Source organism: Thermosipho affectus (assembly GCF_001990485.1).
In the GTDB taxonomy this organism is placed as follows: Bacteria; Thermotogota; Thermotogae; order Thermotogales; family Fervidobacteriaceae; genus Thermosipho; species Thermosipho affectus.
On record NZ_LBFC01000007.1, the window covers coordinates 1 to 57,671 of the forward strand.

General features: G+C 32.0%; 57 protein-coding genes and 1 tRNA gene (1 of these 58 running past the window's edge). 25 read left to right on the forward strand and 33 right to left on the reverse strand.

What is annotated here, in order from left to right; all coding sequences use genetic code 11:
• Nucleotides 1-121: 121 nt before the first annotated feature.
• Nucleotides 122-1,381, reverse strand: a complete 1,260-nt coding sequence (locus tag XJ44_RS02455; RefSeq protein ID WP_075665480.1) for an ABC transporter substrate-binding protein — start codon at nucleotides 1,379-1,381, stop codon at nucleotides 122-124.
• Nucleotides 1,382-1,573: 192 nt separating this feature from the next.
• Here XJ44_RS02455 and XJ44_RS02460 point away from each other — a divergent pair, with 192 nt between their 5' ends.
• Together XJ44_RS02460 and XJ44_RS02465 are read left to right on the forward strand one after the other, a co-directional pair.
• Nucleotides 1,574-3,577, forward strand: coding sequence for a helix-hairpin-helix domain-containing protein (locus XJ44_RS02460; protein ID WP_077197952.1), 2,004 nt, complete (start codon nucleotides 1,574-1,576; stop codon nucleotides 3,575-3,577).
• A gap of 26 nt (nucleotides 3,578-3,603) precedes the next feature.
• Nucleotides 3,604-4,056 (forward strand): chemotaxis protein CheW, encoded by a 453-nt coding sequence (locus tag XJ44_RS02465; RefSeq protein WP_077197953.1) that lies wholly within the window; start codon nucleotides 3,604-3,606, stop codon nucleotides 4,054-4,056.
• Here XJ44_RS02465 and priA read toward each other — a convergent pair.
• On the reverse strand, nucleotides 4,049-6,277 hold the full coding sequence (gene priA / locus XJ44_RS02470; protein ID WP_077197954.1) for a replication restart helicase PriA: 2,229 nt from the start codon (nucleotides 6,275-6,277) through the stop codon (nucleotides 4,049-4,051). The genes XJ44_RS02465 and priA overlap by 8 nt on opposite strands.
• 101 nt (nucleotides 6,278-6,378) lie before the next feature.
• Here priA and XJ44_RS02475 point away from each other — a divergent pair, with 101 nt between their 5' ends.
• Nucleotides 6,379-6,597 carry an FmdB family zinc ribbon protein gene (locus XJ44_RS02475; protein ID WP_075665484.1) on the forward strand — a complete coding sequence of 73 codons (219 nt, stop codon included), beginning with the start codon at nucleotides 6,379-6,381 and terminating at the stop codon, nucleotides 6,595-6,597.
• 50 nt (nucleotides 6,598-6,647) lie between these two features.
• Here the strand turns inward: XJ44_RS02475 and XJ44_RS02480 are convergent, their stop codons facing one another.
• The 25 genes from XJ44_RS02480 to recJ form a co-directional block, all read right to left on the reverse strand.
• Complete coding sequence (locus tag XJ44_RS02480) at nucleotides 6,648-6,845, reverse strand: cold shock domain-containing protein (protein ID WP_075665485.1); 198 nt, start codon at nucleotides 6,843-6,845, stop codon at nucleotides 6,648-6,650.
• A 391-nt stretch (nucleotides 6,846-7,236) separates the two neighbouring features.
• Nucleotides 7,237-7,911: a 16S rRNA (cytidine(1402)-2'-O)-methyltransferase gene (rsmI, locus tag XJ44_RS02485; protein WP_077197955.1), complete on the reverse strand. Its 675-nt coding sequence runs from the start codon at nucleotides 7,909-7,911 to the stop codon at nucleotides 7,237-7,239.
• The gene (locus XJ44_RS02490) at nucleotides 7,899-8,612 is read right to left on the reverse strand and encodes a lipoate--protein ligase family protein (protein ID WP_077197956.1); all 714 of its coding nucleotides are present in this window, start codon (nucleotides 8,610-8,612) and stop codon (nucleotides 7,899-7,901) included. Before XJ44_RS02490 ends, rsmI begins: the two co-directional genes overlap by 13 nt.
• The gene (locus XJ44_RS02495) at nucleotides 8,613-9,212 is read right to left on the reverse strand and encodes a heavy-metal-associated domain-containing protein (RefSeq protein WP_075665488.1); all 600 of its coding nucleotides are present in this window, start codon (nucleotides 9,210-9,212) and stop codon (nucleotides 8,613-8,615) included.
• Nucleotide 9,213: 1 nt separating this feature from the next.
• The gene (locus tag XJ44_RS02500) at nucleotides 9,214-9,999 is read right to left on the reverse strand and encodes a DUF4895 domain-containing protein (protein ID WP_075665489.1); all 786 of its coding nucleotides are present in this window, start codon (nucleotides 9,997-9,999) and stop codon (nucleotides 9,214-9,216) included.
• Between the two features lie 2 nt (nucleotides 10,000-10,001).
• Nucleotides 10,002-10,199: a DUF6485 family protein gene (locus tag XJ44_RS02505; protein WP_077197957.1), complete on the reverse strand. Its 198-nt coding sequence runs from the start codon at nucleotides 10,197-10,199 to the stop codon at nucleotides 10,002-10,004.
• Nucleotides 10,196-10,555: an aspartate 1-decarboxylase gene (panD, locus tag XJ44_RS02510; protein WP_075665491.1), complete on the reverse strand. Its 360-nt coding sequence runs from the start codon at nucleotides 10,553-10,555 to the stop codon at nucleotides 10,196-10,198. The genes XJ44_RS02505 and panD overlap by 4 nt, the downstream gene beginning before the upstream one ends.
• Before the next feature lies 1 nt (nucleotide 10,556).
• Nucleotides 10,557-13,154: a GAF domain-containing sensor histidine kinase gene (locus tag XJ44_RS02515; protein ID WP_077197958.1), complete on the reverse strand. Its 2,598-nt coding sequence runs from the start codon at nucleotides 13,152-13,154 to the stop codon at nucleotides 10,557-10,559.
• A gap of 55 nt (nucleotides 13,155-13,209) precedes the next feature.
• Nucleotides 13,210-13,740 carry a ribosome hibernation-promoting factor, HPF/YfiA family gene (gene hpf, locus XJ44_RS02520; RefSeq protein ID WP_075665493.1) on the reverse strand — a complete coding sequence of 177 codons (531 nt, stop codon included), beginning with the start codon at nucleotides 13,738-13,740 and terminating at the stop codon, nucleotides 13,210-13,212.
• Between the two features lie 11 nt (nucleotides 13,741-13,751).
• On the reverse strand, nucleotides 13,752-14,222 hold the full coding sequence (locus XJ44_RS02525) for a hypothetical protein (RefSeq protein WP_075665494.1): 471 nt from the start codon (nucleotides 14,220-14,222) through the stop codon (nucleotides 13,752-13,754).
• A gap of 35 nt (nucleotides 14,223-14,257) precedes the next feature.
• Nucleotides 14,258-15,079 (reverse strand): DegV family protein, encoded by an 822-nt coding sequence (locus tag XJ44_RS02530; RefSeq protein ID WP_075665495.1) that lies wholly within the window; start codon nucleotides 15,077-15,079, stop codon nucleotides 14,258-14,260.
• 3 nt (nucleotides 15,080-15,082) lie between these two features.
• The gene (locus tag XJ44_RS02535) at nucleotides 15,083-15,358 is read right to left on the reverse strand and encodes a F0F1 ATP synthase subunit epsilon (RefSeq protein ID WP_075665496.1); all 276 of its coding nucleotides are present in this window, start codon (nucleotides 15,356-15,358) and stop codon (nucleotides 15,083-15,085) included.
• A gap of 36 nt (nucleotides 15,359-15,394) precedes the next feature.
• The gene (gene atpD, locus XJ44_RS02540) at nucleotides 15,395-16,804 is read right to left on the reverse strand and encodes a F0F1 ATP synthase subunit beta (protein ID WP_075665497.1); all 1,410 of its coding nucleotides are present in this window, start codon (nucleotides 16,802-16,804) and stop codon (nucleotides 15,395-15,397) included.
• Between the two features lie 20 nt (nucleotides 16,805-16,824).
• Nucleotides 16,825-17,646, reverse strand: a complete 822-nt coding sequence (gene atpG, locus XJ44_RS02545) for an ATP synthase F1 subunit gamma (RefSeq protein ID WP_075665498.1) — start codon at nucleotides 17,644-17,646, stop codon at nucleotides 16,825-16,827.
• 5 nt (nucleotides 17,647-17,651) lie between these two features.
• On the reverse strand, nucleotides 17,652-19,175 hold the full coding sequence (atpA, locus tag XJ44_RS02550; protein WP_077197959.1) for a F0F1 ATP synthase subunit alpha: 1,524 nt from the start codon (nucleotides 19,173-19,175) through the stop codon (nucleotides 17,652-17,654).
• Nucleotides 19,176-19,179: 4 nt separating this feature from the next.
• The gene (locus XJ44_RS02555; RefSeq protein ID WP_077197960.1) at nucleotides 19,180-19,719 is read right to left on the reverse strand and encodes a F0F1 ATP synthase subunit delta; all 540 of its coding nucleotides are present in this window, start codon (nucleotides 19,717-19,719) and stop codon (nucleotides 19,180-19,182) included.
• A complete protein-coding gene (gene atpF, locus XJ44_RS02560; protein ID WP_077197961.1) occupies nucleotides 19,716-20,201 on the reverse strand; it encodes a F0F1 ATP synthase subunit B in 486 nt (161 codons plus the stop codon). Before atpF ends, XJ44_RS02555 begins: the two co-directional genes overlap by 4 nt.
• 15 nt (nucleotides 20,202-20,216) lie before the next feature.
• Nucleotides 20,217-20,468 (reverse strand): F0F1 ATP synthase subunit C, encoded by a 252-nt coding sequence (locus tag XJ44_RS02565; RefSeq protein ID WP_075665502.1) that lies wholly within the window; start codon nucleotides 20,466-20,468, stop codon nucleotides 20,217-20,219.
• Between the two features lie 14 nt (nucleotides 20,469-20,482).
• Nucleotides 20,483-21,325, reverse strand: a complete 843-nt coding sequence (gene atpB / locus XJ44_RS02570; protein ID WP_077197962.1) for a F0F1 ATP synthase subunit A — start codon at nucleotides 21,323-21,325, stop codon at nucleotides 20,483-20,485.
• Complete coding sequence (locus XJ44_RS02575; protein WP_075665504.1) at nucleotides 21,309-21,680, reverse strand: ATPase; 372 nt, start codon at nucleotides 21,678-21,680, stop codon at nucleotides 21,309-21,311. The genes atpB and XJ44_RS02575 overlap by 17 nt, the downstream gene beginning before the upstream one ends.
• Nucleotides 21,664-21,909 carry an AtpZ/AtpI family protein gene (locus XJ44_RS02580; RefSeq protein WP_077197963.1) on the reverse strand — a complete coding sequence of 82 codons (246 nt, stop codon included), beginning with the start codon at nucleotides 21,907-21,909 and terminating at the stop codon, nucleotides 21,664-21,666. Before XJ44_RS02580 ends, XJ44_RS02575 begins: the two co-directional genes overlap by 17 nt.
• A complete protein-coding gene (locus XJ44_RS02585; protein ID WP_077197964.1) occupies nucleotides 21,906-22,973 on the reverse strand; it encodes an aminopeptidase P family protein in 1,068 nt (355 codons plus the stop codon). The genes XJ44_RS02580 and XJ44_RS02585 overlap by 4 nt, the downstream gene beginning before the upstream one ends.
• Nucleotides 22,974-22,995: 22 nt before the next feature.
• Nucleotides 22,996-23,072, reverse strand: a tRNA-Arg gene (locus tag XJ44_RS02590).
• Nucleotides 23,072-23,689, reverse strand: coding sequence for a RuvX/YqgF family protein (locus tag XJ44_RS02595; protein WP_075665507.1), 618 nt, complete (start codon nucleotides 23,687-23,689; stop codon nucleotides 23,072-23,074). The genes XJ44_RS02590 and XJ44_RS02595 overlap by 1 nt, the downstream gene beginning before the upstream one ends.
• 8 nt (nucleotides 23,690-23,697) lie before the next feature.
• Complete coding sequence (gene recJ / locus XJ44_RS02600) at nucleotides 23,698-26,631, reverse strand: single-stranded-DNA-specific exonuclease RecJ (protein ID WP_077197965.1); 2,934 nt, start codon at nucleotides 26,629-26,631, stop codon at nucleotides 23,698-23,700.
• Between the two features lie 172 nt (nucleotides 26,632-26,803).
• On the opposite strand from recJ, the gene XJ44_RS02605 reads away from it, so the two are divergent.
• The 5 genes from XJ44_RS02605 to XJ44_RS02625 all read left to right on the forward strand — a co-directional run bounded on the left by XJ44_RS02605 (nucleotide 26,804) and on the right by XJ44_RS02625 (nucleotide 32,163).
• Nucleotides 26,804-27,010 carry a hypothetical protein gene (locus XJ44_RS02605; protein WP_075665509.1) on the forward strand — a complete coding sequence of 69 codons (207 nt, stop codon included), beginning with the start codon at nucleotides 26,804-26,806 and terminating at the stop codon, nucleotides 27,008-27,010.
• 13 nt (nucleotides 27,011-27,023) lie between these two features.
• The gene (gene hslO, locus XJ44_RS02610; protein ID WP_077197966.1) at nucleotides 27,024-27,896 is read left to right on the forward strand and encodes an Hsp33 family molecular chaperone HslO; all 873 of its coding nucleotides are present in this window, start codon (nucleotides 27,024-27,026) and stop codon (nucleotides 27,894-27,896) included.
• On the forward strand, nucleotides 27,880-29,055 hold the full coding sequence (locus XJ44_RS02615) for a HAMP domain-containing sensor histidine kinase (RefSeq protein WP_075665511.1): 1,176 nt from the start codon (nucleotides 27,880-27,882) through the stop codon (nucleotides 29,053-29,055). The genes hslO and XJ44_RS02615 overlap by 17 nt, the downstream gene beginning before the upstream one ends.
• Nucleotides 29,045-30,700: a formate--tetrahydrofolate ligase gene (locus XJ44_RS02620; protein WP_077197967.1), complete on the forward strand. Its 1,656-nt coding sequence runs from the start codon at nucleotides 29,045-29,047 to the stop codon at nucleotides 30,698-30,700. Before XJ44_RS02615 ends, XJ44_RS02620 begins: the two co-directional genes overlap by 11 nt.
• A gap of 179 nt (nucleotides 30,701-30,879) precedes the next feature.
• Nucleotides 30,880-32,163 carry a Glu/Leu/Phe/Val family dehydrogenase gene (locus XJ44_RS02625; protein ID WP_075665513.1) on the forward strand — a complete coding sequence of 428 codons (1,284 nt, stop codon included), beginning with the start codon at nucleotides 30,880-30,882 and terminating at the stop codon, nucleotides 32,161-32,163.
• 62 nt (nucleotides 32,164-32,225) lie between these two features.
• On the opposite strand, the gene acpP is transcribed toward XJ44_RS02625, so the two are convergent.
• From acpP to XJ44_RS02655, 6 genes are all read right to left on the reverse strand, one after another.
• Nucleotides 32,226-32,456 (reverse strand): acyl carrier protein, encoded by a 231-nt coding sequence (acpP, locus tag XJ44_RS02630; RefSeq protein WP_075665514.1) that lies wholly within the window; start codon nucleotides 32,454-32,456, stop codon nucleotides 32,226-32,228.
• 122 nt (nucleotides 32,457-32,578) lie between these two features.
• Nucleotides 32,579-34,126 carry a tetratricopeptide repeat protein gene (locus XJ44_RS02635; protein ID WP_233119499.1) on the reverse strand — a complete coding sequence of 516 codons (1,548 nt, stop codon included), beginning with the start codon at nucleotides 34,124-34,126 and terminating at the stop codon, nucleotides 32,579-32,581.
• A gap of 24 nt (nucleotides 34,127-34,150) precedes the next feature.
• Nucleotides 34,151-34,483 carry a histidine triad nucleotide-binding protein gene (locus XJ44_RS02640; protein ID WP_075665515.1) on the reverse strand — a complete coding sequence of 111 codons (333 nt, stop codon included), beginning with the start codon at nucleotides 34,481-34,483 and terminating at the stop codon, nucleotides 34,151-34,153.
• 12 nt (nucleotides 34,484-34,495) lie between these two features.
• On the reverse strand, nucleotides 34,496-35,695 hold the full coding sequence (locus tag XJ44_RS02645; RefSeq protein ID WP_077197968.1) for an adenylosuccinate synthase: 1,200 nt from the start codon (nucleotides 35,693-35,695) through the stop codon (nucleotides 34,496-34,498).
• A 15-nt stretch (nucleotides 35,696-35,710) separates the two neighbouring features.
• A complete protein-coding gene (locus XJ44_RS02650; protein ID WP_077197969.1) occupies nucleotides 35,711-36,970 on the reverse strand; it encodes a hypothetical protein in 1,260 nt (419 codons plus the stop codon).
• Nucleotide 36,971: 1 nt separating this feature from the next.
• Entirely contained in the window at nucleotides 36,972-37,646 is a 675-nt protein-coding gene (locus XJ44_RS02655; protein ID WP_077197970.1) for a metal-dependent hydrolase, read from the reverse strand.
• A 112-nt stretch (nucleotides 37,647-37,758) separates the two neighbouring features.
• On the opposite strand from XJ44_RS02655, the gene XJ44_RS02660 reads away from it, so the two are divergent.
• The 17 genes from XJ44_RS02660 to XJ44_RS02740 all read left to right on the forward strand — a co-directional run.
• Nucleotides 37,759-39,126 (forward strand): GlmL-related ornithine degradation protein, encoded by a 1,368-nt coding sequence (locus XJ44_RS02660; protein WP_077197971.1) that lies wholly within the window; start codon nucleotides 37,759-37,761, stop codon nucleotides 39,124-39,126.
• A 3-nt stretch (nucleotides 39,127-39,129) separates the two neighbouring features.
• Nucleotides 39,130-39,717: an NUDIX domain-containing protein gene (locus XJ44_RS02665; protein ID WP_075665520.1), complete on the forward strand. Its 588-nt coding sequence runs from the start codon at nucleotides 39,130-39,132 to the stop codon at nucleotides 39,715-39,717.
• Entirely contained in the window at nucleotides 39,672-40,496 is an 825-nt protein-coding gene (gene ispE / locus XJ44_RS02670) for a 4-(cytidine 5'-diphospho)-2-C-methyl-D-erythritol kinase (RefSeq protein ID WP_077197972.1), read from the forward strand. The genes XJ44_RS02665 and ispE overlap by 46 nt, the downstream gene beginning before the upstream one ends.
• The gene (locus XJ44_RS02675; protein ID WP_077197973.1) at nucleotides 40,477-42,828 is read left to right on the forward strand and encodes an ATP-binding protein; all 2,352 of its coding nucleotides are present in this window, start codon (nucleotides 40,477-40,479) and stop codon (nucleotides 42,826-42,828) included. The genes ispE and XJ44_RS02675 overlap by 20 nt, the downstream gene beginning before the upstream one ends.
• A 4-nt stretch (nucleotides 42,829-42,832) precedes the next feature.
• Nucleotides 42,833-43,831 carry a tryptophan--tRNA ligase gene (gene trpS, locus XJ44_RS02680; RefSeq protein ID WP_077197974.1) on the forward strand — a complete coding sequence of 333 codons (999 nt, stop codon included), beginning with the start codon at nucleotides 42,833-42,835 and terminating at the stop codon, nucleotides 43,829-43,831.
• Nucleotides 43,832-43,835: 4 nt separating this feature from the next.
• Complete coding sequence (locus XJ44_RS02685) at nucleotides 43,836-44,618, forward strand: mechanosensitive ion channel family protein (protein WP_077197975.1); 783 nt, start codon at nucleotides 43,836-43,838, stop codon at nucleotides 44,616-44,618.
• Between the two features lie 74 nt (nucleotides 44,619-44,692).
• A complete protein-coding gene (locus XJ44_RS02690) occupies nucleotides 44,693-46,678 on the forward strand; it encodes a methyl-accepting chemotaxis protein (protein WP_077197976.1) in 1,986 nt (661 codons plus the stop codon).
• 89 nt (nucleotides 46,679-46,767) lie between these two features.
• A complete protein-coding gene (flgM, locus tag XJ44_RS02695) occupies nucleotides 46,768-47,019 on the forward strand; it encodes a flagellar biosynthesis anti-sigma factor FlgM (RefSeq protein ID WP_077197977.1) in 252 nt (83 codons plus the stop codon).
• A 2-nt stretch (nucleotides 47,020-47,021) separates the two neighbouring features.
• Entirely contained in the window at nucleotides 47,022-47,456 is a 435-nt protein-coding gene (locus tag XJ44_RS02700) for a hypothetical protein (RefSeq protein ID WP_077197978.1), read from the forward strand.
• Nucleotides 47,457-47,467: 11 nt separating this feature from the next.
• Complete coding sequence (gene flgK, locus XJ44_RS02705) at nucleotides 47,468-50,008, forward strand: flagellar hook-associated protein FlgK (RefSeq protein WP_077197979.1); 2,541 nt, start codon at nucleotides 47,468-47,470, stop codon at nucleotides 50,006-50,008.
• A 12-nt stretch (nucleotides 50,009-50,020) separates the two neighbouring features.
• Entirely contained in the window at nucleotides 50,021-50,905 is an 885-nt protein-coding gene (gene flgL / locus XJ44_RS02710; RefSeq protein WP_077197980.1) for a flagellar hook-associated protein FlgL, read from the forward strand.
• On the forward strand, nucleotides 50,902-51,555 hold the full coding sequence (locus XJ44_RS02715) for a tRNA1(Val) (adenine(37)-N6)-methyltransferase (RefSeq protein ID WP_077197981.1): 654 nt from the start codon (nucleotides 50,902-50,904) through the stop codon (nucleotides 51,553-51,555). The genes flgL and XJ44_RS02715 overlap by 4 nt, the downstream gene beginning before the upstream one ends.
• A gap of 32 nt (nucleotides 51,556-51,587) precedes the next feature.
• A complete protein-coding gene (locus XJ44_RS02720) occupies nucleotides 51,588-53,516 on the forward strand; it encodes a CHASE2 domain-containing protein (protein WP_077197982.1) in 1,929 nt (642 codons plus the stop codon).
• Nucleotides 53,506-54,402, forward strand: a complete 897-nt coding sequence (locus tag XJ44_RS02725; protein ID WP_077197983.1) for an HD-GYP domain-containing protein — start codon at nucleotides 53,506-53,508, stop codon at nucleotides 54,400-54,402. Before XJ44_RS02720 ends, XJ44_RS02725 begins: the two co-directional genes overlap by 11 nt.
• Nucleotides 54,395-55,024: a DUF3307 domain-containing protein gene (locus XJ44_RS02730; protein ID WP_075665533.1), complete on the forward strand. Its 630-nt coding sequence runs from the start codon at nucleotides 54,395-54,397 to the stop codon at nucleotides 55,022-55,024. Before XJ44_RS02725 ends, XJ44_RS02730 begins: the two co-directional genes overlap by 8 nt.
• Nucleotides 55,021-57,003: a FecR family protein gene (locus tag XJ44_RS02735; protein ID WP_077197984.1), complete on the forward strand. Its 1,983-nt coding sequence runs from the start codon at nucleotides 55,021-55,023 to the stop codon at nucleotides 57,001-57,003. Before XJ44_RS02730 ends, XJ44_RS02735 begins: the two co-directional genes overlap by 4 nt.
• 4 nt (nucleotides 57,004-57,007) lie before the next feature.
• A protein-coding gene (locus tag XJ44_RS02740) for an HD domain-containing phosphohydrolase (protein ID WP_075665535.1) crosses the window boundary here: on the forward strand, nucleotides 57,008-57,671 show its 5' portion. It continues 545 nt past the right edge of the window; 664 of the gene's 1,209 nt are visible here — the first part of the coding sequence; the start codon lies at nucleotides 57,008-57,010; its stop codon lies off the right edge, out of view.

Genomic DNA, 57,671 nt, shown 5'->3' on the forward strand with positions numbered 1-57,671 from the left:
ACCTCCTCAACCTCGCGTCTTCTAATTTACCATACTTATCTTTTTCTGTCAACCCTTGCCTTTTGTTAAATTTTATTTAAGAAAAAAACAATGGCTTCGGAAACCCGAAGCCATTAGATTTTTATTCTCCGTATTCTTCGGCTAAATACTTATTAATTTGATCATCTGCCGTTTTTATTGCCGTTTCCATATCAACTTTTCCATTTACAAAATCAGAAAACATGTTTCCAACTACACTCCTTATTTCATACCATACACCTATTTGTGGATCAAATACTGCATTATCAATTTGAGTTAAAGGAATTTCAGCAAGTGGATCAGATTTTACATTTTCTTTCCATATATTTGTTTCAAGTGCACTCTTTCTTACTGGGATATACCCCGTATTTACTGACCAGAATGCTGTAACATCTGGAGATATAAGATATTTCATAAATTCCCATGCAGCTTTCTTTTGCTCTTCGGTTGCATTTGAAAACATAATAACATCGGTTCCCGCAAATGGTACATTTCTCGTTTTCCAAACAGGAACTGGTGCCCAACTCCAATTAAATTTTCCTTTAACCGAACTTTCAACATATTTTCTACCTGCAATTGTTCCAATATACATAACAACTTTTTGTTGACCAAATGGATCATTCATATACCCACCTTGATAATATGCAATTCCTTCATCAATTAATTTTTTTACAAATTTCAAAACATCCCTTGTTTCTGGACTATCAATATTTGAAACCCATTTTCCATCAACAAACTTCAAGATTGATCCGCCTCTCAAAGACAAAAGAATTTGGAACAAATCGGCAGTAGTTCTAAATCCAAAACCGTATTGATCAGGTTTCCCATCACCATCTACATCTTCTGTTAAAACCTTAGCTGCATAATATAATTCGTTGATAGACTTTGGAATATCTACACCATAAAGGGTTAAAAGATCAGCATTGTAATACAACATATACAAACTCTTGTTAAATGGAATTGCATAAACATCATTACCCCACATACAATTCTTTCTCAAAGGTTCATAAATATCTTCCCATTCCTCTTTAGTTAAACCTATTTCTGTATCCGAAAGAAAACCATTTAATTTTTGGACAACACCACTTTGAATAAGCTTTGCAGTCCAGTTGGAATACGCTTGTGAAATCGTAGGAAGTTCTCCTGCCTGAGCGCCAGCAAGCAATTTTTGGCTTAATGCACCATAATTTCCAACATATACAGCTTCAACCTCTATATCTGTATGAGAATCATTAAAAGATTTCACAATCTGTTCCAATGTTTTTCCGTGATTTCCACCCATAGCATGCCAGAACACAACTTTAGTTTTTGCAAATGACACCAAAACTAAAAGTGACAACAAAACTACCAAAAACTTTTTCATGTTACCCCTCCTTCTTATACGTTATTTGGCTTTATATATTATACCACATTGCGTACTATTTTTATATTAAAATAAAATTTACAAAACTTTATGTAAAAACATTAAAATCATATAAAGATATTAAAATCCATTTATCTTATTTTATCTTAGACAACACCATATTCTGGTATAATTAATAAAAGGAGGAATTTTATGGAAAAAATAATAGCCAGAGGATTAAATTTAGAAGAATGGAAAGTAAAAAATGCAATAAGTCTTCTAAAAGAAAACACAATACACTTTGTAGCTAGATATAGGAAAGATCAAACAGGTGGTTTGAACGAAATAACATTAAGAGAAATTGAAAAGAAGTACAAATATCTTGAAAAGGTAGAAAAACTAAAGAAAAAAATACTCAAAACTTTGGAAAAAGAAAGAAAACTTACAACTTCGTTAAGAAAAAAAATACAAAATTCATACAATTTAACAGAGCTTGAGGATATCTACCTTCCATACAAAAAAAGAAAAAAAACTAAGGCAGATATTGCAATAGAGAACGGTCTACTCCCACTTGCAGAAAAAGCATGTAAAAACCAAAAAATAGATATAAAAACACACTATACATCTCTTTTTAATACGAAAGAAAAAATAATAGATGGAATAACGGACATATTGGCCCAAAAATTTGCACATAACGATATAATAAGAAAAAAGTTAGAGTTAATTTTACTTGAACATGGACACATAAAATGCCAAAAAAAGATAAAAGAAAAAACAAAATACGATACATACGACAAATTTGAAAGGAAAATCAAACATCTCAAAGAACATAATATACTATCTATTAATCGAGGGGAAAAAGAAGGTGTTTTACAGGTAAAACTGTATATTAACAAAAAACACCAAGAATACTTATACAGTCTAACCAAATGGGAGCAAAATAAAATAATACGAAAGGGTCTTGAAAAGGGATGGAAATTGTTATTTCCTTCAATTGAAAAAAGGGTAAGAAACACATTAACAAAAAAAGCAGAAGACAGGGCTATAAAGGTATTCGCAGAGAATCTAAAACAACTATTACTAACAAAACCACTAAGAAACAAAAGGCTCATTGCGATTGATCCAGGTAATAAAACAGGATGTAAAATTGCAATTCTCGACGAATTTGGTAACCTATTAGACTATGCTATTATATTTCCCACATCTCCTCACCTTGATTTTGAAAATTCAGAAAAGAAGGTTTTAGAATTTATAGAAAAATATCACCTTGATTTAGTAGTTATAGGAAATGGAACTGCCTCAAGAGAAGTCCAAAAATTCATAGTATCTCTTATAAAAAAACATAAATTAGATATTAAATACACTTTTTCAAATGAAGCAGGTGCATCGGTATATTCCACTTCAGATATAGCAATTGAAGAATTTCCAGACTTAGATCCAACCATAAGAAGTGCAGTTAGTATTGGAAGAAGAATCCAAGATCCTATGGCAGAACTCGTAAAAATAAATCCAAAGTCACTAGGTATAGGACAATATCAACACGATGTTAATCAAAAAAAACTAGATGAAGAACTCAAAAATGTAGTTAGTGATGTGGTAAATTTAGTTGGAGTAGATTTAAACAGTGCTTCTTCAAAACTTTTAGAATATGTCTCTGGAATAACCCCTTCTATTGCAAAAAAAATAATAAAATACAGAGAAAAGATCGGAAAATTCACCGAAAGAAAACAACTACTTGAAATAGACGGACTTGGAAAAAAAACATACACACAATGTGCTGGATTTCTTAGAATAAAAGATGGAAAAAATCCTTTAGAGGCAACCGGCATTCACCCTGAACATTACAATATAGCCGAAGAAATATTAAAAAATCAAAACATTAAAGAAATTTCTGAAAAATACAACATTGGAAATCTAACTTTAGATTACATATTAAATGAGCTTAAAAATATGGGAAAAGATTTAAGAAATAGCTCACATGAAGCTATATTCTACGATAATATAATAACATTTGAAATGCTAAAAGTTGGAACAATTCTAAAGGGAAAAGTAACAAATATAACAGACTTTGGTGTTTTTTTAGATATTGGATTAAAAGAAAGTGGCTTTATCTATAAAAAACTTCTCAATAGAGAAATGAAAATAAATGATATAATAAAAGTAGAAGTAATTGAACTCGACAAAGAACTAAGACACATAAAGCTAAAACCTGTATGATATAATTTTTCTATGGAGGTGAAAGAATGGAACTTAAAGTTTTGACTTTTATCCTTGGTGATGAAGAATTTGCAATTGATATCATGAAAGTCGACAGAGTAAAAGAATACGAAAAAACAACTAAACTTCCAAATTCATTAGACTTTGTTGAAGGTATAATAAACCTCATGGGAGAAGTAATACCGATAATAAACCTCAGAAAAAAGTTTATGTTACCGGACTTTCAAGACAAAGAAAAATCAAAGATCATAGTAATTAGATTTGAAAATGAAAAGAAAATGGGCTTCTTAGTCGATGATGTTAAAGAAGTAATAACTTTAACAGGCGAACAAATTGATCAAACTCCAGAATATAGTGGTCAATCATCAGAATTTCTATTGGGTGTAGCAAAACTCGAAAACAGGATGATACTAATACTAGATGTAGAAAAGGTATTAAAAAAAGAGGAAAAATTAGAAATTTCCTCCATGGTTAAGTAACGTATAAAGACGGGGGATTAACCCTTATCTTTACCTTTGTGGGATATTTTGAAATTACTTCGTTTAAAATACGATTTGTTTTACCTACATCATGCGTTTTTACTATAAAATGATACAAAAAGTTATTTCTTATTTTTGGAATAAAAAATTCGGTAGGTCCAAGTATTTTCAGATTAAAATTTTCAAGTTCAAGTACAAGTTTTTTTGCACTTTTTAGACCAAGCTCCTTATTATTAGAATAAATAATAACCTGAATAATATTTACAAAGGGGGGATATTCTAGATCCTTCCTTTGTTTTAATTCGTATTCATAATAACCTTCCACATCTTGTCTTAATGCATATTCTATGGCAAAACTATCTCTTTCATAAGTTTGTATCAAAGCTTTCCCTTTTTCCTTTCTTCCAGCTCTTCCTATTACTTGAACTAATAATCTAAAAAGATTTAAAGAAGAATTGTAATCTGGGATATTCCTCATTGCATCTACATCAATAACACCAATTAAGCTCACGGTGGGCACATCTAATCCCTTTGTAATCATCTTTGTTCCAATTAAAATATCAATTTCTCCTTCGTATAATTTTTTCAACACCTTTTGAAATTTTTGGTAATTTTTTACCACTTCCGTATCAACTCTTACTATATTTCTGCCTGGAAAAACTTTTTGCAATTCTCCTTCCAATCTTTCAGTTCCCATTCCTTTTTCGTAAAAAAGAGCAGAACCACAAATTGGGCAAGAAATTTCAGGAACACTTTCAAATCCACATATATGACACTTCAATTTTTTTTCAGATTTATGGTAAGTTAATGCCACATCACAATTTGGACACTTTAATACATTTCCACAATTTTGACACATAATTAAAGAATATCCCTTTCTTCTAACAAAAAACATAACACTTTTTCCATTTTCCAGTTCTCTCTTAACATTTTTCAAAATACTCTTTGAAACATATGGTATAACTTTTTCTTCTTCTTTCATATCAACAACTTCAACCTTCGGAAGTACCGTCCCGTACCTCTCCTTTAACGTACAAAGTTTCATATCATTCCTTGTAGCCTTCATGTAGTGTTCCAATCTAGGGGTAGCAGAACCAAAGATTACAAGTCCTGGAAATTTTTCTACAAGGTAAATCAAGTCATAAACAACTTCTCCGTCTTGATAATAGCTATCATCGTGCTCTTCGTCAACAATTATCAAATCTTTATCAAATGGTATAAAGAACGCACTCCTTGTTCCTACAAGTATATCGATCTTCCCCGTTACTGCTCTCATCCATAACTCTATCTTTTGACTCTTTGTAAGATAACTATGAAATATCCCTACCTTTTTCCCAGAAAGTCTTGATTTTATCCTATTTACCGTCTGTTCTATCAATGAAACTTCTGGAACAAGATATAACGTCTTTAAATTGCTTTTTTTAATTACAGAAAGATAAACTTCTGTTTTCCCACTACCTGTTACACCATATAACAATACCTTTAATTTATTTTTCTTTAATATATCTTCAACAATTTTTTTTTGACTTTCGCTTAAATCTATATCTTCAAAATCCTTTGGAAATTCCTCACTTAATCTCAACAATCCCTTTCTTTCAAGCTGTAATAAGACATCCTTATTTATATCCAAAAACTCCCTAAGTTCTGAATAAGTGGTGTAATTGTTCACAAGAAGATAATCTATAACTTTTTTTTGCTTTTTGGTAAGTTTCTTTTCAAAAATTTCAGAAGGTGAAGCATTTAAGAAGACATATAACTCTTTTCTTGGCCTTGGAAACTTATACTGAAAATCCTTTTCTATGTAAATTACTCCATTCATTAAAAATTCCTTTAATTTTTTTTCTCCAAACCTTTCAATAAATTCTCTAACTGCCATTCCATTAAAGTCATAAAGTGGGTTATTAGAAAACACTTTTTCAACAAAATAATTTTCTATCCCCTTTGGAAAGGAAAGATCAAACAATCTACCAATTGGTGTATTAAAAAAATTAGAAGCCTCATTCAAAGCTTCAACAAACCACCCTTCTAAAAAACTCCTACCATCTACCTTTCCTATTACTTCACCTTCAACCTTTCCAGGATTTTCTTTTAAAACATAACCTATCTCTTTTTTTCCCCTAAACTTTAAGAAAATCCTTTCGCCAGTTTCCAATTTAAAATCAGAGTTTACAAAGAAAGTCCTTTTAAAACTTGAGTTTGAAATTGCAACTTCATATACCATATAATCACCTCATTAGAATTGTATCATATTACAAAACTTGACTTATAGTTAATGATATTGGATAATATAAAGGGTAAAAAAATAAAATAGGAGGTGATAAAATGCCATTGTACAGATACGTTTGTAAAAAATGCGGAAACGAAAAAGTTGAATTGCACTCATTTAAAGAACAACTGAATCTCGAATGCGAAATATGCGGTTCACAAATGGAAAAGGCAATAGGAAGAGTTGGTATAGTCTTTAAAGGTAGTGGATTCTATATAACAGATAGCAAAAAAAGTACTTCTTCAAATAATTCTAGTTCAAATGATTCTAAATAAAATTAATGCCCCCTTACGGGGGCCAATTATAATCCTACTTTAATTATAAATTAAAGAGGTTTAACATTTGCTGCTTGAGGACCTTTTTGACCATCTTGAACTTCAAATTCCACTTCTTGTCCTTCTTTTAATGTTTTGAATCCATCTGTTTGAATAGCACTCCAGTGAACAAAAATGTCTTCTCCGTCCTCCTTGGTAATAAATCCATAACCTTTTTTTGCATCAAACCACTTTACTGTACCTTTCATAAAAAAACGCCTCCTCGTAAATCTTTTTACAATCCCCGCCTCTCGGGGTTGATTAAAGTATACACCTATAATTATTTTTTGTCAACTGTTTTTGAGCCTATTTCAAAAATAAAAAGAAAACACTCAAACTTAATCGAAAATTTCACAACTATATTCTGCCACAACTTCCTTGAAATTCTACTTTCAAGGGTAGACCTAGGTGGTTTTAAAAGAACTGTTTACTCTTTTATTTAGAGAGATATTAGAAAAACGTTATACTTTGAGAAAATTCCATATCTTAGAGCTTTTCATCTTCAATGAACTTCAAGAAAATATATAAAATGTTATTGTAGACAGTATACGATGTTTTATCCGGAATAAAATCAATAAAAAATCCATGAAGATGTAGTTTTTAACCTTTTTTATGATTAACTTTTAAAACAACAGTAATTTCGCCTCTTACTCCTTCTGAGAACCTTTCTAAAGCTCTTTTCACTGTGCCTTTAAAATATTCTTGATGAACCTTTGTAAGTTCCCTTGCCACAAAGATCTCTACATTTCCTAAAATATCATACACATCGTTTAACGTCTTTACCAATCTTTCTGGACTTTCAAAAAAAATATATACATCTGACATATCATTTTCTTTTATTTTTCTTAAAATCCTTCTTCTTTTCTTATCTCTAGGCATAAATCCCAGAAAAACAAACCTATTCCCATAAAAACCACTTGCAGCAATAGCAGTTAGCACGGAACTTACTCCAGGTATTACATCCCATTCAATATTATTTTCCACACATAAATTAACCAGTTCAGTTCCTGGATCAGCAATTACCGGCATACCCGCATCTGAAAGATAAGCTATATTTTTCCCATCTTTCAACATCGATAAAATTTTATCTATCTTTTTTGGTGATGAATGTTCATTGTATGAATCCACAGGTTTCTTTATTGAATAAAAATTTAAGAGCTTCAATGCTCTTCTTGTATCTTCTGCAAAAATATAATCTACCTCTTTTAAAATTCTAAGTGCCCTTAAAGTTATATCTTCTAAATTTCCTATTGGCGTTCCAATTATATACAACAAAACTTTTTTCTCTCCCTCTCTGCAGATTTCAAAATTTTATCTACATCTTGAAACTTTATCAATCCAAATTTTTCATCAAATTTTTCATACAATAACTCTTTCAATCTGTTAATTTCAATGTTTTTAGATTGGTCAATTCCATATTGAACTATTTTTTGATTTGTATTTTTAAAACATCTATCAACGTTATCTATAGTCTTTAAAACAATAGAACCATGCTGCAAAACAAATGATCTAGTTCTCATTTGCGCACTTCCCACTACTTTTTTGTTATCCAAAACAATTTCATACCAAGATGGTGCATCAAAGCACACATTGGTGTTTCCGCGAATCCCTCGAGATACTAACCTTACAGGCACATCTAATTTATTTAAAACATCTACAATTAATTGCGAAATTGCTTTATAAAGACTTATGATGGACAATCTATACAGCTCATGTCCATTTGGAATAACAATACTATATGTCAATTCATATTTGTGCAATACCGCTCTACCACCCGTAGGTCTTCTTACACACTTTATATTATTTTCCCTCAAAAAATCAAAATCTACATCTTCAACACTTTGATTTTTACCTAATGAAAGTGTTGGTTCTTTCCAAGTATATAGTCTAAAAAATGGAGCATTGGATTTCCCCAAAACATAATCAACTGCCATATTCAAATCTCCCGAAAGCTTCCACGTTTCAATGTAATACATTTATATCCTCCTAAATGCATCTAACACACTCTCAGCAATAGCTGTGTATTTATCAACTTTTAATTCTGCAGCCCCTATAATACTTTCCTCATATGAATTGTATTCTTTTGAAAGGTGCGTGATTATAAATTGTTTTCCCGCAATTGTTGCTTCAATAGAATCATCCACTGAAATTGCAAAGTTATGAATATTTTCAAGCGCATTTAAAACGGCATTTCCAATAATTATTGGAATATTCTTGCGCGTTTTCGGGCCAGCAAATTCCCCTATAAAAACCTCCTGGCCATGTGTTATTTCTACCTTTACACTTAATGTTCGTTCTTTTTCCTGGACATTTATATCTGTCAATCTATAAGGAATGATCTTTGAGGATTCCATGCCTAAATTTAACTGAGCAATACTAACCACTTTTCTATCAATCTTCAAACCTAAACTCGCAAATAAAACGGTTTCGATATCCCTTACAAGTTGTTTGGGGCTTTTCTCATCATCTGCGACAACATGTATCTCTACAACTTGATCATTTTCAATGACAACTTTTGCAGCCTCAACCCCAGGAATCTTTGAAAGAACATTTTCAACACTTTCAACTTTTAACATACTATCCCCCCAAATCCTTTACAAAACCTCTAAACTTTTCAAAATCATCCACAAAACTTTCCACATATCTCCATTTTTCTTTCAAATCTTCCAAATCTACTTTAAACATTCCAATAACTTTGTCTTTCATATCAGAAATAGGAAAATATTTACCAGGCTGAAATTTATACTTATTTCTTAAAAATGAAAAAAATTCTGCGTATAAATTTTTATGTTCTCCTTCTCCAATACCTACAAAATAAACCCCATCATCTGTTAAAAAAGTCTTTAAAAAATAGTAATTCTTCCCGTTTAAAGCTAAAAGCTCATCATATGTCTTATCATCCACCTTTTTGGAAAAATTAAGCCAACTTTTTCCAGAAACCTCTTCTGAAAACAATTCCTTTGAAATTAGAGACTTTTCACCACCAAGTGCTAAAAAATGCGTCATTATTGGGAATTTTAAAATTCCCGCAGTCATAAATGGAATTTTTCTTGTTGAAAAACTATTTATATATAAATTTTCAAAATCTTCATTAAAATATTCCATTTTATAAAGTGATGGTGTTCTTAAAAACGGATTACTAAGTGAAACTCCAAAAAAGAACTTACCATCTGGATTATAACCAGCATTTAAAAAAAAGATACCATTAGATCCCACTGTAACAAGTATTAGATGTTTATGAAAAACATCTAGTACATCTTCAAACTTATACAAAAAATCCATCAACACATTCTTATCTTTTTCGAGTAAACTAAATACTTCGTTCATTAAAGGTCTCAACTTTTCAGGACCAAAATATACCATTTTTAGCGTCTCCTAGTCATAAAATATTCAATGCTTCTATTCCATGTTTTTTCTTCCTCATCCGTAAAATAACAAGCGGGTAACTCTCCACGTTCCCTATGATATGCTATACACTCACAACATTTACCTTTTTTAGGACATCCAGGATAACTACAATTACACTTTTCTAAGTTTTTTTCAAAATTTCCACAGTACATCATAAATCCCCCTTTATTTCCACTACCTCATTGTTTTCATCCATTATTAAAACTTTTGGACCTTTATATTCTCCATCAGAATACACACCAAAAGCCATAATAATTACCCTGTCACCTTCTTCTACTAACCTCGCAGCAGCACCGTTTATCACTATTTTTTTACTTCCTCGTTCTTCAGGGATTGTATAAGTAACAAAGCGCTGGCCGTTGTTCACATCCGCTACCAAGACCAATTCATATGGTTTAATATTGGACTTTTCCAAAAGTTCTATATCTATACCTATACTCCCCATATAATTGATACTTTTATCCGTCACACGTGCCATATGTATCTTTGATTTTAACAAAAATTCCTGCATTTTACTCCTCCTCATCTTTTAAAGGTAATTCAAAAATAAATGCATTTCCATTTTCATCAGGTTCAACCCATATTTTTCCATCATGTTCATCTTCTATAATTTTTTTACATATTGGCAAACCCAATCCCGTTCCATGTACTTTTGTTGTAAAAAATGGAATAAATAACTTTTCCAAGATATCCCTGGGAATTGGAGTACCTTGATTCCAAACCTTAATCTTTACAGTGTTTAAACATTTCTTTACTTCAATTGATATTTTACCACCATATGGTGTTTCATCAATAGCATTTTGAATTAAATTTATCAAAACTTGTTTTAATCTCTGTTTATCCGCATACACTTCAACATTTTCATCGGCTTTGAATTCAAAAAGTATATTTTTATCTTTTATTTTATCCTCTAGTAAAATATAAACTTCGGATATTAATTCATTTAAATTAAAGAGGACAAATTCTGTTATCCTCCTATCTCTACTAAATTCCAAAATTTCACTCACAATTCCCTCTAATCTAACAATTTCATCTGATATTATTTTTATGTATTTTCTCCTTTTATTTTCATCATCTATATACTTTTCAAGTCTTTTTATAAACCCACCTAAAACAGATATGGGATTTCTAAGTTCGTGAACCACTCTCGCAGCCATTTCACCAAGTACAGCTAATTTTTCCTGTTTTTTTCTCTCTTTTTCCAAAATTACCCTTTCTGTTACATCCTCAAAAGTAACTATTATACCCTTTATTAAAATCCTTTCTGCATCCCAAAGTGGAGAAATAGAAACATCAAAGTATTTTTCCTGTCCCATTACGGGTATTAGGTAATTTGAAAGTTTTATCTCTTCCTTCATCTTTAAAACTTCAAAGGCCATGCTTTCTATATCCTCAAATTCAGATCCTAAATCTGCTAACCTTTTTTCTATCATCTGTTCCTTATTTCTACCAAAATAATACTCTGCGCGCGAATTCCACTCGCTTATATTCCCATTCTTCGAGATTACAATAACTGCTGCTGATAAATTTTGTAAAATGAGCTCTGAAAACTCTTTTAAAAATTCCACTAAATTCTTTTGCTTTTCCAAATTAATAGTCTTATCCTTTAATTCTTTATAATTCAACGAATTTTCAATGGCAAGTCCTGCACTATCCGATATTAATCTTAAAATTTCCACATCTACATTCGAAATTTTATGCTTTGAATACTTATTATCCAATATTACAACACCTATTGTGTCATTCTTTCCAATCAAAGGTACTATTACAAATTCATCGGTATCCAATAAAGGAACAAGATAGTCTAGTTCTTCCACTAAAACCTTTTTATTCACATGTACTATTTTTCTCCTTAAAACAGCTCTTTCCAAAAATTTACTAGATCTATATGGAAAAATCTTATTTCTTATTTTCTGAGTTAACTCGTTGTTCAGATCAAGTCCCAACGATTCTTCTCTCAAATATTGAACAATATCTGCATACTTCATCGCTCTTTGATTTGCTTTTTTCCAAATAGTGTCAACTTCCTTTTCATTAGCAGGACCTATCCACGCCTTCCCTATCAACGCATTTTTTTCATTATCTTTTAACAAAAGAAGTGCTCTGTTAAATCCCAGTGTTCTTCCCGATGTCAATCCAATTAAGAAAATTTTTAAAACATTATTTGGGTCATTACTACTTCTCATCGCCTGGCTCAAATAATGGACTATACTCATCTTCCTTAGTTGTTCTTTCTGGCCCTCTATCAATTTTTCATGCTCTTTTTTTAATACGTTTAATTTTTCCACTTCAGATTTTAAATTTTCATAGAATACAAGTCTGGAAATAGCCAAGTTAAACCTCTTTACAGCAGAAATTACTAAATCCAAATCAAAATCTTCATAACTTTTATCTGGAATATAACCTTCTCCATGTCTTTTATTAATAAAAACAAGCCATTGTTTTTCATCCACTGGTACACTTATCAAAGATTTTACAACTAAATCAGAATTTATAAAATTAACACTAGGTTTTATCAAAATCTGTGGTTGTTTTTTAAAAACAAAAAAGGAAAAATCAGAAAAACCCGGTATTATCTTCCCAACAAAGTCTTTTGGCTGAGAATATTCCACAAAAAAATCTTCCCCTTTTTTTCCAACCAATACAATAAGATCACTCGGCAAATACTCGGAAAGTTTTTCAACAAAATTTCTCTTTAACTCAAATAAATCTTGACTCTTCTCAAAAATGTCCGTCAGTTGTAGAATATTCTCCAATTTTTCCTTTCTCTTTTCAATCAAAAACAAATCACATACAAGCCCAAAAATATTTGAAAATTCATCAAAAAAATCATTCTTTTCAAATTTTTCATTTGAAATTATCGCACCTATTTTCTTGTCACCAAAATACAAAGGAATAACATCTTTATCATTTGCAGGCACCTTTTTTCCAACATCTTTTCCCGCAATTATTCTATAAATATTCTTTCTCTCTTCGTATAAAGAAAGTCCTAATTCTTTTATATTAAGTTTTTCTCTCAATAAATTAGCGAGCCTCTCTAAATTTTCATTTGGATAACCAATTTCAAACAAATCTTTCACTGCATTATAAATTAAAGAAAATTCAATCATAAAATCACCTCAAGTATATTCTACCACAAAAAAAGCACCCATATGGGTGCTTTTTTTATTCCTGAAATTCATATAAAATAAATTTTCCATTTTTCAAACGCAGTAACATATTAATTTCATTAGTTTCCATATTTCTAAAAACAAAAAATTCGTGATTCATTACTTCCATTTGTGCAATTGCTTCTTCTAAACTAGTTATCATCAAATTAACTCTCTTTACATTTGAAATCTTCTCATCCTTTTCTCCCTCTGGCATCTCATCCTTGAAAATTTCACCTAGTCCTTTATTATTTGCCTTATGCGTAGGCCTTACATAATCTTTTTCTCTTTTAATCTTCTTTTCAAAAGAATCTGTTAAAATATCAATTAAATTATAAATATCCATGGATTTTTCCGAAACAATAATGTCTTTTCCCAAATAATGCACCATTATTTTTCCTACATACTCTGAAGAATCTTTCTCAAATTTAATATCTAGATGTACATTATCCTCAATAACCCTATCTACCTTCTCTAACCTCTTTTCTAAGTAATTTTTAATTGCATCGGTAATTTCTACACCTTTTGTTGAAACACGAAAATCCATAAAATCACCTCCTACTGGTTTTCCTGAATTTTTCTAAGTCTAAAGTTTACATGTGGTGCAAATTCTAAAAGATAAAAAGACAACGTTAAAATCAAAAAGAGAGTTTTCAACAAAACATTACTTTCATTTATCTTTTTATCTACTATCAATATCAATGATACCACAAGTGATGCTGAAATAATAAACAGCAAAGGAAAAAAATATGACAAAAAACTAAACGTAATAGAAAATATTATGTAGAAATAAAAAATTATTTTATTATTTTCGGATATATCTGGAATTTTAAGACACCATTTCCATAAAACTATGATATAACCAAGTAGTCCAATAAAAAATATGGTATTCGACACAAATATATTTTTTAGAACAAAACTAAAAAATAAATTTGATGAAAAACCTATTGAAAAAAGAATAGAAGAAAATACCACCAAATCATCGCTTGGCAACTGATTTGAAAATAACTTTTCTAAATTTTTTTCCATAAATTGGAGGTATACCTCCTGTCCCCCCCTTCAAATTAAAACTGACCTATAACAATCCCAAATACCTCGGGACCTGTATGTACTCCCACTGCTGCACTAATCTGGGCAATATCCTTTATATTAAAATGCTCAATTAGTCTATCTAAATATTTTTTGTATTTTTGGCTTCCATATCCGGCTAATATATATGGTTTTTTTATCCCCTGTTTTTTTATAAAATCCTCACCAAGTTCAATTATCTTGTCAACTACACCCGAAAATTTCCTATCTTTTGCAACCAATTCTACCGTTCCATCACTGTCCACACTCAAAATGGGTTTTATTTTTAATATTCTACCCAACAGTGCTTTTGCTTTACCTATTCTTCCTCCCTTTTCTAAGTATTTTAAAGACATTACCCCAAAAAGAAGTTTCGTATTCTTTCTTAACTCATCAACAAGCTCCTGGGTAATCTTTACCCCTTTTTCCAAATAATGAACAATTCCTCTATATAGCACATACAATTCAACACTAGCACTTTTTAAATCCAAAACAGTTACTCTATCCTTATACGGGGCACTAATTGCTTTAAACATGTTGTATGTTCCACTTAATTTACTAGATATAGAAAGCATATATACATGTTCATAACTTTCCAATAATTTTTTTAGCAAATCTTCCGTTTCCTTGGGATTTGGCAATGAAGTAGAAAAAGTTTCTGCCTTATCTAGCATGCCGTAAAAATCATCAACGGTTAAATTTTCCTTATCAATATACTCTCTACCATCAATATACACTCTTAAAGGCGCATAAAAAATAGGATATTTCAATTCTACATCGGGTTTATCAAAAGATGAATCAACAATAAATGCAACCATTTCCTATCCCCCCAAATACTCATGAGGATTTATTTCATCCTTAACATCCTCTGTTATTATTATAACATTTTCACCATCACAATGTAAAAAACCATCATCAACTATATACTCAAATTTTTCATCGTTTTTTTTTGCAATTACTTTATCTACTTTTAACTTTGCTATAATCGGAGCCCTATCCTTTAAAATTCCCATTTCTCCCACTTCTGTTCTTACGGTAACAATATCTACTTCTTTATCAAAATACAAACCATTTGGATAATATATCTTTAGGCGCAAATTCTTCACCTCCAAAAAATGCGTGAGCAAAATTGCTCACGCTTTTTGTAATTTTTTGGCCTTTTCAACTGCCTCATCTATAGTACCAACCATGTAAAATGCCATTTCTGGTAAGTCATCATGCTTTCCATCTAATATTTCTTTAAATCCTCTTATTGTCTCACTAACTGGCACATATTTTCCAGGAATATTACTGAATTTCTCAGCAACGTGCACAGGTTGACTCAAGAATCTTTCTATCTTTCTGGCCCTTTGAACTATTAGTTTATCCTCTTCCGATAGTTCTTCCATACCAAGAATTGCAATGATATCTTGCAAATCTTTGTATCTTTGCAATACTTCTTGGACACCTCTTGCCACTTCATAGTGTTCCTGACCCACTACATTAGGATCCAACATCTTTGAAGTAGAATCTAATGGATCCACAGCAGGATAAAGCCCTAAAGCTGCTCTTCTTCTTGACAAAACTACAGTAGCATCAAGGTGAGTAAATGTTGTAGCAGGAGCAGGATCGGTAATATCATCAGCGGGAACGTAAATTGCCTGCACCGAAGTAATTGATCCCTTCTTTGTGGAGGTAATCCTTTCTTGAAGTTCTCCCATATCCGTCGCAAGGGTGGGTTGATATCCCACTGCAGATGGCATCCTTCCAAGAAGTGCTGATACTTCACTACCAGCCTGAACAAACCTAAAAATATTGTCTATAAATAACAAAACGTCCCTTCCTTCAACATCTCTAAAGTACTCTGCAATAGTCAACGCAGACAGAGCCACCCTAAACCTTGCCCCAGGGGGTTCATTCATTTGTCCAAAAACCAACACGGTATTGTCAAGCACTTCCGCTTCTTCCATGTCCAGGTATAATTCGTTACCTTCTCTTGTTCTTTCACCAACACCGGCAAACATGGAAAAACCATGGTGCTCAATTGCTATATTCCTTATCAATTCCATAACCAAAACAGTTTTTCCAACACCTGCGCCACCAAAAAATCCTATTTTTCCACCTTTTGGGAACGGAGCAAGAAGGTCTATAACCTTTATACCTGTTTCCAATATCTCAACCGATGTGGATTGTTCAGTAATGGATGGTGGAGTTCTGTGTATCGGCCAATATTCTACATTTTCAACTTTTTCCAATCCATCAATTGGCTCACCTATAACGTTAAACATTCTTCCCAAAGCACCTTTTCCCACAGGAACTTTTATAGGTTCACCTGTATTTATAACTTCAAGACCTCTCATTAATCCATCTGTAGTGTCAAGTGCAACTGTTCTTACAGCGTTATCACCTATGAGCTGTTCAACCTCTAAAATAAGCTTTTTACCAGTTTGAGGATTTACAACCTCTAAAGCATCATATATATCTGGAAGTTCCTCCTCATCAAATTGAACATCCACTACAGGACCTATTACTCTTAAAATCTTTCCTTTAGATTTCTTTGACACTTTATCACGCTCCTTTAAGATTATTCCTCTTGCAATGCTTGAGCGCCAGAAACTATTTCTATAAGCTCCTGGGTAATCGATGCTTGCCTTTCCTTGTTGTATTCAAGTGTTAATTCTCTGATCACCTCTTCTGCATTTTCGGTTGCATTTCTCATTGCATTTTGTCTTGCATATAACTCACTTACTTTCGTTTCAAAAGCATACGAATATATACTAGTCGCTACCATGAATTCCACTGCTTTCTTTGTTAACATTTCTATATCTGGCTCAAATTCATACCTTGAAGATTTTACACCTTCAAAAGTTATTGGTGTTAATTTAACAATTTCTGGTTTTTGGATCAACCTATTTTTAAACTTTCCATATGCAACATAGATAATTCCAACTCCATCGTTTAGTAAATCATTAGTCAAAGTTTTAGAAAAATCAAAATTAGGAATATCGTATGCACGTTCGTATATTCTTCTTGTTTTTGGATGTTTTCTAAAAAATGGAATACTTTTATTACCTATAGCGTAAACATACTCTATCTGTTCTTTCTCAATAAAATTCAAAGATGCTCTTCCTATTTCAGTGGGAAATGCCCCGCACAACCCCATATCTGTTGATATAACGATTAACGCCTTTTTCCCATTCCCCGTTAAGAATGGATGTTCGCCTATAAGTTCTATATTCTTTATCATCCTGACGGTCTCATCCAAAAATTCCCTTACACCCTGTAAGCTTTTTTCTATTTTTTTTACCCTTGCAGTAGCCACCATTTCCATGGCTTTTGTAATTTTTTTCAAAGACTCCGTTGCTTGGACCCTTTTCTTTATTAAAAGTAATTTACCCCTACTCATTTAAATCACTTCCCGTACACTTTCACAAATTCACCTTTGAATTCTTCTATGGCATTTTTCAACTCTTTTTCCGTTTCTTCATTTAAATCTTTTGTTTCTTTTATTTTGTTAAGCAATTCCTTTTTATTCTCCCTTAAAAATTGTAAAAGTCTCTTTTCGAATTCTTTAACTTTTTCAACTTCCAAATCGTCTAAATATCCATTTATACCTGCGTATAACACAACAACTTGATCTTCCACCTCAAGTGGTGCGTATTGCTCTTGCTTCATTAACTCCATTAACCTTTGACCTCTTGTAATCTGTGCCTGCGTTGCAGGATCAAGTTCCGTTGCAAATTGTGCAAATGTTTCTAATTCTTGGTATTGTGCAAGATCAAGTTTTAGAGATCCTGCTACTTTTTTCATAGCTTTGACTTGTGCGGCTCCACCAACACGAGATACTGAAAGACCTATGTTTACCGCAGGTCTCTGTCCTGCATAAAACAGAGATGGTTCTAGATAAATTTGTCCATCGGTAATTGAAATGACATTTGTTGGAATATAAGCAGAAATATCATTTGCTTGTGTTTCTATAATTGGAAGTGCAGTTAGTGATCCACCACCATATTTATCATCAAGCCTTGCGGCCCTTTCAAGTAATCTAGAATGCAAATAAAAAACATCACCAGGATACGCTTCACGTCCAGGTGGCCTTCTTAGCAGAAGTGAAAGCTGTCTATACGCAACTGCATGTTTTGATAAATCATCGTATATCACAAGTGCATCTTTTCCATTGTACATGAAATATTCTCCCATTGCACATCCTGAATAAGGAGCAATATACTGCAAAGATGCATTATCAGCAGCACTTGCAACAACTACAGTAGTATACTCCATAGCACCTTCTTCTTTTAGCTTATCTACTAAACGTGCAACCGCCGATGCTTTTTGTCCAATCGCCACGTAAATACAATAAACACCTTTTCCCTTTTGATTGATAATTGTATCGATGGCTATAGCAGTCTTACCAGTTTGTCTGTCTCCTATTATTAATTCCCTTTGCCCCCTACCAATTGGTATAAGGGCATCAATTAATTTAATACCAGTTTGTAGAGGAGTATCAACTGGCTTTCTATATATAACACCTGGCGCTTTCACTTCAACATCTCTATATTCCGTTGTATTGATTGGGCCAAGACCGTCAACTGGCACACCCAAAGGATTTACAACTCTTCCCAACAATTCTTCACCAACTGGAACCTGCATGATCTTTTTTAATCTTTTTACCGTGTGTCCTTCCTTGATGTCTTTGTAATCACCTAATATAATTATCCCTACATTATCCTCTTCTAAATTAAAAGCAACACCAATTGTACCCGTTTCTACAAATTCTACCATTTCATTTGCCATAACGTTATTTAATCCATATGCACGGGCAATACCGTCACCTACTTGTATAACCTTTCCAACATCATCTAAATTTATCTCCTCTTTAAAACCCTCTATCTTTGATTCCAATACTTTTACAATTTCTCCGGGATTTATTCTCAAAATGTCACCCCTTTCTCAAGGAAAAAACTTCCCTTGCAATCTTATTGAGTCTTCCACTAACCGAGACATCAATCATTTTTCCCGCAAATTCAATTACCGCACCTGCTATAAGTGTTTTATCCACTTTTTCTTCAATAACTGGTGTTCTATCTACATACCTTTTAACAAACTCTTCGATAGCCTTTTTCTCCTCATCAGAAAGTTTATCAGCACTCTTTACATCCACTAATATCTTATTTTCAATATCTACAGACGCGTACTTGTAATAAATTACCATTTGTGGAATAAATTTTTGCCTCTTATTTTCAAAAATTAGAGAAACAAAATTTAGAAAAATATCATCACTGTATTTATTCAACGCTTCCTTAATAACACTCACTTTTTTCCAAACCTTCACCGTTGGATTATCAAAAAAACTTCTATAATTCTCATAAACAATATCCAAAACCTTTAAAAACTGGCCATATTCTTCCAATTTATTTAATTTTTTTCCAATCTTCAACAATGCACTAACATATTTTGAAGCAATAGTAGAATACCTCATTTTTCCTTCTCCTTTAACATTTTAATAAGGTATTCTCGTTTGGCCTTCTCATCCAATGTCCCTTTTAAGATCTTCATAGCAAGAACCACTGCTATTTCACCAACTTTTTGCTCGACTTCTTTTAACATTTCTTCCTTTTCTCTTTTTATTTCTTCTCTTGCAGCAGTAATTATTTTTTCTCCTTCAATTTCTGCTTTTTTCTTTGCATCTTGTACTATTTTTTCTGCTTCTTCTTTGGCTTTGTTTATTATAGAATCTGCATTTTCTCTCAATTTTCTCAATTCTTCTTGTGATTGTAATTTTAATTCCTCTGCTTCTTTTCTCAATTGCTCAGCTTTTTTTATTTCTCCTTCAATCTTTTCCTTTCTTTCATCCATAACTTGAAAATACTTATCGTATAAAAATACTTTTAAAACGTACAAAAGCAACAAAAAGCTCATCAGTTGAATTACTGATGTCAAATTGATTTCAAACATATCCATAAATATCGCCTCACATTATAAGGTAAGAAGTATAAGAAATGCAATTAAAAGTGAGTAAATTCCTGTAGATTCTGCAACTGCGTCTGCAATCAACATACGTGTAGTAATTGTTCCAACCATCTCAGGTTGTCTTGCCATTGCATCCATTGCATGAGCACCTATGTTACCTTCACCTATACCAGGTCCAATAGCACCGATACCCATTGCCAATCCTGCACCAATTGCTTTTCCCATTATAACTAATGCATCTGCCAAGCTCTTTTCCATAACTACCAACCTCCTTATGATATTTTTTCTGAAATATATGCCACCGCAAGCATTGAGAATACCAAAGCTTGAACTAAACCAACAAAAATCCCAAAATACGCCCAATAGAAAACTGGCATAAATAGATATTTAACTAAATATGTCAAAATAAATGTTAAAATAGCTCCTCCACCAATATTTCCAAACAACCTCAAAGAGTGTGAAATAGGTTTTGCAAGTTCTCCTATTATATTCATAGGCAACATTATAGGCATAGGCTCAAGCCATGATTTTAACCAACCACCAAAACCTTTTGCTTTAATCGCAAAAGCATGGCTTATCACAAAAACCATTAACGCATATGTTAAATTTGTATTTAAATCCGCAGTTGGTGAAAACCACGTATCTTGGAAAAGGGTAAACTTAACGTGCTCATCAACTACGTTTACATTAAGTCCTGGCATTGCACCACCAATTATATTCGAGATTGATATATACAAAAACAACGTTGTGGCAATTGCAAATGTGGGCCTAACAAACTTTGGATCATCTATAACACTTTCTACAACCTCATACATAAAATCCATTATGGACTCTGCAAATGATTGTCTTCTGTCTGGAATAACTTTAAAATTCTTCCCCACACGTACTGCAAAAACTATCAATCCAATTATTATAGTCCAACTCATAATAATAGTAAGTGGATTTATCCTAGTATACCACGCTTTTTCATCTGAAAGCTGTATAATCCATCTATTGGCAAGTCCTCTTGTAACTTCAGCTGTATCTTTTGGAACAAAATATAATGCATTTATTATCCCCAAAACAGTATAAATTATCAAAAAAACTACTAGAAACCAACTAATCTTTTTTTTCACTATTTTCACCTCCAATCAGAAAACCCACTATATAAGCTCCTATTTTAACATTTATAAGTCCTAAAAAAACACCTAACAAAGCTAATACTTTCTCTTTAAACAATACACCAACTAGTAGAAAAAGACTTGCAGAAAACAAATATCTTATGTAATAACCCTTTTTAGACCTTTTCTTTAAACCCAAGTTAATTATATCGTAATAAAGAGAAAATACGTATAAAACAGCACCAATTGTACCTAAAACGTAACTAAAAATAAAACTTCGTTCATAATTTGTCAAAATCGTTCCCAGTATCGTACCAATAATTCCCAAAATTATTATAACATTTACATAACTTTTAATCACCTTTTTCACGTCTGTCTACCTTCTCAACCTCTTTTAGCATCTGCCTTATGGCATTGTACAATCCCGAAATCGCGCCAAAAAAGAGAAATACGATAGTAAATAATTTTTCCGTATTAAAAATCTTATCCAAAAAATTTCCAATAAAATATGAAATTATTACATTTCCAAGGATAGTTGCACCAAATATAGTTACCAAATTCAACTTATTTAGTTCTTTAACTATATTGTTTTTCTTCATACTACAAAGATATCTCTTGGAAGACTTGACAAAACTTCACAACCATTATCTGTTAACAATATATCGTCTTCTATCCTAATTCCAAATTTTTTTGGAAGGTATATACCAGGTTCTACTGTAACAATTGAATTTTTTGGAAGAGGTTCTTTATTTGTAAAACTTAATCTAGGTTCTTCATGAACTTCCAAACCAATACCATGTCCCAAAGAATGTCCAAAGTATTCGCCATATCCTTTCTCAGTTATATAATTCCTTGCTGCTTTGTCAATTTCCGCACCAGTTAACCCTGCACGTGCTATTTCGATGGCCTCTTGTTGTGCTTTCATAACTATGCTGTGTACATTTTTTACCTCATCACTTGGTTCTCCTATACAAAATACACGCGTTAAATCACTTGCATACCCATTAAAATACGCTCCCCAATCCACTACCACTGGTTCTCCAATCTCAATTTCTTTATCACTTGCTATACCATGCGGGAGTGCTCCTCTCCAACCAGACGCTACTATAGTCTCAAATGAAAACTTATCTCCGCCTAATAATTTCATTTGATATTCCAAATATGCTGCAACTTCTTTTTCTGTAATCTTCGGTCTTACTATTTCTAATGTCTTTTTAAAAGCCTCTTCTGCAATATATACAGCTTTTCTAATATCTTCAATCTCACTCTCTGTTTTTACAGCCCTTAATTTTAACAACTCAATTGAAACATCTACAAATTCAACATCTAAATGTCCTGCTAAATACTCAAAATGTTTCGTCAAAGTCCTATCTTTTTCTATTCCCACCCTATTTACATTCATCTTCTTTAAATACTCAACTATAATATCCAAAAAACGCTTATCTGCCTTGTATTTTACAAGTTCAAACTCCGATTCCATTTTTGCCTGTTCCCAATATCTAGAATCAGTAATTATTATCCTTCTATCTTTTGAATAAATTACACCAGAAAAACTTCCAGTAAAACCAGAAATAAACCTTGTAGTAGGTTTATTTGAGCCTTCAATGTTTAAAACTACAAGTACATCTAATTTCTTAGATAACAGTATATCATTTAAATCCATAATTTACCCCCTTTCAAATTCTTGGCGTGCCTGGCGGGATTTGAACCCGCAACCTCTGGATCCGGAGTCCAGGGCTCTCTCCAATTGAGCTACAGGCACTAAACCAATATAATTTTACCACCATTTTTTAAAAATTTATCCACAACATCTTTGAATTTTTCATTTACAATAACCAAATTATACTTTTTTTCAATTGTATCTTCATTCCTGTAAACAAAATTTTTTTCTTTCATATGCAAAAACGCAATGGAAAAATTCCTAGTTAGAGCATCTCCTTTTCTACCCTTAACAGGAGTAACTTCATAGTAAAGTACATCTTCAACATCTTCACAATCAAATTCAACATCTAAAAATTTTTCAAGTACAAATTTCTGGGAAAGTATGGGGTTTTTAATATAGTCCATAAAGATCTGTCTGGCACTAAATGCATCGTCATCTTTTGCATTAAAAGATAAAGCCATCTTGGTGGTTAATCTTTCATCTATTAAAAATACATCTATGCCTTTTCTTTTTAATTTGTAAGCAAATTTTAAAACTTTAAAACTTTGCTTAGAATAATTTCCACTCATGGAAAGCGGTATACCTAAAACTACTTTTTGAAATTTTTCCAACAACTTATTCAATTGCGTGGTATTTACTGTTCCACTTTTTGATATAAAATCACTTCCAATAGCATATCCTGTTTTTTTATCTCCATAATCTAGTGCTAAAATCATATTTCCCCCTAAATATTAAGATAAACATCGTACATCTCTCTTTCCTCGATCATCTTGTAAATATCTTTAATAGATGCATTTAAAAGTGTCATAGTGTATTTTTCAAAATAAGAAAGTTCCAACTCCCTTTCAAGAATTCTAAGTATTTTTTTGTCGTTCTTGTAATCAAGAATTGCATGTTTTAACACCTTTGGAGAAATATTTACATCTTTTGAAAAATCTATAAATTTATTTTTATTATCTATCTTTAAATCGTAAAATCTTAAAACTGCTTCTTCTAATCTCTTCTTATCTGGAAAAATTTTCAAAAGATGATTTTTTCTCTTTAAAGCATCTTCACTGTTATAATAAAGTTGCAAGATTACATAAGAATCACCAGATACTGCATCTATTAACTCTTTTATGCTTAACGGAAAATCAAATATTCTAACTTCTGCACCATTTTCTAACATTGAGGGTAATCCATCAGAATTAGTTGAAGAAACCAATTTTTTTATCCTTCCTTTTTTTATTAAACTACTAATCACACACTTTTGAAACGGTTTTAATATAGGACTGTAAAACACCAAATCTTTAAATTCATACCTTCTAGAAATTAGTTTTTCATAAAACTTTGTCACATATGAATAGTTTGAAAACAAAAATGCAATTGAATTAATTTCGTGTTCAATCGTTTTTTTGGAATTCCGCTTATCTTCCAGTCCAAAATTTATCTTCTTTTCTTCGTAAAAAATTGGAATGTTACTTTCAAACTTATACAAACTCGTAACAACAAAATCTTTTTCCTCTAATTTTTTTAATAATTTTTCATATAATTCATACGACAGTGAAGACAAAATCTGTATTTCATTCAAAATTATGAAGTCAAAATCATCTAAAGGAATTTTACCTTCAGTAATCATTATAGGGTTTGTAATAACATGTTTTGAATAATTTCTATTTAATGAGTTAACAAAAGTTATTCCATCAGGTGAATGCCTGGACAAGCTTTCATAAACATGCAAAGCCTCGATATTTGTTGGATTTATCACTAGCGTTCTACCTTTATTCATTAAATAAAGCAAAAAAGCGTTCCTAGTCAACAAATCTGATTGCAAAACAAATGGTTTTTCTTTAAAAAGGTACTTTTCAATTCTTTCATACCTTTGGGAAAGTTCACTACTATCCCAAAAATCCCTAAATTCGTCTCCTTTTTGGCTTTTCCAATCGTTTGTAAAGGAATATATAAAGTATTTATCTTTATAATCTTCCTCATACTCAGAAGAAATTTTAAAATCCAAGATATTCAAAAATGGACCAACACCATTTTGTCTTATGTTAGCCACAATATCCAATGAAGTTAAAACCGCGTGAATTGCTGGAATATCATAATAGTTCTTTTTTAAACCAAATCCTATTCCTTCAACGGTATTTTTATTTTTACTCTTTAACACCATTCTTACATTTGCTCCAAAATTTCCAAAGAACCTTATTCTTTCAACCAAATTATTTTTTATCAAAAAAACAGGTTCAGGATTCCCATGTCCAAACGGCTCCAAATAACTTAAAGCCTTTATTACATTATCTCCAACATCATCTAAATCCAAAACAGCGTCTACTTCCAATTTAGAATCCACTTCAAAATGACTGTCACCAAATTTTTTTGAAATCACATCGATAAGCTCGTTAATTTTTTCTTGTCTTATACTAAATCCAACTGCCATAGGGTGTCCACCAATTTCTTCAAAATACTCGGAAAACTTGGAAAGTACTTCCAAAATATCAACACCATCTACACTTCTACCAGAACCCCTGCCAATTCCCTCTTCAAGTGATACAACAAGAGAAGGTTTATTGTACCTTTGTACAAGCTTTGTAGCAACAATTCCTAAAACACCCGCATGCCATTTTTCGCCAGCGACTATCAAAATAGGTAAATCTTTTATCTTTGAACTTTCTATTTTGTTAACAGCCTCTTTAAATATCTTATTTTCTATCTCTTGTCTTGTAAAGTTATATCCCATTAAAATCTCTGCAAGTTGTTCAGCAGACGAAAGATTATTAGTTGTAATCAGTTTATAAGCATCCTCTGCGGAATACAATCTACCTGCTGCATTGAGCTTGGGAGCTAACCTATAACCAATATCTTGACTGGTAATATTTGTAATATTAAGTTTTTTCATCAGTTGCACAAGACCAATCCTATCTGTTTCATTGAGTTTTTTCAATCCTTCTTTTACAATATACCTATTTTCATCTACCAGATCCACCATATCCGCTATTGTTCCAAGTGCAACTATATCCAAGACTTCATTGATTTCTTCATCTTTAAGGTTTAACTTTTGTCCCAATGCAGAAATTAGCTTATACGCCACGCCAACACCCGCAAAGTCCCTAAAAGGATACATTTCATCTTCCCTTTTTGGATCAACAACCGCATGAGCTTTCGGAATTTCATCCTTGATAGTATGGTGATCAGTTATTATTACATACATTCCCAACTCTTTTGCCCGTTCTACAGCTTCAAAACTTGTTATACCACAATCTACACTTAACAACACCTTAAACCCGTTCTTATAGAATCTTTCCACAATTTCAGGTTGTATACCATATCCTTCATCAAGACGATTAGGTATATAGTAATCCACCTTCCAACCATACTTAGAAAGGAAAGACACTAAGGTTGCAGTACCCGTTATACCGTCTACATCATAATCTCCATACACAAAAACAGGGTACCCTTTTTCACGGGCAAGTAAGAGATATTTAACAGCTTTATCCATATCTTTCAATAAAAATGGAGAGCGCAAATCGTCTTTTGATGGATTGATAAACTTATACGCATCTTTAGGTGTAAGATAACCTCTGGAAACTAGTAATTGCGCCGTAAGTAGAGGAATATCCAATTCCTCAGCCAACTTTTCTGAAAGTTCGGTATTAATTTTTTTCAATTCCCATTTCACTATTCTACTCCTTCCTTTTTTTATTTTTTTACTTTTGTACTTATTTTACCATATTAAAAATATTTTTAGAATAGTGTATAATATAACTATAGTAATATAGTAAGTGTTCCAAGTTCCACCAGCACTAAAGTTCTAATCTAAAAGAACCGCAAAAAAACGAGGAGGTGGAATTATGGGGAACACGTATTATTGGCTTGTACTTCTTGGAGACTCGGAATACCATATTTTACCTATCCTTTTTGTTCCCTCTCAATCACATGTAGATGCGCTCTTGGAAACCATATACAAAAACAAACTAATCAATTTTCAAGTAAAAAAAGTAATGTTTTCGGATAATTTTGAATCTGTTAAAGAGGTTACCATGAAATATGCAAATTAAGGAGTGATTAAATTTGGTTACAAACGGTATTGCATACAACGCTAGGGTAAGGTTTTCGGTTATTGATAGTACAAATATTATCCAAGAGGTAACAAATAAACATTCCCTATCTCCTATCACAGCCGTTGCACTTGGAAGATTGTTAACCGGCGTTTCACTTATGATTCCATGGCTTTCGCAAAACGAAACACTTACTTACATAGTTGAAGGGAGTAACAAGATAAAATATATTGCTGCCCAAGCAAAAAACAACGGAGATGTAAGGGGATATGTTACACCCAAAGTGGTAGAAACTTTTTTAAACAAAGACGATAAATTTGATATCAAAAAAGCAATAGGTAATGGAACTTTAAAAGTTGTAAAGGACTTAGGTTTAAAAACCCCTTATGTTACACCATCCAAATTAGTTAGTGGTGAAATAGCAGAAGATTTAGCTCATTACTTTGCCACTTCTGAACAGATTCCAAGTGCTATAGCTTTAGGAGTCTTAGTGGACAAAAATGGGATTAAACGTGCTGGTGGAATTATTATTCAAATATTGGATAAATCCCTTTCCCAAAAAAGCATTATAGAAATTGAAACAAAATTCAAAGAGATCACTCCAATAACTAACTTTTTGGAAAACCATTCTGCAATAGATGCATTAGAGTATGTCTTTGGTGATAAAATTGAAAAAATAGAAAAACACAACGTCCAATTTAAATGTAGTTGTTCACATGAAAAAGCCATAGATTCAATAAGATTATTAAAAATTGAAGAATTAAAAGAAATTTTAGAAAAAAATGAAGACGTGGAAGTTGAATGTAAATGGTGTAGTACAAAATACATTGTTAAAATTCCAGAGATTAAAAAAATCTTGGAGGAAAAAAATGAGCATCTCAACTAAAGTTACGTACATTGTCACTTTAATTTCAACTACAATTTTAGCTTTGGTATTAATATTTTTGTACTCTACTATAGATTCACTAATGATAAAATCCACGAAAGAAGATTTGCTAAGAACGAATCCAAAGGGACATATGATGCAACCTTTTATGAGAAAAGATATATACATATTAAGGAATGGTATTTTAATTTTGGATCCATATAACATAGGGATTGTTAAAAAAGAAGGAAAAGTAAAAATAAGCGATAGAACTTATTTATTTGTAAAAAAGCAAAACACTATTTTTGGAAAAGATATTACCCCCATTGAAGAATCCATATTAAACATTAAAAAAAAGATCATCATTTTATTTTTAATTTCTATTACATTGATAAGTACACTCACCTATTTTATAACTAAAAAATCGTTAAAACACTTACATGACTTTGTAAATAAGATTTCAAAACTAACAGGAAACGATCTCAACTATAGGTTTATAAATCCACACACCAACGACGAAGTTGAAGAACTCGTTGAAAAATTCAACGAGTTAATGGATAAAGTTGAAAAAAATTACAAATTACAAGAGGAATTTGTTTCAAATGTTTCTCACGAATTAAAAACCCCTATAGCAAATCTAATTGGTTATTCAAAAATGCTACAAAGATGGGGCATGAAAAACAAAGAGATTTTAAAAGAAGGTATTGAAAACATTGTACAATCTGCAAACAAAATGAGAGAATTAGTTGAAAATATGATAATGATTTCAAAAAATTATGAACTTGAAAAAGAACAAATACATCTAAGACCTTTTATTGAAGGTATTATAACAGACAACAATGTGGTAATATCCGGAGATGGTACTATAGAAGCAAACAAAGAAGCCCTGGAAATTGTCATTAAAAATTTGATCAAAAATGCATTAATACACGGAAAACCTCCTGTTGAAATCTTACTTCAAAAAGACAAAATAGAAATTAAAGATCATGGGCAAGGCATACCAAAAGAGCTTAAAGAAAAAATTTTTGAGAAATTTTCAAAATCTAGAACTTCAAAAGGTCATGGATTGGGATTGTATATAGTTAAAAAGTTATGCAATCAAATGGGATTAAATATGTATTTAAAAAACTCAACTCATACTACATTCGTTATTGAAAGGGGTGAAAGATATGAAATCTGATATCGAAATCGCAAGGGAGGCAAAGTTAAAAAAAATATCGGAAATAGCAAAGGAAATAGGTATCGATGAAGAATACATTGAACCATACGGAAAATTCATTGCAAAAGTAAATCTAAACTTTTTAAAAAAAATAAGCGAAAGAAAAGATGGAAAACTCATATTAGTAACTGCTATAACCCCAACTCCCGCAGGTGAGGGGAAAACTACAACGAGTATTGGTCTTTCAATGGCATTAAACAAATTGGGAAAAAAATCCATAGTAACGTTAAGAGAACCCTCGCTTGGACCTGTTTTTGGTATTAAAGGTGGTGCAGCAGGTGGTGGATATTCTCAAGTGCTTCCCATGGAAAATATAAACTTACACTTTACAGGAGATATTCATGCTATTTCATCTGCACACAACCTAATATCCGCTGTAATAGATTCACACATTAAATTTGGAAATGAATTAAAAATAAATCCCGCGAAAGTATTCTGGAAGAGAACAATGGATATGAATGATCGTGCACTAAGACAAATCGTTGTAGGACTTGGCGGAAATACAAATGGTCTTCCAAGGGAAGATGGATTTATAATAACCGCTGCATCGGAAATAATGGCGATACTCTGTCTTGCAAAAGACTTAAAAGATTTAAAAGAAAGACTTGGAAATATAGTACTTGCAGAAAGCTTTGATAAAAAACTAATAAAAGTCAGAGATTTAAAAATAGAAGGCGCTCTTACAGTACTTTTAAAAGATGCGATTAAACCAAATCTTGTACAAACAATAGAAAACACACCGGCGTTTATTCATGGTGGACCTTTTGCAAATATTGCTCATGGTACAAATAGCATAATATCTACAAAAATGGCACTAAAATTAGCAGATTACGTCGTTACTGAGGCGGGATTTGCCGCAGATTTAGGTGCAGAAAAATACTTAGATTTTGTCACACAAGTTGCCAATTTCAATGTAAATGCTGTTGTATTGGTAGCAACAATAAAAGCATTAAAATACCATGGTGGGGTAAATAAAAATGATTTGTCCAAAGAAAATGTAGACGCAATGCTAAAAGGTATGGATAATCTAAAAACACACATTGAAAATTTAAAACTCTATAACGTACCAGTAGTAGTAGCATTAAATGTATTTCCAACAGATACCGAAAATGAATTAAAAGCATTTTCAAATAACTGTAACGCTCCACATGCATTTTTAAGGGCATTTCAAATGGGAAGTGAAGGCGCAATAGATCTTGCAAAGCTTGTAACTGAAAACATCTCAGAAACCCCACATACACCAATTGTAAATTTCAATATGTCCATAGAGGAGAAACTTGAAACACTTGCAACAAAAATCTATAGGGCAAAAAAAGTTATATACACAGATAAAGCAAAGAGTAAATTAAAATTCCTAAAACGCCATGGATTTGAAAACTTACCAGTAATTGTTGCAAAAACTCAATCAAGTATATCTGATGACCCCAAGAAAATAAACGCACCAAAAAATTATGATTTTACAATAAGGGATTTTGAGTTATCCGCTGGCGCTGGATTTGTAGTAGCTCTAGCTGGTGAAATAATGAGAATGCCAGGACTTTCGAAAATTCCAAACGCAACTAACATAGATATAGACGAAGATGGAAATATAATAGGATTATCCTAAGCTGGTCATACGACCAGCTTTTTTATTTTTAAAGCATAATTTAGTAAAAAAAAGAAAATACAAATATTTTGCCTGGAAAATGATTTATGTTAGGATTTTCACAAAATATCGGCATTGAAAAATCAAGTATTTTAAGTAATAATTTAGGTGTACTACAACACAATAGGGAGGTTTAAAAAATGAAATTAAGTGAATTAGGCAGATTAGAAGCACCAGGTCCACTCTATAAAATGGCACAACATCAATTCTTAAAAGCAGCAAAACTCATGGATTTAGATCCAAACATTGGAAACTTTTTGCTTTGGCCACAAAGATCGTTGGTAGTACATTTTCCAGTAGTAATGGATGATGGTAGAGTAGAAATATTTGAAGGATATAGAGTTCAACACAATACGGCAAGAGGTCCTGCAAAAGGCGGTATAAGATATCACCCTGAAACAAATTTAGACGAAGTTTCCTCACTTGCATTCTGGATGACGTGGAAATGTGCTGTTGTTAACCTTCCATACGGTGGAGGAAAAGGTGGAGTTAGAGTTGATCCCAAAAAGCTCTCCGAAAAGGAACTTGAGAAATTAAGTAGAAGATTCTTCTCTGAAATTCAAATGATGGTAGGTCCAACAAAGGACATCCCAGCACCTGATGTAAACACCAATGCAAAGATAATGGCTTGGTATATGGACACCTACAGCATGAACTCAGGTAATACAACACTTGGAGTCGTAACGGGTAAACCTCTTGATCTTGGTGGTTCAGAAGGAAGGCCAGAAGCAACAGGGCGTGGTGTTTCAATCAGTGCAGCAGAAGCATGTAAAGCACGTGGTATAGACATTTCCAAAGCCAAAGTAGCAATTCAAGGTTTTGGTAACGTAGGTTCGTTCTCTGCAAAGATACTTTCAGAAGAATACGGTGCAAAAATAGTAGCAGTAAGCGATGTGAGTGGTGGACTTTACAATGAAGAGGGCTTTGATGTTGACGATTTAATCAAATATAGAGATGAAAACGGTGGATTAATCAAGGGATATCCAAAAGGAAAACCAATCTCAAACGAGGAATTACTCACATTGGATGTTGATATCTTAGTCCCAGCAGCACTTGAAAATGCAATCACTGGAAAAATTGCAAAAGACGTCAAAGCAAAGATAATAGTCGAGGGTGCAAATGGTCCTACAACAGAAGAAGCAGAAGAAATCTTAATTGAAAAAGATGTACTTGTAGTTCCAGACATTCTAGCAAACGCTGGTGGTGTTACAGTATCTTACTTTGAATGGGTACAAGACCTTCAAAGCTTCTTCTGGGATGTAGATGATATAAGAAAGAAATTGCATAAGATTATGACTAAATCCTTCGGCGAAGTATACGCAACAAAACAAAAATACAACACAGACATGAGAACAGCTGCTTACATTGTGGCAATTGGAAGAGTTGCAGAAGCAGTCAAAAAAAGAGGATATTTCCCAATGTAAAAAATACCCGGGGTTATTCCCCGGGCTTGTTTTTAAAAAGAAGGAAGGCTCACGCCTTCCTTTTATACTCTTTGACTGATTAAATCAACAATATCTTTAACCGTATTGATTTTAGAAAGATCCGAATCTTCTACTTTAATTCCAAACTCATCTTCAAATGCCATAACTAAATCTACCATATCTAAAGAATCTGCCCCTAAATCATCTGTTAAACTTTTTTCTTCCGTAACCTCATTAACATCTACTCCAAGTTGCTCGGCTATAATTTCTTTGATTTTTTGCACTTTTTCCATAATACTCACCTCCCACTATGCAAAATATTACCACATTTAAAAGTTAGTGTCAAGTAAAAATGTTAAACTTGTTTAATTGTAACAATAAAATGAAAGCCAGCGTGTTTGCTAGCTTTCTTTAATCATAATTCGATAAATAATTTTGCCAGTTTACCAATAAATGTCTCTTCTTTTATATCGTTAATTTCCGGTTCATAGCTTAAAAGCTCCATTAGTTGTAAAATGAAATTAGGTAGATTCTCTGTTTTTTCAAAATTTTCCCAAAAATCATCCAAAGAGGTCTTTGTGTACTCAAGCATATTAATCATTTTTTTAAAAAGTGGAATATTTATATTCGAAAGCTGTTCTAGTACTTTTTCAATTATCTCAGAAAAAGGCATGCCACCAAATACTCTACCAAAATAAATGATTTGAATTACTTTGTAAAACACCACTGCTTCGTCTATATCAAAGAGTAAAAATGAAGATTTGGCTAGATTCTTCTCTATTAAAATTGGATCGGCACCGGCAATATATCCACTTGAAATAACAAGTGCTATCCTTTGGTTAAAAGGAAAATTCCTATACCTTTCAAGTTCTCCTAAAATAACCTCTCCCTCATCGTTGGTAAAATCAAATGCATACTCAAGTTCTTTAAAAGGAAAGTGAATTTTTTCTAACTTACTCTCTATCAAATCTTTCTCTTGCCTAGCCTTTCTTAAAAAAGCAACATATTCTGGATCAAATTTTTCTAATTCGTTTAAAATAAAGTCTTTATATCCATCAATAAATAACAAAGATTTTAAATAATTTTCCCTGTACTCTTCACCTGCAAGCTTTAAACTCTCACTTGCTTCTTCATATAACCCCAATAATTTTTGCTGCAATCCCAACTCGTTGTAAACCTCAAAAGACGGGAAGTTTTTAGATAACTCTTTTAACACCTGCAACGCTTGAAGATGTTTTCCAAGTTTTGATAACGTATATGCCAGATTATACGCAATCTCCGGTTTATACTCAATTGACAAACCATCTTTAAAAACTTTCTCTGCTTTTTCAAATCTTTGTGTGGTATTGTACAAAACACCTAATCTAAGAAAAATTTGAGATAATTTTTCCACCTTCAAAGCTGCTTGGTATGCAATTTCCGCATCTTTATACTGACCATTTTCAAAATACGCATCACCTACTTTTAACAAGGGAAGTGCAAAGTCCTTGTTAATCTCAAAGGCTTTCATATACATTTCAACGGATTCATCGTATTCTTTCTTTAAATACAAAACATTTCCAAGTTCGTAATATCCCAAATAAAAAGTGGGGTTAAGCGAAATAGAACGTTTTAATTCAACTTCTGCATTATCGTAATCTCCAACTTTTGAAAATAATAATCCATAATAAAAATGGTACCTGTAATCATACATTACATTTTTTGCTTTTTCCAAAAAATTTCTTGCTTTCTCATAATTTTCATCGTTTAAGAGTTCTTTAAACTTTTCATAATAGAAATAGGTAAGATAAGATGCCCAATATTCATTTTTCTCCACAGAATATTGAGCCTCTAATCCCCTTAGTATTACATCTAGTGGAATCTTGTTAATCTCGCTAATTAAAGGCATATCCTCAGCTAAAATGGGCAATTTAACGGGTAAATTCTGTTCTTTTGCAATTTCTGGCTTTACAGGTAAATACACAATTGCCTTGATTTTATCATCTCCTTATCCTATACCTCCAAATTTTCTACCTGAAATTACGTGAAAGTGTATATGTGGTACTTCTTGCCCCGCGTTCTTTCCATTGTTCTGCACTATTCTATATTCTTTAAACCCCAATTTATCGCTTAACTCTTTTATTATGTAAAATATCTTCCAAAAACGTCTTTGATCATCTTCGGATAATTCATGTATTTTTTCCACATGTTTTTTATAAATAATTAGAAGATGAATTGGTGCAACGGGTTTTATATCTTTTATGACTATAAAATCTTCATCTTCGTACACCTTTTCAGAAGGTATCTCATTTCTTATTATTTTACAAAAAACACAATCCATATTTATCCCTCCTTATAATTCCACTATTTGCTCAACTTTTGGACCTACTGAAATATAACTAATCTTTCTTTCCAATTCCTTTTCCAAGAAATTTACAAAATCCAAAAATTCTTGTGAATCATGGGTTTTCCATCCCTTAAAATATTCATATATAGGTCTTGCCCTATCAAGAAGTGACATACTTTCTACTTTTGTTATTTTTTCTCCATCTACGTCGTATCCTACACAAACTGGTATTTTTTCAAAACCATTTAAGATATCACTCTTTGTCATAACTAATTCAGTAGCACCAGAAACCTTAATCGCGTATTTCATTAAAGGAATATCCAACCATCCACATCTTCTAGGTCTCCCCGTTGTCGCACCAAACTCATGTCCCATTCTTCTAAGATGTTCTCCTTCTTCACCAAGTGCTTCACTTGGAAATGGTCCATTCCCTACCCTAGTAAGGTATGCCTTGAAAACACCTAGAAATTTGTTCACTTTGACGGGATATCCAACTCCACTTTGAATACCTGTTGTGTTACAATTTGTTCCTGTAGCAAATGGATAAGTTCCAACATCCACATCTAATAAAACCCCTTGTGTACTTTCAAATAAAATCTTATTGTTTTCAATTAAGTCTATTATTTTTCCATGTGGAACAACAAACTTTTTAATACTTTCATAAGCCTTTAAAATACCATCATACCTATCTATTTCTATTCCATACATTTCTTTGTAAAAGTTTGACAAAAAATCCCACTTATCTACAAAGTTGTATTCAAAATCTGCAATTCTCAAACCTATTCTGTGCACTTTATCCGCATATGCAGGTCCTATACCTTTTTTCGTTGTCCCAACTGCACTTTTTCCTTTTATCTCTTCTATTTTTTTATCCAATAACTTGTGATGTGGTAAGACTACATGTGTCAAATCAGAAATATACAATTTTGGTTCTTTTCCATTTTTCTCTTTATATTCTTCAATTTCTTTCACAAGTTGTTCAATATCAAGTACCACACCATTTGAAATAATTGCACCAACATCGTATTTTAAGTGTATTGATGGAAGTAAATGATGTATCATTTTAAAATTTTCATATTCCACAGTATGTCCCGCGTTACTTCCTCCACTATACCTTACAACAAAATCATAACCTTTTGAAAAAAAAGTCGTCACCTTTCCCTTTCCTTCATCCCCCCACTGCAAACCAAAAAGCACACTTTTCAAATTAATTCACCTCACTTAAAAGTTTTCTATGCTCGAAAATTTATCACTCTTTGTGTTTTCTATATTTGACAGTCTTTTAAATACCTTTGATCTTATAAGCTCAAGTTTTTTTATACTAGTATTAAAAATCTTAGCGATTGAATACATTTCCATATTTAAATTAACCACGATATTTTCCTTACCATGAAAATACATCCCCCTTTTCAAAGAAAGCATTTCTATATTTGAATGAGTCACTACAACTCTTGAAAAATCACTTGCATTAAAACTTTGAGATGAGAGAGAAAAAATATCCATATTAGTTAATCCTTCCGCCATAAAAGTGTTGTTGTTTAACTTGTTAATAATTACCTTTCTTGTGTTTGCAATATTTAAATTAGTAATCGTAGAATTTTCCAATACCAACAATCCTACATGTTCTACATTTAACCTGTCTACTGTTGAATCCTTAATAACCACTAAATTTGTTTTGCTTAAATTTAATATTGGTAAATTTATGTCTTTTAGAAAAACCAATTTTCCACCATTTGATGAAACTTCACCTTTATACTCCCTTCCTTCAAGATAAAATGTTCCATTTTCTTCAACTTCAAATTTCAAGTTTCCCGTAAACTTAACATTCTTTGGAACATACACTGTACCCTTTACAACTATATTTCCAACACCTATAGTTTTTAATTCAACGTTCTTCTCAAGAAGCAAAACAGATTTTTCCGGAACAAGAATTTTTCCCACAATCTTGTAAGGAGATTTTGAACTCAAAAGTATATTCTTATCAAATATTCCAGATATAGGAGTTTTTGAATCAAGCGGTGTAATATTTTCTACACTGGGAGGAATGTAGATAAAATTTCCTACATTTCCCGCATCATCCATACCACAGACAACCATGGGATTAACATCATACCTCTTAACCGTTTTTTCAAGTTTTCTTTCAAAAAAATTCAATCTACTATTATAATCTACTTCATATACCGGAGTTTTAAATATTACAAGGTTTGGATCTCTTATTGAAAAATTCACTAAAGTAGGAGGAACCGTATCAACTATGATCTTAAACAAGAATTCTTGATAACTTCCCACCAATCTCAACGAGTGTGCCCCATCCTCAAAATCAAGCCCACTAATCCTATTTTCGGTTATTGGAATTCCATCAAAAAAACCTAGTAGTCCCTCAAATTCAATATAAACATCTTCTTTTCCTATATACCGAGGGATGCTTAACGAAAACATACTCAAAGATATAAATAAAATGACTAGTATCGTTTTTTTCACATTATACCTCCAAACTTTCCCCTGGTCTTAATACTACACAATTTACATTTAATTTCTCAACTTCCAATTTAAATCTATCCACATCAGCTTTTATCACATCCCAGGTGTTATAATGCATAGGTATTACCATCTTTGGTTGTATAAACTCTACAGCTTTTACGGCATCATCTACATCCATAACAAAATTTCCACCAATTGGCAAAAGTGCAATATCCACACCCTTTAAAAGTTCCATATCCTTAGTAAGCCCTGTATCTCCCGCATGGTATATAGATTTCTCACCATATATTACAAATCCACCCGGATTACCCCCATATATGATGTCATGCCCTTCTATTATTCCAGAACCGTGAAGTGCAGGAGTCATCTTTAACTTTCCAAATTCAAAATTTGTTGCCCCTCCAATATGCATTGGATGTACTTTTTTCACACCTTTTGATTGTAGATAACTACATATTTCAAAATTTGAAATAACTGTGGCATTGAATTCTTCGGAAAGCTCTACAGTATCACCTATATGATCCCCATGTCCGTGAGTTACTAATATATAATCAATCTTTGGTAACGAAAAATTTTTTGGAAAAGATGGATTCCCTGTAATAAATGGATCAATTAAAATATTCTTCTTATTAGTTTCCAACAAAAAAACCGCATGACCCAAAAAGGTGACTCTCATATTTTCGCCCTCCTTTTTACTCTTCAACATTTAAAATTATACTCTAAAATAACTTTAAGTTGCAAGAGATTTTTTATTAATTTCGTGATAAAATCAATTAGGGGGTGAAAAAGTGAAGTTAGATCTACTTTTTGCCGAAATAGGATCAACAACAACAGTGGTTACGGCATTTCACAATTTAGACGGTAATGTAAAAATTGTAGGACAAGGTGAACACTGGACAACTGTCAATGAAGGTGATGTAACAATAGGTATTGAAAGGGCAATTGGAAAATTAAAAGAAAAAATCGGTGAAAAAAAACTAACTTGGGATAAATTTGCAGCATCTAGCAGTGCTGCAGGGGGATTGAAAATGACTGTACACGGTCTTGTGTATGACATGACCGTGCGTGCCGCACGAGAAGCTGCATTAGGTGCAGGCGCAGTTATTAAATACATTACGGCGGGAAAAATGGATGACTTTCACATACAAAAAATTAAAGAAATCCAACCAAAACTCATACTTCTTGCAGGTGGTGTAGATTACGGTGAAAAGGAAACGGTGATCCACAATGCAAAAGTTCTATCAAAATTGGATTTAGATATCCCAATAATTTACGCGGGGAATGTTGCAGTTGCAGAACAGGTGGAATATATACTTAAGAATTCTGGAAAAACTGTTTTTATTACGGAAAATGTATATCCAAAAATTGACCAACTCAATGTAGAACCTACAAGGAATATAATAAAGGAAATATTCGCCCAACACATCACCAAAGCCCCGGGAATGGAAAAAATATATGAAATTGTAGATTACAATATCCACACAACACCTGGTGCTGTTATGAGAACTACCCAACTTCTTTCTGAAATTTACGAAGATGTCCTTACCATAGATATTGGTGGCGCAACAACCGATGTAGATTCAGTAACAGAGGGAAGTAACGAAATACAGGAATTAATGATAGCACCAGAACCAAAGGCAAAACGCACTGTAGAAGGTGATTTAGGCTTATTCGTAAACGCGCACAATGTAATCAACCTTATAGGCGAAGAAAATTTAAGACTTGAATTTCCAAATTTGTCCGAATTAAAAACAAGAATATCTCCATATCCAAAAACAGATGAAGATGAAAAATTTATCGCAAAACTTGCACTGTATTGTTTTCAACAAGGCATCAGAAGACACGTGGGAATTAAAAAACATATATACACACCACTTGGAAGAAAAGTCATAGCCGAAGGAAAAGATTTAACAGCTATTAAGTATTTATTTGGTACAGGTGGATTTTTAAGCCGCTCAAAATATGCACCACAAGTTTTAAAGTCTATAAATAATCTCTCTAAGTTACATCCGATGGATCTTTTACCACAAAATAAAGTAAAGATATTTAGGGATAAATATTATATATTTGCAGCTATCGGTGTAATATCTACGGAAATAGATAAAGACTTTGGAAAGAAGATCCTAGAAAAAGATATAGAAGAGATTGGAGGTTAAACAATGTATGAAAATGAAAAAGTATTAGTTATCCCAACCAAAGAAGTAGAGAAATTATGTAACAAAAAAACAGGTCTAATTAAAGTCCCAGAATATGATATAATTTCAATAATAAAAGAATATGGTAAATTCGTAGATAGAAATACTGCAGAAAACGATGAAACAATTAGACAAGTAATTCCATATATAATTTTAATGGAAAACAACAAATTTCTCCTCTTTAAAAGAACTACTGCCCAAGGGGAAAAAAGATTACACAATAAAGTTACAATAGGTGTTGGAGGACATATAAATACAGAAGACTCTGTAGAACCTATTGAGGCATTAAAAAAAGGAATGATAAGGGAAATAAACGAAGAAGTTGATGTTGAAATCAAAAATATAGAGTATCTAGGATTAATCAATGTAACTGACAATCCGGTAAGCAGAGTACACGTAGGACTTTGCTATATTGCAAATGTTAAGTATTTTGGTTTAAAGGAAAAGGAAAAATTCATTGAAATATTTTCAGATAATCCAGGCAGATATTTTGAGGAGATGGAAGGATGGAGCAAAGTAGTGGTGCAATCGTTAGATCATATGCAAAAATAAATCTCTTCCTTGATGTCATAAAAAAACGCAGTGATGGATACCATGAGATTTTATCTCTATTTCAAAATATATCCCTTTATGATCGCTTAATAATAACAAAAATCGATAGAGGACTTGAAATAAAATCAAATGTTGATATAGAAAACAATATATTGTACAAAACTTGGGATATTTTTTGCTCAAAATTTAAAGAACCAGAATTTGGCCTTAGAATAACTCTCGAAAAAAATATCCCCATGCAAGCAGGATTAGGTGGTGGAAGCTCAAACGCAGCGGCTTTGTTGTTTTATTTATCTGATCAAATGGGAATTCACAAAAAACAGATATTAAACATAGCCTCAGAAATAGGAAGTGATGTTCCATTTTTTCTTTTTGGCGGAACGGCTATAGTAAAAGGGAAAGGCGAAATAATTGAACCTTTAGATCCATTAACTGGTTATAAAGTGAATATAATTACATCCAACGGTATTTCCACAAAAAAAGCATATCAAAGCTTAAATCCCACTTTATTTGGTAAGGCGCCATGTTCACCATACATACTTTATGAAGCGTATAAAAATAGAAATATAACCGAAATAAAAAGATGTACATACAATATATTCGAAAAAATAGTGACGAAAGCCAATAAAGAAATTTCACAAAATCTAAAAAAACTAAAAAAAACTTCTTTAATATCTGCACTAACAGGTAGTGGTAGTGCAGTATACGGTATCTCATTTAAAGAAGGTGAATTTAAATTTATTCCAAGGGGGATTGAATATGAAAAAGTTAAGCTATAAAGATTTAACTTTAAAAAATTCTGTATTCCCAAGAGTAAATTCTTCGAAAAATATAAGCCCATGCGAAACATTTATTGGACGAGAAGATGCATTTAAAGCTATGCAATTTGGTCTTTCTATGAAACAAAAGGGATATAATATATTCATAGTAGGTCCAAGTGGCACTGGAAGGAAATCTTTTGCCATTTCATTTGCAAAAAAATTTTCCAAGAAAAAGAAAAATTACCACGATTTGGTCTATACCATTGATTTAGATGAAGCGTACGCTGCAAAAGCCATAATACTTCCACCAGGTGAAGGAAAGAAACTAAAGGAAAAGTTAGAAAACATCTCGGAAGACATATTCAAAAACATCCAAAAAACATTTGAAAGTGAAGAATACGAAGAAAAAAAGAAAGAGTTAGAAATGGAATATGAAGAAAAAAAAGAGCAAATTTTAAGTGAACTCTCCAAAAAAGCAGTAAGATTGGGATTTGTAGTAAAACTTACTCCCACGGGCATCGTTTATGCTCCCCAAATGGATGGAAAACCATTATCCCCAGAACAATTTGAACAACTACCTGAAGATATAAAAAGAAATTACGAAGAAAACGCAAAAAAACTGGACCACTTAATCTCAGGAGTGATATATCAATTAAGAAAAATCGACACTGAGTATAGAGAAAAATTCAACGATTTGGACAAATATGCAACTTTATTCTCCATTGATTCACTCTTTGAAGAACTTAAAGAAGAATTCAAATACTCTGAAAAACTTTTAAATCACTTTGAAAAATTGAAAAATCATATAGTGAAACAAAGCGTTAAAATCAAAAACTTTGAAGAATGGAAGGGATATATAAAACACATCCTAACCGTAAACTTAATTGTGGACAACTCAAATTTAAGCAGTGCTCCTGTTGTTTTCGAAAATAATCCCACTTATCCAAACTTATTTGGTAAAGTAGAATACATATCAAAATCCGGAGTGTTATACACAGATTTTTCAATGATTAGGAGTGGTGCTATTCACAGGGCAAATGGTGGGTATTTAATTCTAAATGCCGAAGATATACTTAAATTTCCATACGTTTGGGATAAGTTGAAAAAAACACTAATTTCCCAAAAAATTACCATTGAAAATATAGATAGTGCGTATGGAATAAACCCTACAATAACATTAAAACCTGAACCAATTAATTTAGACTTAAAGGTAATAATAATTGGAACACCAGAGTTATATTACATACTCTACGAATATGATGAGGATTTTAAAAAATTATTTAAGGTTAAAGTTGAGTTTGATTGGGAAATGAACGCAACAAAAGAAAATATAAAACAATATTATTCTTTCATATCAAGCGTAGTTGAAAATAACGAACTTAACCCTTTAAATTCAAAAGCTTTAAAAAGGGTAATATGGTATTCAATGAGACTTTCGGAAAACAAAGATAAACTTTCCATGAAAATGGGAGAAATATCAAGCCTCATAATAGAATCGGATTACTATTCAAAACTACGGAATGCAGATACAATAACAGAAGAAGATATCCTCAATGCAATAAAAAATAGGGAAAATAGAGTTCGATTGATCATGGATAAATATGATGAAGCACTCAAAAAATACGAAATAATGATAGAAACCCAAGGAAAAGTTGTGGGGCAAATAAACGGACTTACAGTAAGTCACTTTGGAGATTTTTCATTTGGTATGCCTGTAAAAATAACCGCCAAAGCATATGTGGGAAATACCGGAATAATCGATATTCAAAGGGAATCAGATTTAAGTGGTAATATACACAGCAAAGCGGTATTAACTCTAATGGGGTACTTAGGTAGTAAATATGCAACTGAATTTTCATTATCACTTGGAATATCTATAAGTTTTGAACAAGTATACGGTGTAGTTGAAGGAGATAGCGCCTCTCTTGCGGAAACTATAGCCATAATATCTGCAATATCTAATATTCCAATTAAACAATCTATAGCAGTAACCGGATCAATTAACCAACACGGTGTAGTCCAACCTATAGGTGGTGCTATAGAAAAAATCGAAGGATTTTATAGATTATGTAAACATAGGGGACTTGATGGTACCCATGGGGTAATAATTCCAATGGCAAATGTAAGAAATCTAATATTAAAAGATGAAATATTGGAAGACGTAAAAAATGGACTTTTCAACATTTGGGCTGTATCTAATGTTGATGAAGCAATTAAAATTTTAATGGATAAACCTGCCGGAAAACTAAACGAAAAAGGTAGATATCCAAAAGGTTCCGTTAATTACTATGTTAGCGAAAAATTAAGAAAAATCCATGAACATCTAGAAGGAAAAAAGAGCAGGAGGTAATACAATGAGAATACTAAGTGGTATGAGACCAACTGGAAAATTACACATTGGCCATCTTTTTGGTGCACTCCAATCATGGGTTAACCTTCAAAAAGAACATGAATCCTTTTATTTTGTAGCAGATTGGCATGCATTAACTACCCATTACAACGATACTGATGAAATAATTAAAAATTCCATTGAACTTGTCAAATCCTACCTTGCAGTGGGAATTGATCCAAACAAATCCACAATATTTATACAATCGGAAATAAAAGAACACGCAGAATTGACACTATTATTTTCGATGTTTGTTCCCGTTTCACGACTTGAAAGGGTTCCAACTTACAAAGAAATCAAGCAACAACTAAAAGATAGAGATTTATCAAATGCAGGATTTTTAATCTATCCAGTTTTGCAGGCTTCAGATATACTCATTTACATGGCAGAAGGTGTACCTGTTGGTGAAGATCAAGTCTATCACATAGAACTTACAAGAGAAATTGCAAGAAAATTTAATTACCTTTATAAAGAAGTCTTTCCAGAACCAAAACCAATACTTTCAAAGGTCCCAAAACTACTTGGCACAGATGGCAGGAAGATGAGTAAAAGCTATGGAAATACCATACCTCTAATTACAAATGAAAATACACTCAAAAAGATGGTAATGCCCATGATCACAGATCCCGCAAGAAAAAGAAGAACAGATCCGGGAAATCCAGAAAAATGTCCCGTATGGGATTATCACAAAGCCTTTGGAATTAACAGTGAAGATGAAGCTTGGGTAAAAGACGGTTGTACAAATGCAAAAATTGGATGTGTAGATTGTAAAAAATTGCTACTAAAAAATATGAAAGAAAAATTGGAACCCATCTGGGAAAAATACAACTTGCTAACAGATAATTATGTTAAAGATGTCATCGTAGATGGAAATAAAAAAGCAAAAAAGATCGCACAAGAAACCATGGAAAAAGTAAGAAGTGCTATGAACCTTGATTATTCTTTTTTGAAAGGCACAAGGTGATTCTATGAATACTTGGCTTCAAAATTATTGGGATAAAAGTTTGCTTTCAATTATTACAATTATAATATCGTATATTTTGTATAAATATCTGATAAAATTAATATACAAATCAATAAAAGCGTTTGGTAAGGAAATCAAAGCCCCAAAAACTGTTCAATTTTTTATCGGAATAATCATCGCAGTTTTTGCAATTTTGATAATTCTAAGCATTTTTGATATTGATCTATTACCATACATTACAGGACTTGGAATCTCAGGAATAATTGTAGGTCTTGCACTTCAAGAACCACTCACAAATTTTATCTCTGGAATACTTGTTATGACCACTCGAAAATTATTCGAAGGTGAAGTAGTAGACATAAATGGAATAACTGGAATAGTTGACGAGATAAAAATAAACCACAGTTATTTAAAAACCTTTGATGGAAAATTGGTGTTACTTCCAAATAAAAGCGTTTGGAGTGGAACTGTAACTAAATACTGGCCCTCTACGGTAAGACGTGTAAATATGGATGTTGGAGTATCATACGGTAGTAACCTCGAAGTAGCGCTTAAACTGATTAAAAAAGCAATAGATGAAGAACCACTCGTTGTAAAGGAAAATGTAAATAACTTTATAGCCTTCAAACAATTTGGAACAAGTTCCATAGATTTTACAGTATACTTTTGGGTTGAAAGAAATTCCTACTTTGAAGCAATAAATGCCCTTGCAATAAGAATAAAGCAAATATTCGATGAAAATAAAATAGAAATTCCATTTACACAGATAGACGTTCATATGAAATAACTTTTTTAAATTCACAAACTTTATGGTAAAATTATTATGTTAATCAAAGATAACAATTGCAGGAGGTGGGCTTTATGTTTAAAAATCTTTCAATTAAATCAAAGTTGTGGTTGCTTATTATTCTTTCTTCTGTGATACCTTTAGTCGTTGTTTCAACTTTTGCAATCTTTCATGCTTTTCAATTGGGAAAGGATATGGGAAACAATGCACTACTAGCCATTGCCCGAAATGGTTCAAGTAATTTAGACAATTTTCTAAGTGGTTATATAAATCTCATTGATTTTCTCTCAACAGATGCAAATGTAGTAGGCGCATATGAAAACAAGCATGATGAAAGAACATGGATGCTTAAAACATTTGAAAATATAAAAAACAAATACAAAGACATAATCTTTGTTTATCTTGGGCTTTCAAATAAAAAATTCCTTATTATCCCCGAAAGTGATCTGCCACCTGACTATGATCCAACTGCAAGACCATGGTACAAAGATGCTGTAAAAAACAAAGGTAAAGTAATAATAACAGAACCATATAACGACGCTTCAACAGGAGACATAGTTATCACAGTTGCAAAGACAGTGGAATTAAATGGGAAAATAACAGGTGTTGTTGCTTTAGATTTTAAAGCATCAGAACTTACAAAAAAATTACTGTCTGCTAAACTTGGAAAAGGTGGTTATTCATATCTACTTTCCCCAACGGGAAAAACACTTTTACACTCCGATGAAAGTAAAATTGGCGAGGATGTATCAAACTTTGATTGGTTTAAAAAGATGAAAGACAAAAAGGAAGGAATAATTGAATACGAATATAAAGGTGTTAAAAGGGTAGTTGCATTTTCCAAAACAAACAATGGCTGGATTTTTGCATCTGCAGCACTAAAAAGTGAAGTAAATGACCATGCAACAAAAACTATGATATCTCTTTTTACCATTTCTTTAATTGCAATCGTATTTGCATTCTTATTTGGTACATTTACGGGAAATTCCATTGTTAAACCCCTTAGAAGCCTTGTAACAATCATAGAAAAAATCGGTCAAGGTGATTTAACTATGCGTTCCAATATCAAGTCTAATGATGAAATCGGACGTATTGCAACTGAACTAAACGAAACTCTAGATAATCTTTCTAGCTTAATCTCTCAAGTCGACCAAAATGCCATAAAATTAAATGAAACTTCTGAAAAACTTTCAAGACTTTCAGAAGAACAAGAAGCAGAAGTACAATCCTTTACTCAAAACATCGAAGAAATCAATTATGAAATTCAAAATGCTTCTTCTGCTATCGAAGAAACAACAAGTGGTGTTGAAGAGGTTGCAGCAAGTGCTCAAAACGTCTCCAAAACTTCTCAAGACCTTACCGAAAAGGCAAATGAGGTATCCAACGCAGCAAAGATTAGTGAAAAAGCATTGGATACAATAAACCAAATAATAAACAATATAAAGGAAAAATCATTATCTATGTCTGAAAAAGTAGATGACCTTGCAAATAATGCTACAAATATTGGTGAAATTGTTGAAACTATCTCAAGTATAGCAGAACAAACAAACTTACTTGCACTTAACGCTGCAATTGAAGCTGCAAGGGCTGGTGAAGCAGGTAAAGGGTTTGCCGTGGTTGCAGATGAAATAAGAAAACTTGCAGAAGAAAGTAAAATGGCAACTGATAAAATAACTTCCATATTGAAAAACATTCAAACAGGTTCTGAAAACGTAAGAAATGAAACAAATGATATGGTGGAAATTGTAACAAACGCAAGTAAAGAAAGTGAAAGCGCAACACTAAATCTTAGAGGAATATTAGGTCAAATTTCCGATATTTCCGGTATGATAGAAAATCTTGCCGCAATAGCCCAAGAGCAAAGTGCTGCAGCTGAAGAAATGGCAAGCGCAATGGATGTTGCAAGTAGAAATGTAACAAGTGTTGCAGAAAAAATGGATATGGTTGTTAACAGTGCAAAAATGCAACTTGAAAAAACCACTGAAGTCAAACTTGAAGGTGATAAACTTTCTGAAATTTCTCAACAACTCTACAATGAAGTACAAAAGTTTAAATTATAAAATAAATTCAAAATTCAAATCCTCCGCACAATGCGGAGGATTTTTAATTTTCCCCATTTTTTCCGATAATTATTAAGGAGGTGTTTAAAATGGATATCAAAAAAATAGGAGGATATGGATATATTCAAGGAATTAAAAGGGAACATATAGAAAAAATAAATAGAGAGAAGTTTAAACAATCAGATTTTTCCTCAGCACTTGAGATAAAAAAACTGTTAGAAGATTCAAAAAAATTACCAGAAGTAAGAGAAAAATTGGTTTTAGAATTAAAAGAAGCTATTAAAAACGGGACTTTTAAAATTGATGCCGAGAAAATTGCAAAATCTATTTTGGGAGGATAAAAATGAAAGAAACAATAAAAAAACAAACAGAATTAATTGAAAAAATTACCTCTTCATTTAAAAGCGCACAAACTGCGCTTATAAAAAAAGAAATACAAGATTTATCCAAGAACATAGCAATGGTTGAAGAATATTCCCTAGAATTTGAAAAATTAGAAGAATTATTATTAAAAGAACTCAATAATCTAGGATACTCTTCTATAACAAATTATATTAATTCAACAAATGATAAAGAGATGTCCATTTTACTTGCCACATTTATGGAAAAACTAAATGAACTTTCCATAGTTATGTCAAACTTTAAAGAAATGCTGGATTTTGAAAATAATTACTTTGATTTTGTCAAATCGTTATTTTCAAATACATCTCAAACATCTACGTATTCGAAGACTGGATACGAAAAAGTAAACTCTAGTTTTTTTAACAAATCATACTAGGGAGTGATTGAATGCCAGATATTAGCCTTTTCGGTGCTTTAAATACAGGACTTTTGGGTATTTATACAAGCAAACTTGCAATGAATGTTGTATCACATAATATAGCAAATGCAAATACACCTGGATTTTCAAGACAGGTACCTATTATTCGTACAATGCCACCCATTCCCGCAACTACTTTAACACAACCGTCTATACCATTACAGATCGGAACAGGCTCAAAAGTAAAAGACATCCAAAGGATTAGGGATAAATTTTTGGATATTCAATATAGACAGGTAAATAACAAATACAACTATTGGGACTCGATAACTTCAAATTTACATTTTGTCGAACAACTCTTTGCAGAACCAGGTGATTCTGGAATAAGATATTTATTTGATTCAATGTGGTCAGGTATGGAGGAAATAATAACTGATCCAACTAATAGTGCTGCGAAACGGGAACTTGTAAGTAGAGCTGAAGAATTTGTCAAAAACATAAAAGATTTATACTTACGATTAGAACAACTCAGAGAAGACTTAGACTTTGAAATTACCCAAAGAGTTGATCAAATAAATTCTATGGTAGAAAGACTTGCCGATATAAATTCAAAAGTACGTCTATCAATGGCACTAAAATCCACTCCCAATGACCTGTTGGACGAAAGAGATAGGATATTAGATGACCTTTCAAAGCTTGCAGATATTTACTACACAGAAGATGCCTCAGGACAAATCACGTTGAGGATAGGAGATCAAATAGTCCTTACGGGAAGTGATATCAATAAATTAAGAGCACTTGAAAGGCCATATGGAAAGGGTTTTAAAGAAATATTTGTAAGAAATTCAAAAGTTGATATACACGATGGAAGTCTAAAAGCAGCTATAGATTTGAGGGATAAAACGATAGTAAAGTACATGAACAGATTAGATGAATTTGTACTATATCTAACCGACAAATTCAATCTAATCCATAGAGATGGGTTCAACAAAGACGGTAGTGTAACTGGTCTAGACTTTTTCTCACAAATAGAAACAGATAACATTGAAAATTCCGTTTTATTTAGATTAGCTGGTACCAAGAGAGTTGAAGGTGGACCAATAAAATATATTTCAGGTATGTCAAATAGAAATAATGTAAGTGATATAACCACAAAACAATTCATTGATCAAGGTTCCATAGTATTTTTTGACGGTTTTACAAATGTTAGTGCTATATCTGTAAATGCCGGAGACACAATCCAAGACTTTATAAATTCCGTTTCTGCTTCTGGACTTTGGTTTTCATTTGAAACTGCAATGCACAACAGTGCAACATATTTACTCAGAATGGTTGGAAGCACAAATCTAAAAGATACTTTGGCACTAGATTTTAACGGAAATATGTTCAATACAATGGGATTTGACACAAAAGATGTCAATATATTCGTAATAAATCAATCTGATTTTAACGTTGAAAATGGTAATTACAAAATAAATATCAACGGTATCGAAGCCAACTTAAACATTACTTCAGGTTACACATTAAATGACCTTGCAAATGATTTAAACACAAACTTTTCCACCGAAATAAAGGCCTTTGTACACAACAATAAACTTTTAATACTTCCAACTAAAAACAATGAATTTAACCTAAATAGAATAGATTTGCAAGACCCCGATGGACTGTTCACACAGGCAAATATTCACATTGAAACGTACAAGGCATTGGACACAAGTAAAGAAACACTTGATAACATATTAGACAGAACAGATCCATTTAAAATAACTATAGGAGCAACTGAAATAGAAATTGATCCAACACAACTAACTCTAAAAGACTTTGTGAAAAAACTAAATGAATCGGGAACAGGAATTCTCTTTGATATAACACCACACAACAAGGTAGTAATTAGGGGTACAAGATCAATGAACTTTAAAATAGACAAAACTATTAAAGGACCAGAAGAATTATTTGTAAAATTGGGATTTATAGATCCAGATAGCGATCCTACAAATGATTGGAACGAAAAATATATATTTCTAAATCCTTTCGATGCTCCAAAAACACTTAGAGAGAAGTTTTCAAAGGCAGACACACTCTTTGTGGACAAAATAATAACAAATGAACCTTTTAGATTTGTGGAAAAACTAAAAGTGAATACAACTGTTTCTTCCAACCCTGAAACTATAGCCGTTGACTTTGGAATCATAGAAGATAATACAAATTGGGACGCAAAAGTATTCAATCCAACAGGTCAGGCAAATACCAAAATAATGGAAATGCTTTCTTCAATGAGATTTGAAAAAATACTAAACGATGGTCGAGAGAGTTTTGCAGAATATCTTGGGGGTATAGTTGCCGAAATGGGTGTGGAAGGTGAGACTGCAATGAAAATGAAAAACAATACAGATATAGTAATGAAAGACATAAGCAATGAACGTGAAAGGGTAAAAGGTGTCTCATTAGATGAAGAAATGGCAAATATGATTAAGTTTCAACATGCTTTTAACGCATCTGCTCGTGTTATGACAGCAGTAGATGAAATGATAGGTAGAGTGATTGACAGACTCGGTGTTGTAGGAAGATAGGAGGGGATTTAGATGAGAATAACAAATGGAATGATAAACGAAAGAACATTGTTTAATATACAAAAGAGTTTGTATAGAATTAGCAAATTACACGATAAATTATCATCTGGTAAAGAGGTATCATATCCAAGTGACGATGCAGTAGTTGCTACACGCTCTTCAAACATATCAAGTAGATTAAGAGAATTAAAGCAATTCAAAAGAAACGTTGAACACACTCAAAATTTTGTCAATATATATGATTCCACCATCCAAGAATTGACAAATGTCTACCATAGAATAAAAGAATTAATTGTAAGGGGTGCAAATGGAGTTAACGATGTAGCCGAAAGAGAGTCAATAGCAGAAGAATTAAAAGAGCTAAAAAACCATTTAGAAGATATAGCAAATACTCAATTGGGAGGAGAATACATATTTGGTGGTGCAAGATCAGATTTAAAACCCGTGGAAAATGGAAAGATCCAAACACCACCAGAGGCAAATGTTAAAAGAAAAGTAAACGCACTTGGATTTACCATTGAATACGGTATCACAGTATACGATGTTTTTAAGCTTGATACGGGAAAAGATGCATTTACCGTAATCGATGACGCAATAAATGCTTTAAAAGAGGGAAATTCAAAAAAACTTTCAAATATAACACTCAAAGAAGTAAATAAACTGGAAACATCAACAATGGATGTATTTGCACAGATAGGTGCAAACACAAGAACATTAGAATTAATAAGTACAAGGATAACGGATATCGATACATTCATGACAGAGTATCTCTCAAAAGAACAAGATGCAGATTTAACAAAGGTACTAACTGATCTTTCTATGCAACAATCTGTGCTGCAAGCCGCCTTAAAATCTGCAGCACAAGTATTACAAAAAACTTTGGTTGATTTTGTATGATAAAATTGCCACCATTTGACAAAAATTTTGGGAAAGAAATAAAAACAATAGATATAGAAGGTCATAAACCGACGCACGCGTCGGTTTTGTTGCTTTGGTATTCAAAACCTACAAAAAATGTTAAAAAAGTATGTGAACTTGGCTCTGGAACGGGTTTTGTCTCATTTGGATTAGAAAAATACTACAAATTAGAGGTATTGGGGCTAGAAATATTAAAAGAACTCTACGATAATGCATTAAAGGCTATTTACATAAACAAAGCGAAAAAAGTAAATTTTATGCATATTGATGTAAAAGATGTAAAAAAACACCTAAAAGCGGAATCATTCGACATGGTGGTGTTTAATCCCCCATTTCACTTTTCCTCCACATCAAATAAAATTATCAGGGAAAAATCCAGAAAAGGATCCCTAAGTATCCTTCAAGACTTTGTTGTTTCTGCTTCCTTTTTGTTAAAAAACAAAGGGCTATTTGTAACAGTTATTTCTCCATATGTTCTCCCTGTATTTATGAATCTCCTCACATCAAATAAATTAACACCTCAGCAAATGTGCATCGCATATGGGAAAAAAGCAGAATTAGTTTTAATACGTGGAAGAAAAAACGGTGGCAATCATCTTGAAATCGATCCACCTGTATTTTTGTATTAATTTTGTGATAAAATATATTTGAGGTTGAGACTATGAAAATCCTTACAATTTTATCGATTTTTTTGATTGTTTTTTACATATTTACGGTTATATTTTTCCCATTTATAGAATTTTTTGAATTAAAAATAATGGATTTATTTTATAGAACACGGGGTACAATAAAGATAAATCCAGATATCGTTATTGTAGGTATTGATGAATATTCCCTTACATCTCTTGAAGCGCAAAATGATGTATGGCCATGGTCTCGTTATCACTACGGCAAAGTAATTAAAAACATATTTAAAGCAGGTGCCAAGGTGGTTCTTTTTGATATATCCTTTACAGAAGAAGACGAAGTAAACCCAAAATATGACAACTATCTTGCAAGTATACTTTCGGTATATAGGAATGTAGTCCTGGGGAGTTACTTAATTAATGAAAAAGACACCTATAAAAAATACAACGAAGAAATCAAAAAAAAGCTTGAAAAAAATATAACTTACCTTAACTATACTTACAAAATGAAAAATTTCAAAAACCTTGACTACTTAACTCCCATTCAAATATATAAAGTAAGACCACCTATATTAAAATTCTCATCTCTTGTTCCATCCGCTACCTATGAGATAGGAGAAATAGATATAGACGGTGTTGTACGTAGTATTCCTTTATTTTTCAAAGAAAATTGGTCAATGGAAAGAGGACTATCCTCCGGGTTTCTTCCACATATGGATGTTCTAGCAGTTGGTCTTTACAAAAACTCAAATCTGAAAAACTTGATAGTTGACTTTAAAGAAAGAAAGGTAGAATTAAATAACCTAACCATTCCATTTGACTCAAATGGACTTTTTAGATTATTCTACTATGGTGATAAAATATTCCCTGAAATACCGTTTTACGATGTAGAAACGGGAAAGTTTGATCCAAAACTTTTTAAAGATAAGATAGTTATAATTGGTTATACCGCAACGGCTAAAGGTCTATACGATCTTAGAATAACACCTTTTTCAAACAACACACCTGGAGTATTCATTCATGCAACTGCAATACAAAATATGATTAATAAAGATACTTTAAATAGAATACCTATTTGGGGAAAGTTAGTTATTCTTATTTTTACACTAATATTTGTCTTATTATTCTCAAGATCTAAAAATATAAAGATAAATTTAATTTCATTCCTTTCAATCCCATTAATATTAATAATTTCCTACGTCTTTTTTCTCAACAAAATATACATAGATTGTTTTTATCCCATTGTTTCAAGCTTAATAATTTCAACCACAAGCATATCCAAAAACCTTATAAAGGAAAACAGGGAAAAGAAAAAAATGAAGGAGTATCTATACAGATATGTTCCAGACAGTGTTGCAGATTTTTTGGTAAAAAAAGGTAAAATAGAATTAGGAGGAGAAGAAAAAAATATAGTCGTACTTTTCTCAGATATAAAGGGATTCACTGCTTTATCAGAGAAATTGGAAGCATCAAAACTTGTCGAAATATTAAATAATTATCTTACCAAAATGAGTAATATAATTAGAAATAAATACCAAGGTACTATAGATAAATTTGTTGGTGATGCAATAATGGCTATATTTGGAGCACCTGTAGAATACGGGAATGAAGTAGAACGTGCTTTAAAATGCGCCCTTGACATGAGAAAAGAACTTGAAGCGTTTAACAAAGAATACAACCTTAATCTTGATAGTGGTATAGGTATCCATATAGGTCCTGCAATCGTGGGAAATATTGGTGCACCATTTAGAATGGATTACACTTCAATTGGAGATACGGTAAACACTTGTTCAAGGATAGAACACCTTACACGCGATGTCCCCGCTGGTATAATTGTTTCTGAAGATATATACAACCTTTCAAAAGAAAAGTTTGAATTTAAATATATAGGCCAATTTAAAGTAAAGGGAAAAAGTCTTCTGTTAAAAATATATGAGTTAAAGGGTGAAAAACATGAAACTTAAAAACATTTCTATAGATAACAAAGGTGAAAAAGGAAAAAAATTGCTTTTAAGGTTAAATATAAAAAAACATACAGTGGAATTTTACGAATCCATAGATATTGATGCTATTTACTTACTTTCAAATTATTTTGAAATTTTTGATCCAGAATTTATAACTCCAGTACTTCCAAAATTGCTAAATTCCAATAACTTAGATGAATCTTTAAAAATTCTTAAAGATTTTTGGCATCTTAAAGAATTAAAATTAACAGACAAGGTAAAGGAAATAAAGTTTGAAAACAACATATTTGAATATCCGCTTAAAAGTAAGGCCTCAGGGGAACTTGGTACATTGATATTTTATAGTGTAACTCCAGAATTTGTACTCAACTTCCTTTCAATATCAGATTCTATTACTTCAATACTCGAAGGATTAATAATCCAAAAAAGAATGTCCATTATTCTATCAGACACCATAGATGCTTTATCGGAAGCCCTAGCCAAAAGAAGAAACAAAAATCAAGAAAAAAATAAAAAAATAGAAAAAAATATAATCTCACTAGGAAAAAAATTTGGATTCAATATGGATTTGTTAAAACTTTGTGCAAAAATATACGACATAGGTATGATTGGCATACCGGATCAACAAGAAGATAGTGGAGAAAAACACGTAAAATACGGTTATGAAATATTAAGCAAAATAGAAGATATTCCAAAAGAATTGCTAGATGCAGTACTATTTCATCACGAAAAACTTGACGGAAGTGGTCCTTTAAAGGTGAAAGATGTACCGTTAATAGCACAGATTATCGGGATTGTAATTGAAGTCTTTGAAAATAATGTGCCAATTGAAAGTTTATCTGGAAAATATGATCCACGACTTTTAAAGGAGCTAAAACATGGATAAATTTATTCATTTGTTCCTTGGGCACTTATTTGGAGATTACGTTTTTCAAAACAAATGGATTGCAACTAAAAAGCCTAGAGAATTTAAAGTATTACTCATCCATATTTTAATCATCTTTTTAAGCCAAACATTTTTCTATCTTGGAAAAAATTTCAATTTAAAATCACTTTACTTGATAGGTATTCTATCTGTTATACATTTTTTTATAGACTTTATAAAATTTGTAAATAACAAAAAAAAGTTTTTCAGCTCACACAAATATTATTTGATAGATCAAATGATGCACATTCTATCGATTATAACAATCGCATTTTTTATACCATCCACTAGCTTTTTTATTCCAAAAAACATATCGGTAATCTTAAGTTCTTCTGTATTTAATGCCTATCTTCTAGGAATCTATTCTTTCTTCCTCAAAAATGATACCGCATACAAAAGAGATATTGAAGGTTATATAGTTAGAGGATTTTGTCCTGTAGTATATCTTTTTGGGCCTGTTTATTATTCTATATACACTCTAATTACAGGAGTGTATTCAATATACTTTCTAAAAAAACATCAAGTAATTTCATGGGCATTGTCAATAACCCTGACAATAGTATTTATGGAGGTGATGTTATGAAAAAAATAATTTTTCTATTACTATTTTTTTCCTCTCTTATGTTCTCAAAGCTAATCGTAATCCCAGATGCAACCCAAGTTTATACAGGTGGAGAAGTTGGGATAAAGATTTCTTCAGATGAAAAGGTATTTGTCGATTTTAATCTAGGAGGTTTTGACGATCCTGATATTATCTTCGATGGTACAGATAAAGATTACGTAAAATACATTGCTCCATTAGTTGAAGGAAGCGACACAATAATTTTTAAAACTTCAAAGGAAACTGCAACTCTAACAATATATTTTGTAGAAAAAAGAGAAGATTTAAAAACGGCTGTAGCAAAAGTCAGTAATTTTTCGGGAAATGTTGCAATAAAAAAGAAAGATATATGGGAAGCTATCACAAACAACACAATTATTGAAGAAGGCGATGAAATACTTACAATGGAAAATTCTTTTGTTGAAATATCTTTCCCAGACGGAAGCATTTCAAGAATACTTGAAAATTCTCAAGTTTTAGTGGAAAAACTACGATATGATGGTAAAGTAGATATTGTCCTAAACCTAAAAAAAGGAGAAAATTACAACATAATCCAAAAGTTTCTAACTTCTGGCTCAAACTTTAAGGTTAAAACATCCAGCGTTACAGCAGGTGTAAGAGGTACAAAATTTGCAGTAATTAATAAAGATGGAAAGATTAATATTACTACATTTGAAGGGACTGTGTTTGCATATTTTAAAAACGGAAAAATACTCCCCGTAAAAAGTGGATTCTCTGTTTCTTCATTCGCAAAACCTACAAAAAATACCATACCTGAAAGTGAATTTGAACCAAAAAAAGAAACTATTGAAAAACCAAAAGGTAAAGCAGAAAGCATCACCGAAAATGCGGAAATACCACCAATCTCAATTGAACCTGTGAATAAGAATAAAACAAATTATATGGTTTATTCTATTGCACCAGAATTTAACATTGGTTCTGTAACCCTTGGAATAGGTTTTACCGCATATTCCACAGAAGTAGGGGGAAATCTATATTATGGACTCCCATCTTCAAACCCAAGTACCAATATAATAAACGCATTTACATTGAATTCCGTTGCTTTTTCTTTGTTTGGAGCAAAATTTAGATATGGAAACATGATCCCAATTTCACTTGCAATGGGATTTACCACAAGAGATTTCTACAACTTCAGCGCAAAAACTTTTGATTTTGCGTACGAAAATGAAACAATGTATTTATTTATACACCTTCCATATGAACTTTCAAAGATTTATCCCATTGAATTTACAAATTCTGATTCAATCTTTATGGGAGAATTTGCCATAAAATTTGATCTTCCATTTATCGGCAAATCAAAACTAGGTATATCCACCGTATACGATAAAGATGCAAGTCCCATGTATGTTGAAAACAATTCCACTCCTATAACCTTGGCATACTCTTTCTTTGCCAAAAAAACACTAATCGATAACATAGACTTAGGTGTTGAACTTTCAATGGAAAAAGGAGAAAAAAGTACATATGGTGCGTTTGCGGGAATATACGGAAAACTAAGTTTGTTAAATATTACAGGAGGTTTCTATTATCATTTTAAAGACTTTATCCCGTACTACTTTAACCGAAATTATGCAAAATTAAAGTATAATAATAAACTTCCCGCTATGAATTCAAATGCGGCCTTTGGATATCTTTTTGGATTTGATTTCGATTCAAATTACGCTACAGGAAGATTCTATCTATACGGATTTGATCCAAAACTTGAGGGCGAGGGAAGGATAATAGTTCCTGCAATAGGTAAATTCAGTGGTCTATTTATATCAGCTTACTACTATGATCCCACACCATTTATCGATGGATTGTTAAGTAATGACACAAATTCATATATAAAAATAACATATCCATTAATTGGAGAGTCTTTTACCGGTGGAATACTATTTGAATGGAATGGCACCGAATGGGTTGAAAATGTAATCTTTGGAACTGAAATTGGGAGGTGATTACTTGTATGCACCATATTGGATAATAGGAATTGAATATAAAGATAGGTTTGTTGGTAAAAAAAGTAGATATACATATAAAATAAACAATATAGTATTCCATCTTTTGGGAAAAGATTTTAACGCAAGCGTTTTAAAGATATTATCTAACGAAGAAATAGAAAATATCAAAGTTTTAGACGATTTTGATAGAATACCATACATTGCTGCTAATTTAAATAGCAGTATAAGACTTTCTACGTTACTTAGAAATATCCAAGAAAAAATCTGCAATCTAATAGATGCAGAAGCAGCATCTGTATTACTTTACAAAGAAGATCACCTTGAATTTCTTTCCACTGTAGGAAAAGCAAGTGGAAAAATAGAAAGTATCCCCGTACCTATGGAATCAATAGCAGGTACTATATTTTTAAAAGAAAAAACGTTAGTATTTAACGATATTACTAAAGCTCCACACTTTAAAGGGGTAGATAAAGCGTCAAAATTCAAAACAGAGAATATAGTAGGAGCCCCCATATATTCTGGGGATAAAAAGGTCGGAGTGCTTGAGATATTAAATAAAAAAGATGGATTCTCGCAAAAAGACGCGGAAATCATAGAAAAATTTGCAAAGTTAATAGGAAAAAAACTGCTCAGTACATGGGAACTTGAAAAAATGAGTAATCTAT

Coding starts and splice junctions, on each gene's coding strand:
- XJ44_RS02580 (WP_077197963.1), bottom strand. CDS start 21,909: ATGAAGAAAAACAATATAGTTAAAGAACTAAATAAGTTGAATTTGGTA.
- XJ44_RS02615 (WP_075665511.1), top strand. CDS start 27,880: ATGAGCATCTCAACTAAAGTTACGTACATTGTCACTTTAATTTCAACT.
- XJ44_RS02490 (WP_077197956.1), bottom strand. CDS start 8,612: ATGTATTACATTGAAACGTGGAAGCTTTCGGGAGATTTGAATATGGCA.
- XJ44_RS02665 (WP_075665520.1), top strand. CDS start 39,130: ATGTATGAAAATGAAAAAGTATTAGTTATCCCAACCAAAGAAGTAGAG.
- XJ44_RS02465 (WP_077197953.1), top strand. CDS start 3,604: ATGGAACTTAAAGTTTTGACTTTTATCCTTGGTGATGAAGAATTTGCA.
- XJ44_RS02555 (WP_077197960.1), bottom strand. CDS start 19,719: ATGAGGTATTCTACTATTGCTTCAAAATATGTTAGTGCATTGTTGAAG.
- XJ44_RS02495 (WP_075665488.1), bottom strand. CDS start 9,212: ATGTTAAAAGTTGAAAGTGTTGAAAATGTTCTTTCAAAGATTCCTGGG.
- XJ44_RS02585 (WP_077197964.1), bottom strand. CDS start 22,973: ATGGATTTAAATGATATACTGTTATCTAAGAAATTAGATGTACTTGTA.
- XJ44_RS02460 (WP_077197952.1), top strand. CDS start 1,574: ATGGAAAAAATAATAGCCAGAGGATTAAATTTAGAAGAATGGAAAGTA.
- acpP (WP_075665514.1), bottom strand. CDS start 32,456: ATGGAAAAAGTGCAAAAAATCAAAGAAATTATAGCCGAGCAACTTGGA.
- XJ44_RS02565 (WP_075665502.1), bottom strand. CDS start 20,468: ATGGAAAAGAGCTTGGCAGATGCATTAGTTATAATGGGAAAAGCAATT.
- XJ44_RS02700 (WP_077197978.1), top strand. CDS start 47,022: ATGAAAGAAACAATAAAAAAACAAACAGAATTAATTGAAAAAATTACC.
- ispE (WP_077197972.1), top strand. CDS start 39,672: ATGGAGCAAAGTAGTGGTGCAATCGTTAGATCATATGCAAAAATAAAT.
- XJ44_RS02735 (WP_077197984.1), top strand. CDS start 55,021: ATGAAAAAAATAATTTTTCTATTACTATTTTTTTCCTCTCTTATGTTC.
- XJ44_RS02595 (WP_075665507.1), bottom strand. CDS start 23,689: ATGATTTTAGCACTAGATTATGGAGATAAAAAAACAGGATATGCTATT.
- XJ44_RS02690 (WP_077197976.1), top strand. CDS start 44,693: ATGTTTAAAAATCTTTCAATTAAATCAAAGTTGTGGTTGCTTATTATT.
- XJ44_RS02530 (WP_075665495.1), bottom strand. CDS start 15,079: ATGGTTGCATTTATTGTTGATTCATCTTTTGATAAACCCGATGTAGAA.
- XJ44_RS02480 (WP_075665485.1), bottom strand. CDS start 6,845: ATGAAAGGTACAGTAAAGTGGTTTGATGCAAAAAAAGGTTATGGATTT.
- XJ44_RS02640 (WP_075665515.1), bottom strand. CDS start 34,483: ATGGATTGTGTTTTTTGTAAAATAATAAGAAATGAGATACCTTCTGAA.
- XJ44_RS02605 (WP_075665509.1), top strand. CDS start 26,804: ATGGGGAACACGTATTATTGGCTTGTACTTCTTGGAGACTCGGAATAC.
- XJ44_RS02525 (WP_075665494.1), bottom strand. CDS start 14,222: ATGGAAAAAAATTTAGAAAAGTTATTTTCAAATCAGTTGCCAAGCGAT.
- flgK (WP_077197979.1), top strand. CDS start 47,468: ATGCCAGATATTAGCCTTTTCGGTGCTTTAAATACAGGACTTTTGGGT.
- atpG (WP_075665498.1), bottom strand. CDS start 17,646: ATGAGTAGGGGTAAATTACTTTTAATAAAGAAAAGGGTCCAAGCAACG.
- XJ44_RS02675 (WP_077197973.1), top strand. CDS start 40,477: ATGAAAAAGTTAAGCTATAAAGATTTAACTTTAAAAAATTCTGTATTC.
- XJ44_RS02625 (WP_075665513.1), top strand. CDS start 30,880: ATGAAATTAAGTGAATTAGGCAGATTAGAAGCACCAGGTCCACTCTAT.
- XJ44_RS02685 (WP_077197975.1), top strand. CDS start 43,836: ATGAATACTTGGCTTCAAAATTATTGGGATAAAAGTTTGCTTTCAATT.
- XJ44_RS02500 (WP_075665489.1), bottom strand. CDS start 9,999: ATGGTATATTTTGGTCCTGAAAAGTTGAGACCTTTAATGAACGAAGTA.
- trpS (WP_077197974.1), top strand. CDS start 42,833: ATGAGAATACTAAGTGGTATGAGACCAACTGGAAAATTACACATTGGC.
- XJ44_RS02505 (WP_077197957.1), bottom strand. CDS start 10,199: ATGATGTACTGTGGAAATTTTGAAAAAAACTTAGAAAAGTGTAATTGT.
- XJ44_RS02620 (WP_077197967.1), top strand. CDS start 29,045: ATGAAATCTGATATCGAAATCGCAAGGGAGGCAAAGTTAAAAAAAATA.
- XJ44_RS02655 (WP_077197970.1), bottom strand. CDS start 37,646: ATGAGAGTCACCTTTTTGGGTCATGCGGTTTTTTTGTTGGAAACTAAT.
- priA (WP_077197954.1), bottom strand. CDS start 6,277: ATGGTATATGAAGTTGCAATTTCAAACTCAAGTTTTAAAAGGACTTTC.
- atpF (WP_077197961.1), bottom strand. CDS start 20,201: ATGGATATGTTTGAAATCAATTTGACATCAGTAATTCAACTGATGAGC.
- XJ44_RS02455 (WP_075665480.1), bottom strand. CDS start 1,381: ATGAAAAAGTTTTTGGTAGTTTTGTTGTCACTTTTAGTTTTGGTGTCA.
- XJ44_RS02720 (WP_077197982.1), top strand. CDS start 51,588: ATGAAAATCCTTACAATTTTATCGATTTTTTTGATTGTTTTTTACATA.
- XJ44_RS02515 (WP_077197958.1), bottom strand. CDS start 13,154: ATGATTGAATTTTCTTTAATTTATAATGCAGTGAAAGATTTGTTTGAA.
- XJ44_RS02715 (WP_077197981.1), top strand. CDS start 50,902: ATGATAAAATTGCCACCATTTGACAAAAATTTTGGGAAAGAAATAAAA.
- flgM (WP_077197977.1), top strand. CDS start 46,768: ATGGATATCAAAAAAATAGGAGGATATGGATATATTCAAGGAATTAAA.
- hpf (WP_075665493.1), bottom strand. CDS start 13,740: ATGGATTTTCGTGTTTCAACAAAAGGTGTAGAAATTACCGATGCAATT.
- XJ44_RS02730 (WP_075665533.1), top strand. CDS start 54,395: ATGGATAAATTTATTCATTTGTTCCTTGGGCACTTATTTGGAGATTAC.
- XJ44_RS02725 (WP_077197983.1), top strand. CDS start 53,506: ATGAAACTTAAAAACATTTCTATAGATAACAAAGGTGAAAAAGGAAAA.
- panD (WP_075665491.1), bottom strand. CDS start 10,555: ATGCAGGAATTTTTGTTAAAATCAAAGATACATATGGCACGTGTGACG.
- XJ44_RS02475 (WP_075665484.1), top strand. CDS start 6,379: ATGCCATTGTACAGATACGTTTGTAAAAAATGCGGAAACGAAAAAGTT.
- flgL (WP_077197980.1), top strand. CDS start 50,021: ATGAGAATAACAAATGGAATGATAAACGAAAGAACATTGTTTAATATA.